Origin of the sequence: Rheinheimera soli, from assembly GCF_031457405.1 — a bacterium.
GTDB classification, from domain to species: domain Bacteria; phylum Pseudomonadota; class Gammaproteobacteria; order Enterobacterales; family Alteromonadaceae; genus Pararheinheimera; species Pararheinheimera soli_A.
This window is the reverse complement of record NZ_JAVDWR010000002.1, coordinates 288,357-346,027: the sequence shown is the minus strand read 5'-3', so window position 1 is coordinate 346,027 and position 57,671 is coordinate 288,357. Positions and strand designations below refer to the sequence as shown.

The following is a 57,671-nucleotide window of genomic DNA, read 5'->3' as shown; positions in this document are numbered from 1 at the left end:
AAGTGCTGGAGCCTGATGCAAATGCATCAGATTGTCGCCCTCTAACCTCTACGACCTCAATGGAGTGCTCTTTAAGTTCGAATTCTATTTTGATAGTTTTGCGCGTAACCACCCGTACACTGGGCGCATTTAATGAAGCAAAGCCGTTTTTGGCAACGTCCACTGAGTAAAGACCAGGCTCGAGCGACTCAACAAGGATGCGCCCTTGCTCGTCAGTTTCTAAAATTTGAGTGGCAGAGGTTTCCCGTTGCTTAATACTGATCTGCACATTTGGGAGTGGCCGGGCAGTATGCTGATCTTTGACTATAAAAGTCAGCGCACCGGGCGCTTCTGCTGCATGGGTAAAAACTGGCAAGCCCATCAGCAGCGCCCACAGAGTCAACCACGATACTTGTCTGAATTGCTTACTCATAATGTCATCCCTCTAAGAGTTAACCACGATACCTGTTGTCTACTCATCTCGCTAACCTCCAAAAATCGACCGTATTTATTTGAAGAAACGCTGGCAGGCTAGCAGAGCCAATGTGACTAAAAAGTCGCCAAATTATGAAAGTTACATTAGAGGCAGGATGTTTGTAGCAGCAAAACTACAGCATTTGGAATGCTCGGGTATATCGGAGTGGTTTTGTGCAGAGTAGGTATAGTGGCATATAAGCGGGAGCTGAATTAAATCCTGCACACATCGCAAAATCTGATCCCAGCATTAGTTGCTATTTGCTACATTTTTTACTTTAAAGCTTTCGCCTTCGGCGAGATACTTTCTTTTGCTTCGCCAAAAGACAAGTATCCAAAGAAAAGGCGACCCCAGGTCGCAGCGAAAGCCCGGCCCAAAATCGTGCGTCCAAGGCGACTCGGCAACTCGTTCGTCGCTACCGCTCCTCGCTCAAACACTCCTCGTCTTAAAACCTTGGCCACCCAATTTTGTCCGGCTCGCGCCCCAATGGGGATTGGTGCCAGTAGTTGGTAAAGCTTTTCTGGTCGGATGCAAAAAGCGGAAGCTGCGCGGTGCCCGTTGTTAACCTTTGCTTGGTAGCACTAAAACTTTACCTTAACATTATCAAACCTAGATTCTTCTATCCGAGAAATCGCTATTTGTTCTGCTGTGAAGCCTAAACTTATTAACACAGGGAACACTGCTTTATTGGATGTTAAGTCTTTAGCGAAGTTAAATCGCTCACGATGCTCAAGAAGAAAATTCAACTTATGAAGCAAAAAACAGGAGAGCTTTATAGTGTTTTTCATTGATGCAACACAATATGAACCGTTTTCAGTGAATTCTTTCAAAAATAATTCTGAATGGTGCTCAATTTGACTAAGGTTGCTTGGAATACGCTTAATTTCGAGTCTTTGCGGCGACGTCAGTAACAAAGCTGATTTCTTATATAAATCAGCAAGCACCTCTGAATTAATCTTCTTTGGCATAGGAATTGGTATTTCTCCCGAACCTGCCAGTTCAGGTTCGGCTCGTAAATTTAACAGGAAGTTAAAGTTAGCAGCTAAATCCTCCGCAAGCTCGAAATGGATATCTTCGAGCTCAATAAATACCTCTTTTATACTTTCCTTTCTGTGTGTTTCTGCTTTCTTTTTTTCAATAGTTGGGATTAAGAGAACTGACGTGAGAACCCCTAAGAAATATAATCCAAACTTGACTGCAAAATCCATACGGTACCTTAATCGTGCTAACGCCCGCCATAAACGCGAGCAGCTTGTTGCAAGTCGAAGCACTGTGGTCGCGTTTTTGATGACGCTTGTCAGAGCCGCATTACAAGTACTTGTTGTATACCGGACATTATCGCCCCGAGTTGGAGCAATCATACGTAGGTTAAAATACTGAACGAAATGACGGGAGCCTACGCATTATTGTCCCACTGACTTAGTTTGTTATTTACCATGCTGATCATTAGCCATTCTTAGTTTTGCAATAAACGACGAAACATCTTTATCAAAAGGTAACGTTACCTCAATATCGGTGTATGTTTTCGGGTCTTTAATAAGATCGAATATATCTTGTATTTCACGAATTATTTCAGTGAGTGTATTTGCATCGAACTTGAGTTCAAAATCATATTCTCCCATCGCAGTTTTTAAGTCAGTGTGCGCTAAAATTTTATTTCTCCAAATCTTGATCCCAGTATTTTCATAAGAATTTTGCAGCCGACTATACGTCTGAGTGAGTTCATCATTTGCAGCGACTTCGACCAACCTAGCCAGAGACAAGTTTTCATTTTGACCTCCTCTTCCAGAAGATGCTGGATCCATTAAGCAAGCCACTTTCAGACATATTTTCTCTATAAAGCTACGTTGAATTCGATAGAATAATAATCCATTGAATTCATTTAATACTGAACAAGCCTCATCAGAACAAAAAAGTTGATTATAGATTGTTAGGTCAGTACAGAGAGAAGTAAAGTAATCTTCGAAACACTTCAGCTCATTTGCACAGAAAAGTTCACGATTGATGGAAATGCTTTTTGGAGGTTGAATTCCTGTTCGCTTGTAAAAATCTTCATGAGTTGAAGTTTTAAATTTTTTAAAGTCGTCAGACATAAATACATCCTTGTTGTTGCTTTAACAGTAGCACATATCGGTTAAGCCAACTAGCGGCCAAAATCGTAACTTTATGATGTCCAGCGAATGGACGCTAGGGTCAGGTATTGCGATTTGCCCCAATACCGCTTTTCGCTCTTTGCAGCCTTAGTATCAAATCAATTCCAACAACTGGCACCAAATCCCCATTGGGGCGCGAGCCGGACAAAATTGGGTGGCCAAGGTTTTAAGGCTGGGAGTGTCTGAGTGAGGAGCGGTAGCGACGAGCGAGTTACCCAGCCGCCTTGGACGCACGATTTTGGGCCGGGATTTCGCTGCGACCTGGGGTCGCCTTTTCTTTGGATACTTTCTTTTGGCGAAGCAAAAGAAAGTATCTCGCCAGCGGCGAAAGCTTTAAAGTAAGAAATGTAGCAAGCAGCAACAGGTACAACTACAGACTTGCACAATCAGCAGTATAAGGTCGTAATGAACGACTCTGACACTACGGGCGGGTACAAGACCCGCCCCTACAATTTGTTTGTGGATGCAGTTGGCAAATGCAAGAACCCAATAGAGACGGGCAGTTATCATCCCGACCCCAACAATTCCCAATCGACGAGAAGCCCACAAACAACAAGGCCAGCTTTCGCTGGCCTTATCTGACTTACTTCTTATTCACCAGATTCGCTCTGGCTTTTAAGATACGGTCCCGTTTGTACTGCTGATTTGGCGTCAGCATACTACGTTTGCCGGCAAAGGGGTTTTCGCCTTCGCGGAATTCAATCCGCACTGGCGTACCCATCATCTGTAACGATTTACGGAAATAGTTCATCAGATAACGTTTGTACGAATCTGGCAGGTCGTCTACCTGAGTACCGTGGATCACGATAAGAGGCGGATTGTAACCACCGGCGTGAGCGTATTTCAGCTTCACCCTACGGCCTTTCACCATAGGTGGCTGGTGATCTTCCACTGCCATTTTCATAATACGGGTTAAAAGCGCAGTGCTGACACGGCGGGTGGCCGAGTCGAACGCTTCTTCTACCGATTCAAATAAGTTACCAACACCTGAGCCGTGTAATGCAGAGATAAAATGCAGGCGGGCAAAGTCGATAAAACCTAAACGTCTGTCGAGTTCACGTTTTACATCTTCTTTGACGCGCTCGTCCAGGCCATCCCATTTGTTGACGGCAAGCACCAGTGAACGGCCCGCATTTAACACAAAACCTAAAATACTTAAGTCCTGATCAGAAATACCTAAACGGGCATCCAGCACTAAAATCACTACGTTGGCATCTTCAATAGCCTGCAACGTTTTAATCACAGAAAACTTTTCGACCATATCGTCAATTTTGCCACGACGACGCACACCAGCCGTATCAATCAGGGTGTATTCGCGCTCACCACGGGTCATAGGGATATAAATCGAATCCCGTGTGGTGCCTGGCATGTCAAATACCACAACACGCTCTTCACCTAAAATACGGTTGGTTAAGGTAGATTTACCGACGTTTGGACGACCGACAATGGCCAGCTTGATATGCTGATCCTTAGCCTGAGTAATGTCCTCTTCGCTTTCTTCTTCCAGCTCTTCAGGTAATTCTTCACCGCTTTCAATAGCAGCAATACGTTGTTGTTGCTGTTCAGACAACATAGGCAATAACGCATGTTGCAGCAAAGACAAGACGCCACGGCCATGCACAGCAGCTATAGGATAGACTTCACCCTGCGCCAGACTGTAAAAGTCTGCAGTGGCGGTATCTGCATCCAAACCATCGGTTTTATTGGCGACTAAAAACACCTTTTTATTGATACGACGTAAGTGTTGCGCTATTGCATCATCAGCCACAGTAGCACCAGCACGAGCGTCTACCATAAACAGCACTATGTCAGCTTCGTCTATCGCTTTGAGTGACTGTTCGGCCATTTCCACTTCAATGCCTTGCTCATTGCCGTCTATACCACCGGTATCGACCACAATAAATTCGTAACCTTCGTATTTGACTGAACCGTATTTACGGTCTCGCGTCAGGCCCGGGAAATCTGCCACTAAGGCGTCGCGGGTGCGGGTCAAACGGTTAAATAATGTTGATTTTCCAACGTTGGCTCTGCCAACCAAAGCCACTACAGGTAACATGGTTTTACCTCAAATAAAATTACTATGTATCCTTGTGGATACCGCAGGCCGACTGGCCTTCTTACTCTGTCACGCCAGGCTTTTCAGCCACGGCAGCTACATAAATGGTTAAACTTTATTAAACAACAAGGCCGGAGGCGATGGTTTATCGGCTCCGACCTTGTCTTATTCCATACTCAGTTGGTTTAAGGTAAGCGTATTAAACTTAGCTCACCGTCCCGGGTTTGGATCACTAATTCATCGGCTGAGCTTACACCCTGCACATAAAAACCTGAACCGTAAGAGTCCTGAGCGACAAAGTCACCGCTGTTTTTATCTAACCAGAACAGATTCCCTTCCACATCGCCAATAGCCAGATAGTCTTTGTACACTGTTGGGCCAGTCAGGAAATGTTTGTGTAAACCTAATTGTGCCCATTGCTCTAAACCGTTGCGACGGTCAATGGCAAAAATTTTGCCTACGCTGTCCACCAGATAAATCGTATTGCCTTCGATGGTCATATCACGGAAGCTGGCGTATTCGCGTTTCCACATTACCCGGCCAGTGCGTAGTTCTAATGCCACTAATTCACCATTAAAGGCGATGGCGTAAATAGTACCGTCTACCACTACAGGTGTTGCATCCACGTCTACCATACGGGATAAATCTGTTGCGCCTTTTGGCACTGCAATGGCTGCGTCCCAGGCTAAGATGCCTTTATCAGCAATGAGTACTGACACTTTGCCTGCACCACTGCCAAAAATCACACCACCGTTGGCCACTACAGGTTCACTGGTACCACGTAAACTTAATAAAGCACTTTCCTGCTCATGCATCCAGCGCTGCTCACCTGTATCAGGGTGCAATGCAAACATATAACCAGCAGAAGTATTTACCAGTACATAACCTTCGCCTGCTGCAGGTCTGGCAATGACTTCGCCTTTCACTTTGACACGCCATACCAGCTCGCCGGTTTCAGGATCTAACGCCAGCACATCGCCGTTTTCAGTACCTACAAATATTTTATCGTAGCCCTGGCTGATACCACCTGAAACCCGTGCTGTTTCAGAGTTCCAGAATTTCAGACCATCCAGCAAACTGCCTGAGCCGTCATTACGCACATCAAAAGTCCAAAGGCGTTTGCCTGACTCACGATCAAAAGCCATCACCAAACCAGCACGACTGGCAGCAAAGACTTTATCTTTGTAAATTAATGGACGCAGGGCTGAATCGTAATGTTCAACACCTTTACCCACAGATGCACTCCAAATTTCTTTGGGATTAATTTTGTTGTTAATTTCCGGATAAACCAGCTCTTCTTTGGAAGAACAAGCGGCCAAAGTCGTCAACAACACCAGCATTAAGCCGATACGGGACCTGAATAACTTCACTCTTACACCTTAAGCAGCAGTTACGTGCGCCAGTTCGTCTAATTTCACTTTCAGAATTGGATTCTGAGCATCTTTATTCGCTGCTGCGGCAGCCAGGTAGGCCGTTTTAGCCTTGGCCAGCTCACCTGAACTGACAAGCACGTCACCAACCAGCTCTTGCTGCTGCGCTTTAAAAGCTTCAGGCACAGCCAAAGCCAGAGTCGCTAAAGCAGCTGGGTAATCTTTTTGTTCATTTTGCACACGGGCTAAACGTAGTTGTGCCAGGGCTTTAATTTCTGGTTGTGTGGCGTTAGTGGCAACCCAGCTTAGTTGCTTCGCTGCAGTCGTATAATCTTCTTTGGCAACAGCTTCTTTGGCGGCGACTAAGGCAGCCAGCAGAGCGTATGAAGAATCACTGTTTTCATCGACAAAAGTCTGAAACTGCGCCAACAACTCAGGGTTTTCCGCTGCTGTTTGTTGTTGCTCCAGTAACTGGGTATAAGCGCTGGAAGCCGCCATAGTGTTTTCCAACTGAGTGTCCTGAATGTAACGCCAGCCGTACAATCCACCTAAACCTAAAACTACACCTGCGATAATAGCGGTACCGTTTTCTTTCCAAAAGCGTTTAATGGCTTCAACTTGTTGTTCTTCGCTGTTGTAAATTTCCATCTTCGATCCCTTTAAACCAGCTGCTTTAAAAAGCAGCTTAATTCAGTCAATTTAATATTTTGTTGTGGCTTTTCTTCTCTGAGCCATTTCAGCGTAATTTCGCCCGCAGCCAGTTCAGTTTCACCTAATAACAAACCAAGGCTGGCGCCGGATTTATCTGCTTTTTTCAGTTGTTTCTTTAAGTTGCCGCCACCGGAGTGCGTCATTAAACGCAAGTCAGGTAAATCATTACGCAGGGCTTCGGCAATAGAAACTGCGGCAAGTTCCGCTGCATCCCCTAAGGCCATCAGATAAATATCAGTTTGCGCCTGGGCTTTTGGCAATAAGTCTAAGGTTTGCAGCAATAATACCAGTCGTTCCATACCTAAGGCAAAACCAACTGCCGGAGTGGCCTTGCCACCCAGTTGTTCAACCAAGCCATCGTAACGGCCACCGGCACAGACAGTACCCTGTGAACCTAAGCTGCTGGTCACCCATTCAAAGACAGTTTTGTTGTAATAATCCAGGCCACGCACTAAACGTGGGTTGATCACAAACTCAATACCAGCGGCTTTTAAACGTTGTTGCAGGCCATCAAAATCAGCTTTGGATTCATCATCTAAATAATCCAAAAGTTGTGGCGCTTTGCCCAGCATGTCCTGCATCACCGGATTTTTACTATCCAGCACCCGCAGCGGGTTGCTGTGCATACGGCGTAAGCTGTCTTCGTCCAGTAACTCTTTGTGCTGTTCTAAATAGGCCACTAAAGCAGCGCGGTAATCAGCGCGAGCCTGATTCGAACCTAAAGAGTTCAGCTCCAGAGTCACATGAGACAACAAACCTAAGCTTTTCCATAAACGGGCGCTGAGTAAAATCACTTCGGCGTCAATGTCCGGGCCTGCCATACCAAAAGCTTCTAAACCAAACTGATGGAATTGACGGTAACGGCCTTTTTGTGGCCGCTCATGACGAAACATCGGGCCCATATACCACAGCCGTTGTTCCTGGTTGTACAGCAAACCATTCTGATTGGCTGCACGAACACAAACCGCTGTACCCTCAGGGCGCAACGTCAGACTGTCGCCGTTACGATCGGCAAAGGTGTACATTTCTTTTTCGACAATGTCGGTCACTTCGCCGATAGAACGCTTAAAGAGTTCAGTCATTTCAACTATAGGAAAACGAATTTCCTCATAGCCATAGTTGCTTACTGTTTTACGTAAAATCTGTTCCACATACTGCCATGCCGGCGTATCAGCGGGTAAGCAGTCGTTCATGCCACGAATGGCCTGGATATCTTTAGACACGGGTTTTATCTCTTTATCCTAAGCGGATGATGCAGCAGTGCTGCTCAATCCAGCTGTTTAATTTCAATCAGTCGTTTTTGCTCTGCCAGATACAAACGGATCTGAGCTTCCAGCTGCTCTGCAACAGTGTTGTTATCAATGCGTAATTTCTGGCGCTGGCCTTTGAGGTAAAAACCACTCATACGGTTGGCCCCTGCTACGCCTAAATCAGAGATCAGCGCCTCGCCAGGGCCATTGACGACACAACCAATCACAGAAACAGTGACAGGGTCGATAATATCTTCCAGTCGTTGTTCCAGTTCATTCATGGTTTTGATCACATCAAATTCCTGACGGGAACAACTTGGGCAGGCAATAAAGTTAACGCCGCGGGAACGAATGCGCAGTGATTTTAAAATATCAAAACCCACTTTCACTTCTTCCACCGGATCGGCCGCTAACGAAATACGTAAGGTATCACCTATGCCTTCAGACAACAGCATGCCAAGACCAATAGCCGATTTCACTGAACCAGCACGGGCGCCGCCCGCTTCAGTAATACCTAAATGCAACGGCTGCTTAATTTGTTTCGCCAGCAGGCGGTACGCACCTACAGCTAAAAACACATCTGAGGCTTTGACACTGACTTTAAACTGGTCGAAGTTCAAACGGTCCAGAATTTCAACATGGCGCATGGCCGATTCCACCAGAGCTTCAGGCGTAGGCTCGCCATATTTCTCTTGCAAATCAGCTTCCAGCGAACCGCCATTAACCCCAATACGGATAGGAATATTTTTATCGCGGGCCGCTTCAACCACAGAACGAATACGGTCTTCACGACCTATATTGCCAGGGTTAATGCGCAAACAATCCACACCGTACTCAGCCACTTTCAGTGCGATACGGTAGTCAAAATGAATATCGGCCACCAAAGGAATAGGAGATTGCTGTTTGATCAGCTTAAAGGCTTCCGCCGCTTCCATGGTAGGCACAGACACCCGCACCAAATCAGCGCCAGCTTTCGCTATAGCGTGAATTTGTGCCACTGTGGCTGCGACATCTGTGGTTTTGGTATTGGTCATTGACTGCACTGCAATAGGAGCATCACCACCTATCAGTACATTACCCACTTTAATCTGAGTGGACTGGCGTCTCTTAATTGGGTTTTCTGCGTAACTCATCAGTTTTGTCCGAGGGTTAACCGGGCGACCCGACCTGTTGGATAACCTGACAGATCAATGGCTTCGCCATTAAAGCTAAGAGTGGCTGCGGCGGCGTTGCCTAATAAAACTCTGACCGGTGCTACACCACGTAAATTTAACTCTTCTCCCGCTTGTCTGCTGCCAAAAGCCAGACGTTTGCCTGTAGCGTCCACCACATCAACCCAACATTCTGCGGTTAATGACAGACTGATGCTGGCATTGGCCGCTGCATCTGTTGTTGCTGTGGCTGGAGACTCTGTGATAGTTGTAACCGGAACATCCACTGCTGGAACATTGGCAGTTGTGACTTCAGGCACTGGCGACAGAGTTAAAGTGTCAGATTGTGTTGCAGCAGTTGGTGGTACTTGCGGCTCAGTCTGAACAGGAGTTGGTGCAGCTATTTGCTCTTGTACAGGCAATACCGGAGCATCTGCAGCCACAGTGGCTTGTGGCTGAGTACTGAGTGCCGAAGTCTCTGTTGGTGTTGGCGAATGCTCCAGTTGAGTGACTGGTATTGAATTCTGTGGTTGCAGGCTTTGCTCGTACACTTCGCTTTGTGTCGGCTGCGTTTCTTCGCTGGCCAGCATAGTTTCATCTGTTTGCGCCATAGGCAAAGCTGTGCCTGAAGCCGAACTGCCAAAACGGCTCTGCCAGAATCCCAGCACTAACAACACCACAAAAACTGCGATCACAAAATAAGTGACCCAGATAAAGCGGTTTTCTGTGGCTTCCTTAGCGGTACGTTTGGAAAAGCTGCGGGTCAGGCTTGGCACCTGATGTAAACCTTTAGAGTTACTGCTGTAAGCGTCCAGCACTTGCTGAGCCGGTATTTTCAGTAGTTTGGCATAAGAGCGTAAATAACCACGGACAAAAGTTGAAGACAACTTAGCATCCACCTGATCCAGTTCAAGATCGTCAATCAGGCTTTTGCCTAAATTCAGTTGCTGTGCCACTTGCGCTGTCGTCAGATTTTGTTGCTCTCTGGCCTGACGTAAGGTTTGTCCTGCGCTTAAAGTTTGTCCTGCGCTACTGGGCTGCGTTAATTCAGTCGTCATAATTCTAATTGTGCCGGATCTTTTAAGTAGATAAATTGCCCAGCCCGTATCGGGCTTTGCTCAGTTAAGTTGTTCCATTGCAGCAGGCTGGTTAGTTTCACCCTGTAACGCATCGAAATCCGGAATAAGGTGTCGCCATACTGGACTTGATAACGTTCTGGTACTTCAATTTGTGGTTCGATCTGCCGGGGTGCTTGTTGTCCAATCCACAGGACCTGGCCCTTGACTATAGGCTGATTATCACGCAAAGAGTTCCAGCTGATTATATCGCTAATAGTAACACTGTAACGCTCTGCTATGCCATACAAGGTTTCATCTTGTTGTACTTCGTGTTGCTGAACTTCTGTGGCAGAGGCAGCTGCTGTCACTTCAGGCTGATGATCTGACTCAGAGGAGGCTACGGCTGCTTCTGTCGCCAGTTCTGTGACCGCTAAGTTTTCGGATACAACCCTGGATTCAGGCAAAGGCTCTGCGACAACTGCCGGGCTTAACCTGGCTTCTTCTGTGTACTCTGCCACTGCTGCCGGAGGCTTTTTGCGGGTGATTTTGATTTTGGGCTGAACCACACCAGCTTTGAGCTGCTCTTTCGGTTGTTGCAACAATTGCTGCTTATAGTCTTGCCTGAGCAGACTGAATTCAGACTCCCGAAGTTTACCCTGACTAAATAACAGAGTTTCCTGACTTTGCGGATAAGTGGTCAGCAATAGCTGCTCGGCCATTTGCATCCGGCTATAGTCTTGCTGCTCCTGCGCTATCAGATAACCCAACAACACCGAGCGTGGAGAAATTTGCGACGCACTTTGCATTCTGTCCAAAAGTACCTGGGCTGCGGGTAAATCAGCCATCGCATAATTAACCGAAGCTAAGTTAAACAAAGCGCTGGGGCGACTGGCATTGTGTTTGATGGATAAATCTAAGTAGGTCTTTGCCTGAATAAAGTCTTTTTGCTCTAAACGGCACAAGGCGATGTTTTCGTAGCTGTCGGCGGCACGGATATAGCCAGGGCGGCTTATCGCCTGTAACAATAACTGTTCGGCTTGATCATACTTACCGCGCTGGCATAAAAAGGCACCGTAGTTGTTATAGGAGTCGGCGTTATTAGGTTCGAGCTGAATGGCTTTCTGGTAAGAATTTTCTGCCGCATCAAATTCTGCGACCTGCTGATAATAATAAGCCAGGGCGTTATGCACCTCGGCCAGCTCTGGCGCTAAGCTTTTGGCTTTTTCCAGATTAAACTTGGCCTGAGCATTGTCTCCCCTTTGCAGGTAATTAATGCCTAAAGCAATTCGGGTGCGGGCGGCTTCTTTTTGATCCGTCTTAGGACGAATTTGACGGTCACTGCCCACTACCGTGGTTTCAGTGACACAAGCCGCTAACTGTAAACTGAAAACAACACAAGCCAGGAGCCTGAGTTTTTGCATAGGAATACCAGTTGAATGGAGTGTTACACCATTTTTACTGAAATCTCCTGAGCTTTCATCTGTTTTTTTTCTAAACGTTTAGTTCTGTCTATTACATCACCCACCAACTGACCACAAGCAGCGTCAATATCATCACCACGGGTCTTACGCACCATCACTGTATAACCGTGTTCCTGCAGCACTTTATTAAAGCGATCGATGCGGGAATTGCTGGAGCGTTTATAAGGCGAACCAGGGTATGGGTTAAATGGGATCAGGTTGACTTTAGACGGCGTACCTTTGAGGGCATGCGCTAATTCATGGGCTTGTTCCATGCTGTCGTTGACACCATCCAGCATCACGTATTCGACTGTGACTTTATCGTTGGCCCGTGAATCTGTGACATAACGCTTCGCCGCAGCCAGGAATTCTTCCATAGGGTATTTTTTATTCACCGGCACTAATTCATCACGCAGCGTATTGTTGGGTGCGTGTAAAGAAATGGCCAAGGCCACATCGATACGCTCTTTCAGCATATCTAAGGCTGGTACTACACCTGAAGTACTTAAAGTGACACGGCGTTTGGATAAACCAAAACCAAAGTCTTCCAGCATCAGCTCCATAGCTGGCACTACGTTGTTCAGATTCAGCAAAGGCTCGCCCATGCCCATCATCACCACGTTAGTGACTGGTTTTTCGCCTGTATCGCCGTAGCTGCCAATGATTTGAGCCACACGCCATACCTGACCAATGATTTCAGACACTTTTAAATTGCGGTTAAAACCCTGCTGGGCAGTGGAACAAAAAGTACATTCTAAAGCACAGCCAACTTGCGAAGACACACATAAAGTGCGGCGGTCTTTTTCCGGGATCCAGACAGTTTCCACTTCCTGACCACCAGCCAAACCCATGACAAACTTGATAGTGCCATCGGCGCTGTCCTGACGAGTTACCACAACTGGTGCTGCAATCACGGCTTTTTCTTTTAACTTGTCGCGCAACTTCTTGTTGATGTTGGTCATTTTTTCAAAGTCGTCGATGCAGAAATGGTAAATCCATTTCATCACCTGATCGGCTCTGAAGCCAGCTTCACCAATAGAGACAAAAAACTCCTTCATCTGGGTACGGGTCAGATCAAGCAGATTGACTTTGTTTTCTGTTTGGCTCATTTGGGCTTTTCCTCACAACATAGATAGATAAAAAATAGGACAGTTTAAATAGATAGAAAGGGAGCTAAGCTCCCTTTCACTATAAATCGTCCCTGTGGATCAGTTTAATTAGTTAAACTTTTCCTAAACACTCTTAGCGAGTGCGTGCACACAATTCAGCTTCAGTGAAGAAGAACGCGATTTCACGGGCAGCAGAAGCAGCAGCGTCTGAACCGTGAACAGCGTTTTCGTCAATGCTTGCAGCGTAATCAGCACGTAAAGTACCGGCAGCAGCGTCTTTTGGATTAGTAGCACCCATGATTTCACGGTTTTTACGAACAGCGTCTTCGCCTTCTAAAACCTGAACCATGACCGGGCCAGAAGTCATGAAAGATACTAAAGCGTTGAAAAATGGACGCTCTTTGTGCTCGCCGTAGAAGCCTTCAGCTTGTTCCTGGCTTAAGTGCAGCATTTTAGCAGCAACGATACGTAAACCTGCAGACTCAAAACGGTGGTAGATAGCACCGATATGGTTCTTAGCTACTGCATCTGGTTTTACGATTGAAAAAGTACGTTCTAAAGCCATGACAGACTCCTGTAATCAAAAGGGTGAATAAATTTAAGGCCGCGAATTATACGCTAAGCAAAATAAAAAGCCTATTTTTTCTAAATAGAGCGGATAAAGCTTTTATTTTGTGATCAAAACCAGTGCTGCAACTAGTAAAAAAGCAGCTCGAAGCTGCTTTTTTATATAACCAGAGCAGAATTAATGCCCTTCGCTGACCATATTGACTGTGTATTTAGGGATTTCGACTGTTAAATCTTCATCCGCTATACGGGCCTGACAACCTAAACGTGAGTCTGGCTCTAAGCCCCAGGCCTTATCCAGCATATCGTCTTCCAGCTCATCGCTTGGATTCAGTGAACGAAAGCCTTCACGCACTATGACGTGGCAGGTGGTGCAGGCACAGGATTTCTCGCAGGCATGTTCAATAGAAATACCACAACGTAAAGCGACATCCAGCACGGTTTCACCTGTTTGGGCTTCGACTGCTACGCCTTCTGGGCACAATTGTGCATGGGGTAAAAAGATGATTTGTGGCATATCAGACCTCGTCAACCTTATGACCTTGCAACGCCTTACGGATGGATATATCCATACGGCGCGCTGCAAACTCATCCGTTATATGATTGGTATGTTCAATGGCGGCTTTAATAGCGGCCGTGTTGTCGCCTTGTTTGACTGTCGCAAGTTCAGCAAGGGCTTGTTCTACACTTAATTTTTCTTCTGCAGTTAACAATGCAGCATCGGCATTTAAGGCCGCACTGACAGCTTCCAGTACCCGCTCAGCTTCCACTTGTTGCTCTTTTAACAAGCGCAGCTGCATATCCTGCTTGGCATACAACATAGAGCTTTGGATCATGGTCGCAACCTGATCGTCACTTAAGCCGTACGAAGGTTTCACCTGAATACTGGCGCTGACCCCTGTCGATTTTTCCTGTGCTGTGACACTTAATAAACCATCGGCATCGACCTGAAAAGTGACACGAATATGAGCGCCACCGGCGGCCATAGCCGGAATATTGGTCAGATTAAAACGCGCTAAAGAACGACAAGCATCCACCAGTTCACGTTCGCCTTGCAGCACATGAATAGCCATAGCGGTCTGGCCATCTTTAAAAGTGGTAAATTCCTGAGCACGGGCCACTGGGATCACGGTATTACGTGGAATAATTTTTTCCACTAATCCGCCCATAGTCTCTAAACCCAAAGACAGAGGTATCACATCCAATAACAAGGTATCGTGATCAGATTTATTGCCCACCAACACATTGGCCTGAATAGCAGCACCAATGGCGACAACTTTATCCGGGTCAATCGACGTTAAAGGCTCTGCAGCAAAAAACTCCGCCACAGCACTTCGTACCAATGGCACTCGGGTAGAACCACCGACCATCACCACTTGTTGAATTTCTTCGGTTTCTAAACCAGCATCACGCAGCACTTGTTTACAGGCGCGAATGGTCTTGCGCACTAAAGGCTGAATTAAGGCATCAAAGTTGGCACGGCTGATCTGGCCTTTAAATTCGCCGGAGGCGAGTGGCAGGACAAAATCCAGCTGCTCTGTTGTACTTAAGTTTTCTTTGATTTGACGGGCGCTCACCAGATACTGGCGCAGCTCTGAATGCGAAAGTGTACTTTGGCCAGTTTGCTGTTGTAACCAGTTCACTACAGTGTGATCAAAATCATCCCCACCTAAAGCCGAGTCGCCGCCTGTGGCCAACACCTCAAACACACCACGCTTTAAGCGCAGGATAGAGATATCAAAAGTACCACCGCCTAAATCGTAAACAGCAACCACACCTTCCTGACCTGAATCCAGACCATAAGCTAAAGCGGCAGCTGTAGGCTCGTTCAGTAAACGTAATACATTTAAACCTGCCAGCTTAGCGGCGTCTTTGGTCGCCTGACGTTGTGAGTCATCAAAATAAGCAGGCACAGTAATGACCACACCTGTCAGCTCTCCGCCTAAGGTCTGGCTTGCGGTATCAGCTAAAGTCGCCAGAATTTCGGCTGAGACTTCCACCGGGTTTTTAATACCCTGAATAGTATTGATAGCCACTAAACCTGATTGGTCTACCAGCTCATACGGAATATGTTCTGCATCGGCGTTGATTTCAGCAAAACCACGGCCCATCAGTCGTTTCACTGACACTATGGTATTGTGTGGGTCGAGCACAGCATCAGCTGCTGCAGCATGACCTACTATGACGTTGTCCGCTGTGTAACGCACCACAGAAGGCAGCATGTCTTCGCCTGCTTTATTAAACAGCGTTTTGGCTTCGCCACTGCGAACAGTAGCAACGAGCGAATTGGTGGTACCGAGATCAATACCTGCGGCTAACTTGTGTTGATGTGGAGCCGCGCTTTGACCGGGCTCTGCAATTTGTAATAACGCCATGCTGCTCTTTAATCTTGTGTTTGTTCAATCAGCTCCAGCTCGTGCTGTAGCTTAAAGAAAAATTTGAGTTTGCGGATTATATCAGCCGCCTGATGATCGTGCTCAGGGTTGTTGGCATCCAGTGCCGATTGCAACTGTCGTAATAAGGCTTTTTTCTGCTGCTGAATTTGCTGGTCGGCTTCGTCAATCAACGCATCAGGATCAGCAGCGTCGCTGATTTCGGCCAGCAATTCGCGTAATTCCATTTGCTGCATTAAAAACGCAGGCTCCATAAAGCTGCGTTGCTCGTTACTGATTTTTAAACCCCGTAACGCCAGTAAATGTTCAGCACGTAATAACGGCTGTTTTAAGCTGTGGTAAGCATCGTTGATATTGGCAGCCTGTTGTACTGCCATCAGCTTATCGCGCTCGGAACCTGCGGCATGTTTATCCGGGTGAAATTGACGTTGCAATTCCAGATAACGGGTGCCTAATTCTGTCAAATCCAGCTCGAACTGAGCTGGCAGATGAAAAAGCTGAAAGTAATTCATCTGCGCCCTTTGTTAAACGGTGAAGCTTTCGCCACAACCACATTCGCCATTGACGTTGGGGTTGTTAAACTGGAACCCTTCGTTTAAACCTTCTTTGACAAAATCCAGCTGAGTGCCATCGATATAGACCAGGCTTTTGCCATCAACTATGAGTTTCAGATCGTTGTATTCAAACACCTGATCGTCATCGTTTAAATCGTCAACAAACTCCAGCACATAAGCTAAACCTGAACAGCCTGTGGTTTTTACACCCACACGCAAGCCAAGGCCTTTGCCTCTGTTGGCCAGGAAACTTCTGACGCGATCCGCTGCCGCTGGTGTCATTGAAATTGCCATAACTTAGTTCCCGTGACGTTGTTTGTAATCAGCAATGGCTGCTTTGATTGCATCTTCCGCCAGAATAGAGCAGTGGATTTTTACCGGAGGTAAAGCCAGTTCCTGCGCTATATCGGTGTTCTTGATTAAAGCCGCTTCGTCTATGCTTTTGCCTTTAACCCATTCAGTCACTAATGAGCTGGATGCAATAGCACTGCCACAGCCATAGGTCTTGAACTTGGCATCTTCGATAATGCCTTCAGCGTTAATTTTTAACTGTAACTTCATCACGTCACCACAAGCCGGTGCGCCAACCATACCTGTAGCTATGCTTGGGTCGTCTTTAGCGAATGAACCGACGTTACGCGGGTTTTCGTAATGGTCTATGACTTTAGTACTGTATGCCATGATTCGTATCCTCTAATCCCCTGGGGGATAATGTTCTTAACTTAGTGTGCAACCCAGGCTACGCTGCCTAAATCCACGCCGTCTTTGTACATTTCCCACAGAGGTGACATGTCGCGTAATTTATCAATGGCGTCATGCACTATCTTAATGGTGTGATCAATTTGCTCTTCCGTGGTGTAACGGCCGATGCTGAAACGAATAGAACTGTGTGCCAGCTCGTCGGTTAAACCTAAAGCACGTAATACGTATGAAGGCTCCAGACTGGCTGAAGTACAAGCTGAGCCTGAAGATACGGCTATATCTTTTAACGCCATAATCAGGGACTCACCTTCCACATAGTTAAAGCTGACGTTGGTAATACCTGGCACACGTTGCACAGCGTCACCATTTAAAAACACCTGTTCTATGTCTTTAATACCATCCAGCAGACGGTCACGTAACACTGCTACACGTTCACGCTCAGCATGCATTTCTTCTTTGGCAATACGGAAAGCTTCACCCATAGCCACTATCTGGTGCGTGGCTAAAGTGCCTGAACGCATACCACGTTCATGACCACCACCGTGCGTCTGAGCTTCTAAACGAATACGTGGCTTACGGCGTACATACAAAGCACCAATGCCTTTTGGACCATAAGTTTTATGGCCTGAGAACGACATCAGGTCTACTTTTAAGGTCTCTAAATCGATGTCCACTTTGCCTGTGGCCTGAGCCGCATCAACATGGAAAATAATACCTTTGCTGCGGCACATCTCGCCAATAGCAGCGATGTCCTGAATGACACCAATTTCGTTATTCACAAACATGATGCTGATGACTGTAGTATCAGGACGGATAGCAGCTTCTAACTTATTCAGATCCACTAAACCGCTGGCTTCTACATCCAGATAAGTCACTTCAAAACCTTCACGTTCCAAAGAGCGCATGGTATCCAGCACAGCTTTGTGTTCAGTTTTGGCGGTGATCAGGTGTTTACCTTTTTTATGGTAAAACTGAGCTGCGCCTTTAATAGCTAAGTTGTTTGATTCGGTTGCGCCTGAAGTGAATACAATTTCACGTGGGTCGGCGTTCACCAGTTCGGCAATTTGCGCACGGGCAATTTCTACCGCTTCTTCTGACTGCCAGCCGAACTTGTGCGAACGAGACGCTGGATTACCAAAACAGCCATCCATAGTCAAAAATTGCATCAGTTTTTCGGCCACCCGCGGATCAACCGGGGTTGTGGCTGCATAGTCTAAATAAATAGGTAGCTTCATTTTCTGCTCCGGCTTTTGCCTACAACTGGCAACTGACTTCAATTTCAGTTGCTGGATTTTTTAACACACGGCCATCTTGCCGTTTCGCCACTTTTTTCACTTCATTCTGGCGAACCAGTTCACCTAAGGTGATACCGGTGAGGAAGTCTTCGATACGATCGCTTAAGTCTGTCCACAAGGTGTGGGTTAAACATTTAGCGCCGCTTTGACAATCAGATTTACCCTGACAACGTGTGGCATCTACGGACTCATCGACCGCACTGATCACAGCAGACACTGATATTTGCATCGGGTCCAGGCCCAACTGGTAACCACCACCAGGACCACGCACACTGCTGACCAGACCTTGTTTGCGTAAACGGGCAAACAATTGTTCAAGGTAAGACAGGGAAATTCCCTGCCGTTCAGAGATATCCGCCAATGAAACCGGACCGGACTCAGCATGTAATGCAACATCCAGCATAGCGGTCACAGCGTAACGGCCTTTTGAAGTTAAACGCATAACGGACTCCCTGAAACGAATGGCGCAAATTGTACATTCTTGACTGTTTTAGTCAAGTATTAATCCTACCGTTTTAGTCAGGTATTATCCGTTTAGGTTCAACTCTTTTTCCGATGAATTGATCGGCTTTGCTTATCACAATTGTTAAATAGTCGGGTCAAAAGCGTCTACTGCTTTTTTACGTTGTTCAGCAGCGTCACGTTCGGCCTGGATAAAGGTTTCATCTTCAATCACAATTTCCGGCACTATATCGCAGACATTGCCCCCCAGCTTATTCACGCTCTGGCACAGTTCAGTCACTTTGTTATCCAGAAAGTGCATATGATCCAGCATCAGGCCCATGGCATTGGCCACCGGATCCGGGTTATCGCTGGAGACCGCATAAGCATCAAAACCAAACTTTTTCGCCATTTGTTGACGCTGCTCTGTCAGTTCCATATCCTGCTTAGCGACAATACGACCGGGAATACCCACTACTGTTGCGCCAGCTGGTACATCTTTAACCACTACAGCATTGGATCCAATACGGGCAGACTCACCCACATACAAAGGCCCTAATACTTTAGCGCCAGCCCCTATCACCACACCATTGCCTAAAGTTGGGTGACGTTTACCCGGACTCCAACTGGTACCGCCTAAAGTCACGCCATGGTACAGCGTCACATCATCACCAATCTCGGCTGTTTCGCCTATCACCACACCCATACCATGGTCGATAAAAAAACGGCGACCAATTTTGGCGCCAGGGTGAATTTCTACCCCAGTCAGCCAACGTGCTATGGTGCTTAAAAAGCGGGCCAGCCACTTCCAATTGGCTTTCCATAAACGATGGTTCATGCGATGCCACCAGATGGCATGTAAACCAGGATAGTTAGTCAGTACTTCAAAAGCACTGCGCGCCGCTGGGTCCCGCTCGAACACACTTTTAATGTCTTCTTTGATACCTGCAAACATCGTACAAATCCTATTGCTTGGTGGTGCGTTGAATCGAGGCCAGAATGCCACGCAAAATATTCAGTTCCTGATCATCAGGTCTGGAACGGGCAAATAAACGACGCAAACGCGCCATCACAATGCCCGGATGCTGCTTAATAATAAAACCAGTGTCACTTAGAGTTTGCTCCAGATGGACATAAAACTTCTCCATCTGGTCAATTTCCGGATAGACAGTTAAATCCGCTTCGGGGGTTTTATCCTGCTGCGCTAAAAAGGCCACCCGAACTTCATAGGTGATAATTTGGACAGCCATAGCTAAATTCAAGGAGCTGTATTCAGGATTAGCCGGGATACAAACATGGTAATTACACATTTGCAGCTCTTCATTGGTCAGGCCATTGTTTTCACGGCCAAATACCAGAGCTACAGGTTTTTGTGTGGCCTCAAGAACCGCTTTTTCACCGCATTCACGCGGCTCCAGCATAGGCCAGGATAAAGTGCGGGAACGGGCACTGCTGCCAACCACTAAACCACAATCAGCAATAGCCTGCTCTAAAGTGTCTACTACTTGCGCATTGGCCAGAATATCACTGGCGCCTGCCGATAACGCATAAGCCTGACCATCTGGTAATTCTTTTGGCGACACCAGCACCAGCTTGCTCAGGCCCATAGTTTTCATGGCGCGGGCAACTGAACCTATGTTTCCGGTATGAGAGGTACCCACTAACACAATACGGATATGCTCTAACATGCCCACTCCAGCTAATGCTTTGGCGATAAGGCTGCCGCTGTTCTGAAGTCATCTTCAACAGGGCCACCAAGCGTAAAAATTCAAGGGGCGGCATTTTATCACAGCGCAAAAATTTTGTTGATTGAAATTTGGCAGTCCAGCCATCTGAAATTTTTAGTGCAGATTTATATCCCATAAACACGGCCGCTGGTGATTTCTGACTGCAAAAGATGTTGTGCTTTGTTACACTAGCGTCGGTTTTTAACTCAGAAGGATCGTGTTATGAAGGCGTTATCGCAGTTCGTTTTAGCATCCAGTTTAGTGCTTAGTCAGTTTTCTTTCGCAAACACCGACACCACGGCTTTACAGCAAGCGGTGCAAAGCCCTACCCGCTCTGAAGCAAATAAAGCTCGTGATCAATACAGAAACCCTGTTGAAACCTTACACTTTTTTGGGGTCACTCCACAAAGTACTGTGGTAGAAATATCTCCTGGTGGTGGCTGGTACACTGAAATTCTGGCGCCCTTATTAGCCAAAGAAGGCAAATACTACGCTGCCCATTTCCCGGCCAACAGCACGTCTGAATACGCAACACGCAATCTGAAAGCTTTTAAAGAAAAGCTCGCCTCTAATGAGGTGTATAAAAACGTGGTTGTGACCGAATTCTCTCCATTACCGGACCAGCAAGTGGCACCAGCCAACAGCGCTGATGTGGTACTGACCTTTCGTAACCTGCACAACTGGTATATGCAAAAAGGTGAACAAGGCACGCTCGACGCCTTTAAGTCTTTTTATGCGGCATTAAAACCAGGTGGTGTATTAGGTGTAGTGGAACACCGTTTACCTGAAGATAAAAAATCGGCTGACTGGTTAAAGTCGGGCTATTTCCCACAAAGTTTAGCGGTTGAGTTGGCGCAAAAAGCAGGTTTTGTTTTAGAACAGAGCAGCGATATCAACGCTAATCCAAAAGATACAGCCGATCATCCGGGTGGTGTCTGGACTTTGCCTCCTACGCTTTCACAAAAAGAGCAGGACAAAGACAAGTACCTGGCCATTGGTGAAAGTGACCGCATGACCCTGAAATTCCGCAAACCAGCAGCCCAATAGGCTGCTGTTTGTTTTAGTAAAACTGATTTTTAGTTTTTGATATTTTTTAGTTTTTGATTAGGGCGAGACTGACGATGAAAGTATTAGTAATAGGTGGTGGTGGTCGTGAACATGCTCTGGCATGGAAAGCTGCACAATCGGCTCATGTAACACAAGTCTTTGTAGCTCCGGGCAACGCAGGTACTGCGCTCGAAGCGAACCTGACTAACGTGGCTATAGCAGCAGACGATGTGCCTGCTCTGACCGCTTTTGCCAAAAGCGAAGGCATAGCTTTGACTATAGTGGGCCCTGAAGCACCACTAGCCAAAGGTGTGGTCGATACCTTCCGTCAGCAGGGTCTGGCTATTTTTGGCCCTACTCAAGCCTCTGCTCAGTTAGAAAGCTCAAAAGCTTTTGCCAAAGACTTTTTAGCCCGCCATAAAATCCCAACTGCGTCTTACGCTAACTTTACTGACATTGAACCAGCCAAAGCTTATGTCAAAGCAAATGGCACTCCTATAGTGATCAAGGCTGATGGTTTAGCAGCAGGCAAAGGCGTCATTATCGCTCAGACTGAAGCTGAAGCTTTTGCTGCTATTGACGATATGCTTGCAGGCAATAAATTTGGTTCTGCCGGCAGCCGCGTGGTGATTGAAGAGTTTTTAACAGGTGAAGAAGCCTCCTTTATTGTGATGGTGGATGGCACTCACGCTTTAGCTTTTGCTTCATCTCAGGATCATAAAGCCCGTGATGATGGCGACAAAGGCCCAAATACCGGTGGTATGGGGGCTTATTCTCCGGCACCAGTAGTCACACCAGCGGTGCATGACTGGGTGATGCAAAATGTCATTTACCCAACAGTGAATGGTATGGCGTCAGAAGGTCACATCTACACAGGTTTCCTCTATGCCGGTTTGATGGTCTCGTCTGATGGCACCTGTAAAGTGCTGGAATTTAACTGCCGTTTTGGTGATCCTGAAACTCAGCCTATTATGATGCGTTTACAGTCCGATTTAGTGGAGCTGTGTCAGGCTGCTGTGGAAGGTAAATTAGCCCAACAAGAGATTAAATTCGACAGCCGTGCCGCTGTAGGTGTAGTGCTGGCTGCTGGCGGTTATCCGGATGATTACCGTAAAGGTGATGTAATTTCTGGTTTACCCACCGACGACAGCCGTGAAGCCAAAGTATTCCATGCTGGCACAGTCTTAAAAGACGGTCAGGTACTGACGGCCGGTGGCCGTGTACTGTGCGCCACAGCTTTAGGAGTGAATGTTACTGCTGCACAAAAAGCAGCCTACGAGCTAACCGACAAGGTGCAGTGGGACGGCGTCTTTAGCCGTAGAGATATAGGCTACCGTGCAATCAAACGTGAAAACAGCTGATTAGATTGATATCAGACAAAGGCGCCTGTTGGCGCCTTTTTGTTATTCACAGCAATTTCATACGAAATTCAACGATTTGCCCTTGTAGATTTTTCTGGGTGCCTTAGGCTGTACAGATCTGTTTTAAAGGACTTTTTTGATGAATTTATCCATTTTTACTTTACTGGTGCTGGCCGCAGGATCCTTCGGCGTATCTGCAACTTGTCAGACCGAAACCCCTATTGCTGCTATTCAGGGCGAAGGCCAACAAAGCCCGCTGTTGCATAAAACAGTATCCACTTCAGGTGTAGTCACAGCAGTCTTGTATCCGGGCAGTAAAGCAGCCGGAGTTTTGATCCAAAGCCTGCTCCCTGATACCAACCCAAAAACCAGTGAAGCCTTATTTATCGCTGATAAAAAGCTGGTACAACAAGCCAAAGCAGGTCAACAGCTTGAAATCACAGGTAAAGTGGTTGAGCTGAACGGCATGACAGCTTTGGTGGATGTAAAAACCTCAGTTTGTGGTCAACAAGAAGCGCCAAAACCTGTGGTGGCAACTTTGCCGGTAAAGTCCAGACAAGACTGGGAAGCTTTGGAAGGCCAGTATTTGTCGTTCCCCCAACCTTTGATCGTCAACGACACTTATCCGCTAGCACGTTATGGTGAAATTTTACTGGCCGATAAAAGACTCTGGATTGCCACCGAGCTACACAGACCAGGTAAAGCAGCAAAAGAGTTGGAGCAACAGCAGCATTTAAGTCAGCTCTGGCTGGATGACGGTATTTTTGAGCAGAACCCGGATCCTGTGATCTTCCCTGACGGCAATTTATCTGCCACTAATACGGTTCGAATAGGTGATACAGTACAAAACCTGCAGGGTTATCTGATTGAAACCCAACAAGGTTATCGTTTGGTGGCGGCGCAACTTCCTGACTTTGTTGCAACCAATGCCCGGCCAGCTGCACCTAAAACCAAAGCCGCTGATCATATTCGGGTCGCGAGTTTTAACGTGCTGAACTTTTTTACCGGCGAAACTGCTGCCAGCCCTTTCCCTACCCGCCGTGGTGCTACAAATGCAATTGAGCTGCAGCGCCAACAAGCCAAAATGATAGCGGCTTTGTCCGGTATGGATGCTGATGTTATAGGTTTGCTGGAAGTGGAGAATAATGGTTTTGATGAGCGCAGTGCTTTGGCTACTTTGGTCCGTGAGCTGAATAAAGCCTTAGGAGAGCAGCGTTATGCTTTTGTTCAGCCGCAAAAGGCGTTAGGTGATGACGCTATTAAAGTGGCTCTTATCTACAACCAACTTAAAGTCACAGAAGCTGGCAAAGCAGTGATGACTGCCGAAGGCCCCTTTGCTTATGGCTCAAGAGCTCCTTTGACTCAGACATTTAAGGCCAAATCCACAGAAGGTCTTTTTACTGTCAGTGTGAATCACTTTAAATCCAAAGGCAGTTGCCCGAAAGATAAAGCCGCTGTAGACAAAGGCAACAGAGATAACAAAGATGGTCAGAGCTGCTGGAATCAATCCCGTGTTGAAGCTGCCAAAACCTTGTCTGCCTGGTTGCAGACCCAGCCAACCGGCGTCAACACCCCCCATCAGCTGGTGATAGGAGATTTAAATGCCTACCGTCAGGAAGACCCGATTTATGCACTGGAACAAGCAGGTTGGGTGCATCTGGCTCCTAAAGATGAAGCTGGGCATTATTCCTATGTCTTCAGAGGCCGCACAGGTTCATTGGACCATGCGCTTGCCAGCAATACCATGGCAAAACAACTGACCTTGTTCCAGCACTGGGCTATTAACGCCGACGAGCCGGCGATACTTGATTACAACACTGAGTTTAAATCGCAAGCACAGCAAAAAACCTTATACGCCCCGGACCCTTTCCGTTCATCGGACCACGACCCGGTTTTGATTGACTTTAAATTTTAAACCTCTGGGTCAGAGCTGATAGCTCTGACCCTGTCATTCATGCCTTACAAACAAAAGCCAATAGGTTGCGATCCTTGTTGAGTGCAAAACGGCTGACTTCAGTGCCACATTCTTTGGATAAATCCAGCCACAAGTTCCATTCTTGTTTGCCCTGCACCTGCCACTGATAAATTTTAGTGCCGGCAGACACCAATAAACTATCTTCAGACCACCAGACTAAATCCTGGCCTCCAGCTGGAAGCGCCAATTCAGTTTGAATCTTCGTCCTGGTTTTTACATCGTAAGAACTTAAATACAACCGATCGTGTTTAGCCTGAGTGTAATACCCTTTCTGAGTACCGGGCTGCCAGCTTAAAGCGCGGCCTACCCCTGTCGCCAGAATGGTTAGCTTTCCGTCTTGATTCAGATAACGCACAGTGTGGTTGTCTTCTTGATCACCCAAAATAAACAGCAGCAAATCCTGATGTGGCCCCCAGGCATGATAACCCACACCTTTAGGCTCTGCTTTCAGCAGGCTGGTGTTACCTTGCCAGTCCACGGCCCACAAACGTTGGGTTTGGTCCGCTTCCACTACCACTAGTGACAAACCTGAACCATCAGGCAATAAAGTCGGCGAATACTCGCTTAGGCTTGTTTTAGTCAGCAACTGTTGTTTTTTATCCGCAATGAAATAAAGCCCGATATCGGTTTGCACTGCAGCATCTTTGCCCTGCTCCAGCGTAAAAAATAAGCTTTTTCCATCCATACTAAAAGCTGGCTGATTGATATAAGTTGGAATTTCGTTAATTTTTGTTGTGTTAGAAATAGACAAATTTTTTGATAAATCAGTCAGATATAGATTGTATTGCGGCAAAGCTGCTGCCAGAGGAAAAACCATAGCAGCCAAAGCAAGAGAAAGTAATCGCACGGGTGGACCCTTTTTTGTTGATCAGCAGCAGCTTTATTACTGTGCTTGCAGTGACCTTACTTTATCCTTTATGGTAGGCGGCTGACAATCAACGGAACCAGGCTTTTTATGTCTCACAAAAACCCCATTATTGCGGTCACAGGCTCCTCAGGTGCTGGCACAACCACCACTATGAGTGCCTTTTCCCATATATTCCGCAGCCTTGGTATTGATGCCGGTTTTGTTGCAGGGGATTGTTTTCACAAATACAGCAGACCAGAAATGGATTTGGAAATACGTAAAGCCAAAGAACAAGGCAAACATATCAGCTATTTTGGTGCTGAAGCCAACGACTTCGCCGCGCTTGAGTCTCTGTTCTCCAGCTATGCCGAAACAGGCACTGGCAAAGTACGGCAGTATTTACATACCTTTGATGAAGCTGTGCCTTACAACCAACTGCCTGGCACTTTTACGCCCTGGCAGGATTTAAGACCCAATACCGATCTGTTGTTTTATGAAGGTCTGCATGGCGGTGTGGTGACAGAACAAAACAATGTGGCCCAACATGTGGATCTATTGATTGGCATGGTGCCTATAGTCAACTTAGAGTGGATCCAGAAAATTATCCGCGACACTTCAGAACGGGGTCATAGCCGTGAAGCCGTGATGTCGAGCATAGTACGCAGTATGGATGACTATGTGAATCAGATCACTCCGCAGTTCTCCCGCACCCATATTAACTTTCAGCGAGTGCCAACAGTCGATACGTCGAACCCTTTCAGCGCCAAAGATATTCCGTCATTAGATGAAAGTTTTGTCGTGATCCGTTTTCGCGGCATTAAACATGTCGACTTCCCTTACTACCTGCAAATGATCAACGGCGCTTTTATGTCACGGGTGAATACACTGGTGGTGCCGGGAGGAAAAATGAATTTAGCCATGGAGCTGATATTAACGCCATTGGTAGAGCAGCTGATTATTAAAAGGCGTCAGGCCAGGGGTCAAATTAACTGGTTGGAGTAGAGGTTCAGAGTCTAAAACTCTGAACCTCTACTCTAAATGAGAGAGGCTTATTCCATTTCCGGTAAATTACGACCGTAAAAAATTTCCCGCATTTCGCGTTTCACTTTTTTGTTGATAACTTTGCGCTCAACGTCATCCAGTTCACCTACGCCAGTACCAAAGAGGTAGTTGTTTAAATCATACTCTTTGAGCATCATTTTGGTATGGAACAGGTTTTCCTGATACACATTCACATCCACCATCTGGAAGGCATTTTTGGTCTGCTTGTCCATAAAGTTCTGAATAGAATGAATAGGATGGTCTATGTAGTGTTTCACGCCATTCACATCACGGGTAAAACCGCGGACACGATAATCTATGGTCACTATGTCCGACTCAAAGCTGTGGATCAGGAAGTTCAGCGCTTTCAGTGGTGAAATTAAACCACAAGTTGAGACTTCAATATCAGCACGGAAAGTACAGATCCCATCCTGTGGATGTACTTCAGGATAGGTGTGCACACAAATATGGCTTTTATCTAAGTGAGCCACCACAGAGTCTGGCAATGGACCCGGGTTTTCTGAATTGTCCGGAGACCCTTCAATAGGTTCTTCACTGACCAGAATAGTCACACTTGCCCCTTGAGGGTCGTAATCCTGCCGGGCAATATTTAAAATGTTTGCGCCTATAATATCCACCACTTCGCTGAGGATATCGGTCAGACGGTCTGCATTGTATTGCTCGTCGATATAGGAGATATACTCCTGACGATGTTGCTCAGTTTGGGCATAACAAATATCGTAAATGCTGAAACTCAGGCTTTTAGTCAGGTTATTAAAACCATGCAGTCTTAGTTTTTCAAAAGGTTTAACCACGTCTTCTTTACCTCCATAGTCAGAGCTGTAGCCCAGTACAGAACAACAGCGCTGATACAATCTTTATTCAGCCTCAGGCCGTACTTCGGATTGTTTCACACTAAAAGAATGAGTCACTTCAACGCTTTGTGACAACATAATAGACACTGAGCAGTACTTCTCAGCCGACAAATTCACCGCCTTTTCCACATGCTTTTCGCTGACGTCAAAGCCTGTTACCACAAAATGCAGATGAATTTTACTGAAAACACGAGGAATAGTTTCTACACGTTCGCCAGTTAAAATCACTTCACAATCCGTGACTTGCTGTCTGGCTTTTTGCAAAATACTAACAACGTCCACCGAAGAACAGGCACCCGCTGCCATCAATACCATTTCCATAGGGCTTGGGGCAGCATTGCCTTCTTTGTGAGCATCAAACACCACATTATGACCACTGTCAGAGCGGCCAATAAAGGTTTGGTCACCGGCCCATTTTACACTGGCTTGCATAGGAGATCCTGTTGTCCGTAGTAAAGAATGGCTATTTTACGGAAAACAGTCAGATGAGGCTAGTTAAGATTAATCCATCAAAGCTGCAATAGCTGTATCAAACAGGTTTTTAATCAATAAAGATATTTCCTGAATAAGTTCAGTTTGCTGTTCAGTCGCAGGCTCTTCCAGTACTGAAGCTAATACTTCCTGAAAGTCATATAAAATGCCATCCACTTCCCGCACTATCATGCTGCGATGATTCATCTCCAATTCGGTATGCTGAGTACAGAGCTGAATAATTTGTTCAGCAATGGATTCTTCCAGCACTTCTCCCAGAGTTTTAGCGCCGGCGACCACCGGTCCTCGTTGTTCAAACAGCGACAAATGTTCAGTCAGAAACTGGATCAGATGCTCGTAGCCGGGTTTATCAGTTACCATACAAAAGGGACACCTATAGTGCACAACACTGGATACAGGACTTTATCTGCGCTTGACAGAAAAGCCCAGATAATTTGCCGATAAGTGAATGTCATTTAAGCAAATTTTGTTTGATAAAACAAATCGGGGCATAGCCCCGATTAAAATAAAACCTAAAAAACTGACTTTGTCAGGATCAGAAGCTTAAACCAGGTGACAACTGTTCTGGTAACTGCAACTGTTCAAGCTCTACTGAAGCAACCGGATAAGCACAATAATCTGCCGCATAATAAGCACTGGCTCTGTGGTTGCCGCTGCCGCCTATGCCACCAAAAGGGGCTGCCGAACTGGCACCTGTAATAGGCCGGTTCCAGTTCACTATGCCTGCGCGGATTTTGCGGAAAAACAACTGATACAAGTCTTCATCATCCGACAATAAACCAGCAGACAAACCAAAGCTGGTGTTATTGGCCGCTTTAATCGCATCGCTGAAATCAGCAAAACGGAACACTTTTAACAAGGGGCCAAAATGTTCTTCATCCGGCATAGTGCTGATAGCACTGCAGTCCAGAATACCAGGACTTAACATAGCCGGGCTTTGTGGCTGCTGCTGCATAGCCAACAACACCTTTGCGCCTCGCTCTATTAAATCCTGCTGCGCCTTGAGCATACCCAAAGCTGCTTTTTCAGAAATTAAAGTGCCCATAAAAGGCTGTTCAACATCATCGTACAAGCCAACTTTCAAAGCCTTAGTGACTTCAAGCAAACGTGCCAGTATTGCATCACCTTCAGCACCTAGCGGCAAATACAAACGACGGGCACAGGTACAACGCTGACCTGCAGAGATAAAAGCCGACTGAATAATGTCATGCACTGCCGCATCTATGTCTTTTACCTTCTGGACGATAAGCGGGTTGTTGCCACCCATTTCCAGGGCCAGAATTTTATGCGGCTGACCGGCAAACTGTTGATGCAAATAATGACCTGTACCAGAGCTGCCGGTAAAAAACAAACCATCAATACCAGGGTGGCTGGCAATAGCTTTACCTGTATCAATTTCACCTTGCAGTAAATTCAGCACTCCAGCAGGTAAGCCGGCTTTTTGCCACAACTGCACTGTCAGTTCTGCCACTTTTGGCGTCAGCTCGCTGGGTTTAAATACCACTGTATTGCCCGCCAATAAAGCTGGCACTATATGACCATTAGGTAAGTGGCCAGGAAAGTTGTAAGGACCAAACACAGCCACTACCCCGTGAGGTTTGTGGCGGATCCAGGCTTTACCCTGTGGCATAGGGTTTTCTTTCACCCCTGTTCTTTCCTGATAAGCACGGGCAGAGATATCGATTTTGCCAATCATAGCCGCTACTTCAGTGCGGGTTTCCCACAAAGGTTTGCCTGTTTCTTCTGCAATACACAAAGCGAATTGCTCTTTGTGTTCTGTCAGTTGTGCGGCAAAAGCACGGGCTATCTCTAAACGCGCATCAAAACTTAACTCGCTCCAGTGTTCAAAAGCTGCTCTGGCGGCCTCTATAGCACTGTTGACCTGAGTGGCGTCCGCACTTTGGCCTTGCCAGATCAGCTGCTGTTTGGCCGGGTTTAACGAAGAAAATAAACTGCCAGTACCTTGTTGCCACTGACCATTAATAAATTGCACTGCTAATTCTGTCATGATGTCTGTTCCACTTGCTACCTTGGATGTTGGTTTAAATCCGGGCTAAACGCACCCAGTCGCCATTGGTGACCTGCAATAGATCGGCACAGTCCTGAGGCAGAATCACCACCTCGCTGTTTTCATCAAGATGCAGTTGCAACCAGGTCGCTCTGAAGTCTTCCAACTTAGTGTTAGACACCATATAAGGCTGGCCACTTGCCACAGTACCAATCTGCACCTGCAGCTTACGGCTGCCGCGCACAGTGCGGATATGCTCCACTTTGGCTTCGACCGTTGGGCCTGCATCAAAAATATCAACATAACCCGTATTGGAAAAACCTTCTGATTGCAACAAAGCCAAAGCCGGACGGGTTTTTTCATGCACTTTGCCAATGACAGCCTGAGCTTCTTTACTTAATAAACTGACGTAAATCGGGTACTTCGGCATCAATTCAGCAATAAACACCTTCTGGCCTATGCCGGTCAGGTAGTCCGCTGTCGGGAAATCCACAGAAAAGAAGCTGTCCTGCAACCATTTCCAGAACGGCGAATGACCATCTTCATCCGACACACCACGCATTTCGGCAATGACCCTGTCGGCAAAACGCGAGCGAAATTCAGCAATAAATAAAAAGCGGAACTTGGATAACAAGCGACCATTATTTTGTTTGCGGCAGGATTCACGTAAAAACAACGTACAAAGCTCGGAGACCCCAGTGTAGTCGTTACACAAAGTCAGAATATCCACAGGGTTATAAACCCCTAAGGCTCTTGAGGTATGCACTACTTTACCCAAATGGTAATGGTAGAACGCATCTTCCAGCCCGACTGCGGCTTCAATAGCACTGGTACCCACCACTGCTGCTGTTTCTGTATCTTCCAGTACAAAGAGATAACCTTCATCGCCAGGCTTATCGACCTTTTTGGCAAAGGAGGCTTCAGATCTGCTGATCTTACGCTGTAACAACTCATCATTGACGGGCAACGAAGTAAAGCCATGACCTGATTCGACAGCAATATCGTACAGTTCAGGATAATCTTCGGCTCGGATTGGGCGAATGACCATCATAGTCGCTTACTCCAGTTATTTTGCTTCAGAGCGCCTTTTAAAAGGCGCTTCATTTTTTGCTTTATTGTTATGTAGTCAGACAGTGTTCGAGGCTAAATTCAGCCTTGTTTCACTTGGGCTACTGCTTTTTCAAAACGTTTCATCCCTTCGATAATATCTGCTTCAGGGATCACTAAAGAAGGAGCAAAACGCACCACATCCGGGCCAGCCACTAAAGCAAATAAGCCCTGATCAGCGGCAGCGAGGAAAAAGTCACGTGAGCGGCCTTTAAACTCGTCGTTTAACACAGCTCCTAACAACATGCCCTGACCACGTACAGTGCTGAACACATTGTGTTTTTCGTTGATAGCAGCCAACTCACGACGGAACAACTGTTCGCGCTCCAGTACACCATTCAGTACTGCTGGTTGGTTGATGGTATCCAAAGCCGCTTCAGCTACAGCACAAGCCAATGGGTTGCCACCATAGGTGCTGCCATGAGTGCCTACTTTTAAATGGCTGGCGATAGCTGTAGTGGTCAGCATAGCGCCAACCGGGAAACCACCGCCTAAAGACTTGGCTGTGGTTAAAATGTCAGGCACTACATTGCTGTGCATATAGGCATAAAGTTTACCTGTACGGCCAACACCGGATTGCACTTCGTCATAAATCATCAGCGCATTAAATTGATTACATAGATCACGCACGCCTTGCAGGAATGCAAAGTCACCCGGAATAATACCGCCTTCGCCCTGCACAGGCTCTAAAATGACCGCACAGGTATTGTCTGACATCAGCGCTTTTAAACTTTCGAGGTTATTGTATTCAGCATGGTCAATAGCGCCTGGCTTAGGACCAAAACCATCTGAATACGCAGCCTGACCACCTACTGTGACAGTAAAAAAAGTACGGCCATGGAAGCTTTTACCAAAGGAGATGATTTGTTGTTTTTGCGCACCAAAGTTATCTAAAGCCCAACGACGTGCCAGCTTTAAAGCAGCTTCATTGGCTTCAGCGCCTGAGTTAGCAAAATAAACTTTTTCGGCAAAGGTACTATCAACTAACTTTTGCGCCAGACGAATAGCTGGCTCGTTGGTCATCACATTACTTAAATGCCATAACTTGTCGGCTTGTTCTTTTAAAGCAGACACCAATGCCGGATGGCAATGGCCTAGGGCGTTTACGGCTATACCACCTGCAAAGTCAACGTATTCACGGCCCGCCTGATCCCAGACCCTGGAGCCCTGACCACGGACCGGAATAATAGGTGCCGGTGCATAGTTTGGAACCATCACTTCATCAAATAAAGCACGGGTGACCTGAATATGTTCTGCCATTTTTTACCTCTGCTGCAATAAAAGTCTGCTGTTTACTCTGGTCAAATTTTCAGTAAAAAAACAGCAAACGGAAAAAGATGCTTCACCGCATTATTACAGATAAAAAATGAAAAGTCTTGCTGTCAGAACGGCCAAAAGCCTTGAAAAATAAGGCTTCCAGATAGTTTTGCATAGGATGTGAATAACTAGCTATTTGCTTTCTTCAGGAAACAGAGCAGAAAAACACAGAGGAACGAATGGCCCTGTTGATCTGCTCTGCCTTTTGACTCTACAGAAGTGCTGTTGAAAAAAACTGCATGTTTATTGACTAATTTTTTTGAAATTATTCAAAAGACAGCTTTTTCAGGTCAAGTTGGGACAACATTTTACGCATTTCGTTATGAACGCCTGCGTCGTTTAACGCTTTATTGGCTTCTTCTACATCCAGTCGCTGCTCATTCACCAGAAACTTCACCTGCACATAAGTATTGGCTTGTTTGACAACACGGGTTAAATCACTGCAACTGCTTAACGGCGTATCATCCGCAATTTGATCCAAAATGGCGGCCAATGGCATACGTTTTAACTGCCAGCGAGCTATTAAATCTGCACTGATAATAGCGGCAAACTCTTCAATACTGCTGGATAAAAAGCCTGCGTCAGCATCTAAAGCTTCTAAAGCATCGGTCAGTTCATTATCGCGGGCATCACGGGCTCGTAATAACTCAGTACGTTTCACCTGAGCATAACTGCGTAAGTAGTTGCGGATCACCACCATATGGCCCATGGTCTGGAACATAGCGGCACAAAAAGCAACAAAACCATTTAAGCCTTGTGCGTTGGCAATCTCACGGGCAGCAATAGCTGTGGCCAAAGAGTATTCCCATATTTTGACTTTAAATTGAGCAAAAGGGTCTGTGGAATGTGGGATACAGTGCCGGAACGCATACACAGGAACCAGAGCTTGCAAAGCTTCGATGCCAAGGAATCTTAATGCGGTTTTAATATCCTTTACCAAATTGCCTGAGCTGGTTTTATTACGATAACGCGGCTGGTTGACTAAGCGAAGCACATCTTCCTTCATCCATTCCACATTACTGATCAGTGGATCCAACTGGTTTAAGGTGACGGCCTTGGCACTTAAAGCATCAATTAATGCCGGGAAGTTGGGGCCTAAATCAAATAATGAACTGCTGATCACTTCGATGCTGCTCAGGCGTTGCATCAATTCCTGTGCAACTTCGTCGTGCAGATGCGCCTGGGTAAAGTCGAGGAAAATCTTTTTGGCGTTTTCACCAGACTGGCGGGCTTCGAGTGCTTTACGTTCGACCTCCAGCATAGGCCGCTGTTCATTAGTGCTTTGCTGGTTTTTTAAATAACGTAAACGCTTCTGATTAGGATCAACACCAATCAGATTATCAATAAACAGCTGCTCCAGAGAGGAGAAAGAAGACAAAGACATAACTACCCTTTACTTTGTGTGTTTACACACCTTATTTATCCATTATTGTTCAGGCCTTTGCACAATGTCAGAAAGTTCTGCAATAACTGATGACCTTGCTCAGTTAATATCGCCTCGGGATGAAATTGCACCCCATGCACAGGCAACTTTTTATGCGACAGAGCCATAATTTCCGGTTGCTCTGTTTCAGTCCAGGCTTCGATACTAAAGTCATCCGGCACTGAATGACGATCAACAACCAAAGAGTGGTAGCGCGTTACATTCAAAGGGTTATTCAGCCCCTGAAATAAGCCCTGCTCTTTATGTTTAATCAGCGAGTTTTTACCATGCATCACAGTTTTAGCCCGCACCACTTTAGCACCAAAAGCCTGAGCTATCGCCTGATGGCCTAAACATACCCCTAAAATAGGAATTTGTCCTGCAAAATGCTGAATAGCAGCCAGTGAAATTCCAGCCTGATCAGGACTACAAGGACCAGGGGAAATCACCAGACAGGAAGGCCGGATCGCAGCTATTTGAGTCAGACTGATTTCATCGTTACGCCTTACCAGTACCTGCTCCCCTAATTCAGCAAAATACTGAACTAAATTGTAGGTAAAAGAATCGTAATTATCTATCAATACAATCATAACAATCCGGCTTTTACAGCATTATTATCAATCAACCTTCAATCAAACCCTAAGTAATTTAGGTGGGTAAAACAAAACCAACAGCCTCATACACTTTTTCAAGTGTTACTGCGGCGCGGGCTCTGGCTTGTGCTGCGCCTTGTCTTAATACCTGATCCATCAGTGTCTGATCCTGGCGTATTTCATGGAATTTCGCTTGTACAGGCTCTAATAAGGCAATGACAGCATCAGCCACATCACCTTTTAAGTGACCATACATTTTGCCTTCGTATTCAGCCACCAGACTGTCAATCGACTGACCAGTCACACCACTTAATATGCTCAGCAGGTTAGCCACACCGGCTTTGTTTTCCAGATCATAAGCCACACGAGGTGGATCTTCAGAATCCGTCATAGCCTTTTTGAATTTTTTGCTGATCATCTTCGGATCTTCCAGCAGACCGACAAAATTCCACGGATTTTCATCCGACTTGGACATTTTTTTTGTCGGTTCCTGCAAACTCATCACTCGTGCAGCCACACCAGGAATATAAGCTTCAGGCACTGTAAAAACCTCGCCGTGCAAGGCATTAAAGCGGCTGGCAATATCACGGGCTAATTCAAGATGCTGTTTCTGATCATGGCCTACCGGCACCTGATTCGCGTTATACACCAGAATATCGGCCGCCATCAGCACAGGATAAGTAAATAAACCAGCATTGACGTTATTGTTGTGACGCTCAGATTTATCTTTAAACTGCGTCATGCGACTTAATTCACCAAACTGGGTGTAGCAATTTAAAATCCAGTTCAACTGGCTGTGCTCTGGTACATGAGATTGCATAAAGACACTGGAACGGTTTGGGTCTATGCCACAGGCCAGATACAAGGCCAGGCTATCCAGAGAAGCGTTACGCAGCGCTGCCGGCTCCTGACGTACAGTAATGGCATGCAAATCCACAATACAGTACAAACAATCGTAGTCATCCTGCATTCTGTCCCATTGACGCAAAGCCCCCAGATAATTTCCAATAGTGAGCTGGCCTGAAGGCTGAGCACCACTTAAGACTATAGGTTTAGCTGGTGGGGTATTGGATTTTGACTCTGACATCTATCTTTCCTGTTCTAAACAACAAATGGCATCTGGTAACAAGGAGAAAGACTCCAACACCAGATCCGGCTGACTTTGTGCAATGGATTGGCCGTGATTATACCCATAGCTCAGCGCAATGACAGGCATACCAGCAGCCCGGGCCGCAAATATATCGTTTTCAGAATCCCCAACCAACAAAATGTCTGTGACTGGAAGTTGTTGCTGAGCCGCCAAAGCCAACAACATCTGTGGATCAGGTTTGGCTTTATCTACATCATCAGCACACCAAATCGCTTTGAACAAGTGTTGAATGCCTAAATGCCGCAACAAAGGTTCGGTAAACTGCCGTGGTTTATTGGTGACGACAGCCAAAGGATACAGCAGACTTAACTGCGCCAATACTTCGGGCACCTGGTCAAATAAACGGGTCTGTGAGCCATTGCTTTGCTGGTAAAAGCCTATAAACAGCTGCTGTGCCCGGTTAAACTCAGTGCTATCAAAGTGCTCCGGGTCAAGCTGACCTGTTAATGCTCTTTTAATCAGCATCGCCATGCCATTGCCCAGCCAATGCTGCACCTGAACCAGACTAACCTGCTCTTTGCCAAGTGTTGCCATCATCTGATTTAACGCGGGTAAAATATCCGGAGCGCTGTCTGCCAAAGTGCCATCTAAATCAAAAGCCAACAATTGAAAAGGACGCACTAATTCACTCCGGCCAGCTCAGCGCGCATCTGATCGATCACCTTCTGATAATCACTCTGACTGAAAATTGCAGAACCAGCCACAAAGGTATCAGCACCTGCTTCTGCAATTTCGCGGATATTTTCCACCTTAACGCCACCATCAACTTCAAGCCGGATTGGCAAACCGCTTTGGTCAATGATCTGGCGGGCTTGTTGCAGTTTCTTTAAGGTAGCAGGAATAAAAGACTGACCACCAAAACCCGGGTTGACCGACATCAGCAGAACCAAATCGACTTTATCCAGCACATAATCCAGATAACTTAACGGAGTTGCCGGATTAAACACCAGGCCGGCTTTACAACCCTGCTGGCGGATCAATTGCAAAGTACGATCAACATGTTTAGATGCTTCAGGATGAAAACTGATGATAGAAGCCCCGGCCTCTGCAAAAGCAGGCACCAGGCTATCCACATTTTCAACCATCAGATGCACATCCACAGGAGCTGTGATGCCATAGTTGCGTAATGCGCTGCAAATCATAGGGCCAAAGGTTAAATTCGGCACATAGTGATTGTCCATCACATCAAAATGCACAACATCAGCCCCGGCGTGCAGAACCCGGGTCACATCCTCACCCAAACGGGCAAAATCTGCAGATAGAATTGATGGAGCAATCCAGTTCTGTTGGCGCATCTTCTCTCCAAAAAGCTGTTGTCACAAAGCGAGGCCCAGACTTTACTGAATCGCTGAGAAAAAATCATCTTTGTTGACAAGGCCTTCTGCACAAAAAGCAGGCAACAACGCACCGTTTTTGCACATTATTTAGCAAAGATCCCCGTATCAAACTACTATCTATATGATTTATATATGAATAACGCAATGGCATAAATAATGGACTGTATTCACGGGAACTAATAGATAAGGGCAAATAAAATGACAAAAAAAGTAACACTGGGATCAAAAGCAACAAGTAAAACAATTCGCCGTAGCCTCGCGGCTTTGCTGATCGCGGGCAGCAGTTTTGGTGTGAACGCCGCCACCCTTTCAGGTAACGTGGCCTTTACCTCAGATTATTTATTCCGCGGTATTTCGCAAACGGATGAAGGCCCTGCAGTTCAGGGTGGCTTTACTTTAAGCGGAGAATCTGGCTTTTATGTGTCGGCCTGGGGTTCAAATATCAAGTTTGGTGAAGGTAGCATGGAGCTGGACATTCTGGGCGGTTGGGCTGGCGCTTTAAATGAAAGCTGGAATGTGGATGTAGGTGTCATGCAATACCGTTATCCAAAAGGCGATAACGACGTCGATGAGTTTAACTTTTTTGAAGGTTATGCCAAGTTTTTTTATGACAGCTGGACTTTAGGTGTCGCCTATTCGCCAGACTACTTTGGCACAGATGTAAACGACTATTATTATTTATCTGCTGACTACAACTATCAAATGGCTGAAAACTTTACTATAGACCTGCATTTTGGCTACAACGTCTTTGAAGACTCTGAAGAGTTTGCAACCTTTTTAGCTGCGGGTCCTGTCAGCAAAGATGCTTATATCGACTGGAGTATAGGCTTCAGTACAGAAGTCTGGGGCGCTGGTGTATCGCTGAAATATGCAGACACTGATATCGAAGGTTCCGCCGCCTGTGATTTATGTGATGGTCGTGCCGTATTGACCTTAAGTAAATCTTTCTAATCTGTCCTTGCAGGGCAAGTCAACAATTTTGCCCTGCTTTCCCTTCGATTTCCGCAAAAAACACGACCCAAAGTGACTTTTGTCACTGGCTGGCGAAGTTATAAACTTGTAACTTGTTCTCAACTTGAGTATCATCCAGCACATAATTCAATCAGTTGAGGTTCGTATGAAACAGCAAACAAACCGCAAAATAATGCCCGTTTTGGCCATTAGCTTGTGTCTTGGTGTTGTGACCTACCAACATAAAAATTCAACCTCTGAATTATGTCAGGCCTCAGTTCAGGCTGATCCCGCTAAACCATTGGCTATTACGTCATTGTGTCAACCTTCTCAGCAAAGCTGGTTCAGTTGGTTACAAGGCAACAGCCGCTCCACTCAATTTCACTTTGTTGACTTACTTGAGTTACTGAACCGCTTTAACCACAGAGGGTAAAATGGCAAAAGCTCCAGGCTTTAAGCAGGTACTCAAAGCCGTATTCGGTGCTATTGTTGGGGTTCAATCTGAGCAACAACGTCAACAAGACTTTCAGACGACAAGCATCTGGCCTTATTTAGTGGCAGGAATTTTTGCTGTGGTTATTTTTATTGGCTTATTGCTGCTGTTGGTCAGTTGGGTCGTCGAAGGCTGAGCACTGCTTGCATATAAAGCAAAAAGCTCCGCGACTTTGCCTCGTGTTGCACCTTTTTGACTGATGGACCGCCCGACCTGAATAGAAGTCAAGGTTGCTTTTTCATACAGCTTGCGGGTTAAAGTGGTGTCGTGATTACTGATCACTACACTGATACCACGACTTTGGCAGTTTTCCGCCAGATTGGCCAGTTGTGCCTGATCATCTAAATCAAAACTGTTTTTGGCATAAGAGGTAAAACTGGCAGTGCGGCTCAGTGGTACATAAGGAGGATCACAATACACGACAGCAGGTGCATGGATCTGTTGCAACAGTGCGTTGTAATCCATGCAGACAAACTTAGCTTTTAGCGCTTTTTCAGCAAAAAACCATAATTCAGCTTCAGGGAAATATGGCTTTTTATAGCTGCCAAAAGGCACGTTAAATTTACCACTGCTGTTGTAACGGCATAAACCGTTGTAGCCATGGCGATTCAAATACAAAAATAACAAGGAACGCTGATAACTGTCCGTACTTTGATTAAACTCTTCCCGAAATGACAGATAGCTGCTTTTTTCATTACTGCTTTGGACAAATAGCCCTCTGGCATCGGCAATAAATTCAGCAGGCTGAGTTTGTAACAACTGATACAGGTTGATCAGATCCGCATTGATATCATTCAGCAGGTACTCCGGATAATCCGTGTTCAAAAATACTGAACCAGCTCCGACAAAAGGTTCGACCAACAAAGGCGCCTTTGGCAGTTGCAGAGAAATGGCGTCTACTAAATTATATTTTCCGCCAGCCCATTTCAGAAAAGCTCTGGACTTTTTCAGCATAAGTAAAGCACCTGTGCGCTCTGCGGTTGTATCACTTTAGTTCGCATTGGCTGAGCGGATCTCACGCTGAATATCACTTAAAGGCTTCACAAATGGGGTTTGTTGTCTTAACTCTTCAGGTAAAGACTTCACTTGCTGTCTGGCAGCACCACCATTCACATAAGAAGCAGAAACCACCACAAACTGAGTTTTACCCTGCTGCTGACGTTGGTACAGCTGCAGGTTTAAGGTCGAATACTGCTGTAAAAACTTCTTCGCCGCAGCTTCCTGCGAAAATACACCCAGTTGAATAGCGACAGTGTCTGGCAGCATCCCCAACAATACAGCAGCATCGTATTGAGTTGAGGTTTGAACTGCAGGGGAAATTTGTCCGGCATCAGCCGCCATTTCCGCAACTAAATCATTTTGCCCGGCTGCAGTTTCAGTTGGAGTCTGAACGGCGGCCTGAACAACAGGGCGTTCTGCTGCGGTTTCAGGTTCAATGAACACAGCTTCTTCACCTGGCGCAGGTAAAGCGGGGATCACGGGCTGCTCACGCATAGGCACAGATTCAATCGTCATAGAGACTATTTGTTGTTGAGGCAAACCGTTGTCATCTTTAGCCACTTCCCGACGCTCTATCATGCTGGCAGCATCAGTGTTTCTTTCCATCGCCATTTGTGGCAAGCCCTGATCAGCAACCACTGCTTGCGCTGTGTTTGCTGCTGCAGAATTATTTACCGCAGCAGTGGACTGCGCTGGTATTTCCGCTTTGATTTCGACTGTAGGCTCAAAATGACGATCCGCTTGCAAGCGCGCTGCAGCACTGGTATCCGCCGCTGGATAATAAGGCACCATATCAGCAGCTATAGGCTCCCTGAACTGTTGTTCAGTCCATAACCAGAACATCACCACAGCAGCAATCAAACCAAAACCCAGGCTCATCACTAAAAATGGTGAAAAAAACTGGCCTGAAGCCTGCTTTGCAGGTTTTTTTTCTTCCACAGCGCGGCTGCGATAATCATTGCGTTGTTCGTTTTCTATTGAAAAGGATGGCTGCGCTTCTGCGGTATCTGTAGCACGAAGTCCAAGCGGGTCATCCCTGTCATTTAAATCAAAACTATGATCTCTGGCTCCGGCCACAAAAACAGGAGCAGCTTTCTCTTCCCTGGCCGTAAAAGCGAGCGATGAAGCAACAACTTCAGCTTTGGGTTTCGAAAAAACAGCGGCTTTACGGGGGGAACTGGCGTTCAGACCATGTAACAATAAATGCAAATCGCCGGCACAATCTTCAATGCGTTCGCGTTGCTCACGGCCCTGTAAATGATAGGGAGCTAACAATTCAGCGGCTTCTTCTTCAGTGAATGCCGGAATATTCATCGCCAGACGAATATCATTTTTAGCCTTGAGGCTACTGATAAACACGCTGACTGGCAGTTGCTGCACAAGCTGCCAACTGGCTTCGTTTAACTGATCTGCATCGTCCACCAGCAACAGGTATTGTTGTGATTTATCCAATTGAGCCACAAAGTCCGTCAAAGTGCGGGGCATAGCTGCAGAGCCAAGCCATTGTTGCTGCAGTACTTTTAACACATCAACGGGGGTCAGACCAGCATCAGCCTGTAACAAAGCCAGATTAAACTGCTCAGAGCAAATTTCAGCCAGAGTCAGGATCAAGGTAGATTTTCCACTACCGCTTGACCCCACCAGTTGTAAACGGTCAGGCTGATTAAATTCCAGTTGCAACAGCAAACGTTGCAGTAACTGACGTTGGGAGCCTAAAAGGCCTGATTGTTGCGTTAAACGCTGTTGCAGAGCTTGTTTACTCATATGCTGAAGAGAGCCATTAGTTCTTGTTCGGTCACATCATCGACTATTGCGCTTTGCCCTAATGCGGTGGGCACGATAAAGCGCATTTTGCCTGCCTGTACTTTTTTATCGGTTTTCATATAAGGCATAAAATCTGCAATTTTCATCTGCTCTGGAGGTGCCACAGGCAAATCAAAGGCAGATAACAATTGAATTATACGTTGTAATTCTTCAGTGCTGACATCACCACGGCTGACAGCCAGTTGTGTTGCCATCACCATACCTACAGCCACAGCTTCGCCATGTAACCACTGTCCATAACCTAAAAAGGCTTCAATGGCGTGACCAAAGGTATGACCTAAGTTTAATAAAGCCCGCTCACCTTGTTCTGTTTCGTCACGGCTGACAATGTCCGCTTTCATCTGACAACAATGGCGGATCATTTCACCTACTACAGCAGGCTGAAGTTCACGGATAGCCAGTTGGTTTTGTTCCAGCCAGTGAAAAAAGGTCAGGTCGCTGATCAGTGCATACTTAATGACTTCAGCCATACCTGCGGCAAATTCAGCAGCAGGCAGCGAACTTAAGACAGAGGTATTGATCAGCACCAGATCAGGTTGCTTAAAAGCGCCAATCATATTTTTACCTAAGGGATGATTGACTGCGGTTTTACCGCCCACTGAAGAGTCCACTTGCGACAATAAGGTGGTAGGTACCTGAATAAAACGTACCCCCCGCTGATAACAGGCCGCGACAAAACCTGTCAGATCGCCAATCACTCCGCCCCCCAAAGCCACCAGTAACACATCACGGTTGATTTTGTGTTCAAGCAAAAAGGACATCACCTGCTCAAAAGAGCTCAGGGTTTTATAGGCTTCGCCATCAGGTAAAATAAAGGAGTGCACAACAGAGTTGGGAAATAATGCAGTGACAGCAGGCAAATAAAGCCCTGCAACCACTGGATTAGAAATAATCACCACCTGACGGGCTTGAGGTAAAAAATCCGTCAAAGGCTGAGCAAATAACTGGGGACTGATCAGGATAGGGTAGCTGCGCTCTCCAAGTTGTACTGCAACTTTTTGCATACACAGCTCTCCTTAATATCCCTGAAAAGTTATCTCAAACTAGAAACCAAGTTGTTCAACGATTTGATTCGCCACTGAACGGGCACTTTGTTCGTCTGTACGTACGGTAAAGTCAGCAATCTCTTCATACAGAGGATTACGCTCAGCCGCCAGACGTTCCAGCACCTCTTTAGGTGCCTCTTCGGTTTGTAACAACGGACGTCTTTTGTCACGTTGAGTACGGGCCACTTGTTTCTCTATAGGGGTTTCTAAATAAACCACTATGCCACGCGCGGATAAACGGTTGCGGGTTTCTTTGCTCAGCACTGAGCCACCACCAGTCGCCAGCACTATGCCTTGTAACTCTGTTAAGTCCGAGATCACGTTTTCTTCGCGAACACGGAATCCCTCTTCGCCTTCCAGATCAAATACCCAGGCTATATCTGCACCAGTGCGGCGTTCAATTTCCTGATCTGAGTCGTAGAATTCGAGATGAAGCATGTCTGCTAAATGACGGCCAATTGTACTTTTGCCTGCACCCATTGGGCCTACCAGGAAGATATTGCGTTTTTCTGCCATAGTTCGTAATGCTGCTGCGCTAACTTAGAAGGTTAATTTCAGGACCCGAAAGCTCCCACGAAAATTTGAAGCGGTGAATTATGTCAGCAATCAGCTTGGCTTGGCAAGCGAATTTTCTGCCGGAGCCAGCGTCAGCTCCGGCCTTGCTTTATGTCATGCTACAGGCTTTCGGTTAGTATTTTTGGGGTGACAAAGATCAGTAATTCAGTTTTCTCATTAAAGTCATTCCGACGTTTAAATAAATTACCCAAATAGGGTATATCGCCAAACACCGGAACTTTGGAGGTCGTATTGGTCATCTGCTGCTGATAGATGCCACCTAAAACCACTGTAGCGCCATTATCCACCAGCACCTGGGTCTGGATGCGCTGCGTGTCTATCGCCTGCGCTGGGCCATTACCAGTCGACACAGTTTCACCCCGGGTATCCTGGGTGATCTCCAAATCCAGAATAATTTTATTGTCCGGCGTAATTTGTGGCGTGACTTCAAGGCTTAATACCGCTTTTTTAAAGGTCACTGTAGTAGCGCCGCTGCTGGATGCTTCCAGATAAGGAATTTCAGTGCCCTGCTCTATGCGGGCTTTTTTCTGATTAGCGGTAGTAATACGCGGGCTGGCAATGATTTCGCCCTTGTTTTCCTGCTCCAGCGCTGATAACTCCAGATCCAGTAAAGTACCATCGGCAAATTTAGTGACATGAAAAGCTATGCTGCCAGCCGGATTCGCTACAGGTAAATTCACATTCCACCTGTCATTGAGCGCAGGCACAGTACCACCTGCCAAATTATTGGCACCAGGCGCATTACCTGACCAGGCTCTGTCATTTTGCTGATCACTAAAACCCCAGCGTAAGCCTATTTCATCCCGCACATTATCTTTGACTGTCACCATACGGGATTCAATCAGCACTTGTTTCACCGGCACATCCAGTCGTCTGAGCAAGCGACGCACACTTTCAATAGTGGTTGCTGTATCTTTCACCAGTAAGGTATTGGTTCTGTCATCCACAGCCACATTGCCGCGGGCAGATAACAAAGTGGCTTCTTTGTTATTTAACAGAGCAGCAATATCCGCGGCTTTGGCATAGTTAATAGGCAGGAATTCAGAAATTAGAGGTTCAAGCTGCTCCACCTGTTGCTGAGCTTGCAGCTCTTTGGCTTCACGGGCAGCCAATTCATCTGAGGGCGCTATCATCAGAATATTGCCATCCATACGTTTATCCAGCCCCCGCACTTTCAGCACTATATCCAGCGCCTGATCCCAGGGAGTGCCGTCCAGTCTTAAGGTGATATTGCCTGTGACTGAGTCGCTGGTCACCAGATTAAAGCCGTTGTAATCTGCAATAATCTGCAACACGGTACGCACCGGAATATCCTGAAAATTCAAAGAAATAGCCCGCCCAACGTACTGAGCTGCCGCTGCGGACTGCTGCTGATCAGCAGCGCGTTTTTGCACCACCAGATGAAACACCTGATCGATTTGCTGGTAGCTGTAGGTGAACGAATCGAGCGTTGCAATCACCAGCCTGGCTTTGCTGCCTTCACGGAAAGTTTCTATGCCTTTGACCACAGTGGCAAAGTCCAGCACATCCAGTTGATACAATAATTCATCACTGATTTGGGTATCATGAAAGTCAAGTTGGATCTGGCCATTTTGTTCAACCACATCCACAGCAGCTGAATTTTGCTGCAGGAACACCAGAACCTTAGCCTCGCCTTGCTCTCCACGGCGAAAATCTATCGAATCAATTTCATTAATAAAGTCTGTACTTTGTTGTGCTGAGGTATAAAAAGCCAGCGCAGCACAAAACAGCACTATCACTTTATTAACGCAGAAGAGCCTGGAGCTTGTTTTAATTTTTATCATCATTCAGCACGCTCAGTTAGTTTCGGTTGCATCAGCGGACGCATTCAACAATTGCAATTTGCTATTTCTCTGCACAGTGCAACCACTGCCATCAGGAATAAACTCGGTAATTTCAATATAGTCTGGCTTTACAGCAATAACCTTGCCATGAAATAACCCTAGTCGGTCATTGATACTGATCCTGTGCAAACTTTGATCCGAAGCCTCAATCAAAGCCCACAACTGATCAGCATGGCCCAAAGTGCCGCGCATTTTTAGATTGTCTACCGCGAATTGCTCCAATGGGTGTTTTTCACGCTGATTATCCAGCTGGATACAACCAGGCTGATGTACAGGCAATTGGTTGTAAGCTTCTGGTGACGGCAAACTAAAAGGACTGCGTAAGTCGGAGCTGGTGTAGGGCAAGTGTTCAAAAGCTTTGACCGGTGGCAAAGGCGGAATTTTGGCGCTGGTGCTTGCTTTCACGTCCGCCATAAACTGCTCAATATCGGTAGTGTCATCAAAACATCCGGCTAAGCACAAGACAGAAAGCAACAGAAACAAAGAAGCCGGTTTCATTTTTTCAACTCCTTGTATCTGTAAGTTTTGGCTATAACGCTAAAACTCTGTTTACCGTCTTCCCTGCTTTGGATCACAAAATCATGCAGACTGACTATACGGGGTAATTTGGCAATTTCACTGACAAAATTTCCGATCTGATGGTAATCCCCTATCACTTCTATCTGAATTGGCAATTCGGTATAAAACTCTTTCTCAATTTCCGGCATCCAGTTAATACGGACAAAAGTTAAACCCACAGAAGTGCCGGCAAAAGTAATATCATCCAGCATGCCAGGGGTTTCATGGGTCGCTGGTAATTGTTTTAATAAGGTGGAAAAGGTTTTTTCCATTTCCAGCATTTGTTCCTGATACAGCTCAAGATTGATCGCCTTGCCATACTTACTCTGGTAATCGAGCCTCAGTTCCAGCTCTTTCTGCTGGGCTGCCTCAAGGTTGGTCACCTGAGTTTCAATCAGAAAAAAGTAGCTCAACAGCATTACGCTAAAAGCAACAACCGAAGCCAAGGCAATTTTTCCGGCTTTGGGCCAGGCGCCCATATCGTTAAAATCAATTTCTGATAAGTCGATGTCGGACAAGTTAATGTTCAGGCTCATTTGCTTGCTCCGGTTTTAGCAGCTGCGGCAGCGGCATCAGGCGGTAATGGCGGAGGTTCAGCCCCAACCAGACCTAAATGCATTTTAAAATCACTCAATAGGCCACTGTCCTCTTTACTGGCCTGAATAAACTCCAGCACAGGTTGATTCAGTAAAGGGGATTGTTCAATCACCCGTAGTAAGCTGGATAATCTGTTATTCGACTCACTTTTTCCAACAACAAGTAACCTGTTGAATTTTTTATCTAAAGACACCAGATACACCCCTGCAGGTACGGTTTTAGCCACTTCATCCATAATTTGGGTGCCCAGATTTCTGCTGCGTTGTAACTGCTCGATCAGCGACATACGTTGCTGCAAACCCGCTTTTTGTTTTTCCAGCTCGCTGATTTGCGCAATACGTTGATCCAACGCCTGAATTTCTGTTTCCAGCAATGCATTGCGGCTGAGTTGCCCTTCCACACGAGCCTGATACAGCCAGTAGACAAAAAACATCAACACAAAAGCCAACACCGCCACCTGAGCCAACAGGGTCAGATAATTCAGCTGCTGTTGTTTACGCGCGGCTTCACGCCATGGCAGCAGGTTTATTGATGCCATGAGTTAAAACTCCGTAACGCTAAGCCTGTAGCGATCATCAGGCAAGGGGATTTTTCAGTCAGTTCCTGACGATTAAGGTCCGCCGCTAATTCCATATGACGAAATGGATTGGCTATCACAGTCTGAATAGCCAGCTCGTCACTGATCAATTTGTCTATGCCGTCCAGCAAACCGGTACCGCCACTGACCAGTAAATAATCCACCTGCTCTTTGCCGCTTGTGGTCAGGTACATCTGAATAGCACGGCGAATTTGTTGCAACAACATGGTCTGAAAAGGAGCCAGTACTTCAAAACTATAGCTGGGGGGCAAGTCAGCCAGAATTTTTGCCTGCTCTGCTTCTTCATAGGTTTTATTGTAGTAATTCATAATGCTGCGGCTGTAGTGCTCGCCACCAAAGGCAATATCTCTGGTATAAAGATTTTTATCGCCCTCCACTATGCTCAGCAACGTCATAGTGGCACCTATATCCAGCACAGCCACCACTTTTTCTGCTGCATCTTCAGGCAACTGATCAAGACAAAGTTCAGCGGCCCGGCTCAAAGCAGAGCTTTCAACATCTATCACTTTGGCGGTAAATCCGGCAGACTCTAAGGCGGTTACCCGAGCCTGAACACTTTCAGTGCGGGCCGCACTCAAAAGCACATTGACCTTGCTTGGGTCTGTTTCATTGGCTTCCAGCCGTTCGAAGTCTAAACTGACTTCATTCAGCGGGTATGGAATTAAACTATCGGCTTCCAATTCAATCTGACGTGCTAATTCAGCGTCTGTTAAACTGGCATCCATAAAAATTACTTTACTGATCACCAATGAACCTGACACAGCAGATGCGGCATACTTAATTGATTTATCTATCTTTTTCCTGATATTTAATAAAGCATGGGCTACAGCTTCAATATCCTGAATTTCACGATCCACCATAGTGCCTTTCAGCATAGGTTCTATTGCAAAGGCTTCTACTTTATAATGCTGGTTATGTTGGCTTAATAACACAGCTTTCACAGCATGTGAGCCAATATCGACCCCTAGCATTAAAGTTTTTTTTGTTTGAAACAGCTGCTTTAGCATAGTGTCCTGTACACAGGTCAATGATTTATATTGAACTTCTGTCAAGAGCTTAGTCGTTTCATGCAAGATTGCGTAGGGTCAGCAAACAGCTTTTTGAAAAAAAACAGACTAGCAGTCCCGCTAGATCCGAAAATATACATTGAGGTTAATCAGTGTCGTGGTTTAAAAAACTAATCATTCTGGTGATTGCAGGTGCTTTTTCCGTTGTAGCTACAGTTGCGGCGAGTTATTGGTATGTCAAAGATGACCTGCCAAGTGTGGCTACATTAAAAGATGTAAAGCTGCAAACACCGATGCGTGTCTTTAGTCAGGACGGTGAACTTATTTCACAATTTGGTGAAAAACGCCGTATTCCGTTAAAACTGGAAGAAATGCCTGATTTGCTGCTCAAAGCCGTGCTGGCCACAGAAGACAACCGCTTCTATGAACATCCTGGCATTGATGTGATTGGTATGTTCCGTGCTTTTACTGTGGTCGCTATGAGCGGTGAAGCCAGACAAGGTGCCAGTACTATTACTCAGCAATTAGCTCGTGTATTTTTCCTGACCCGCGAGAAAAAGCTGATCCGTAAAATTAAAGAAATCTTTTTAGCTTTACGTATTGAACAGGAACTCACCAAAGACGAAATTCTTGAACTCTATTTAAACAAAATTGAGTTGGGTCATCGCTCTTTTGGTGTGGGTGCTGCAGCGCAAGTGTATTTTGGTAAAAATATTCAGGATTTAACTTTATCTGAAATGGCTATTATTGCCGGTTTACCCCAAGGCCCTTCAGTATTAAATCCGGTTCGTTCGCCAAGCCGCGCACGGGCCCGGCGTAATATAGTACTGGGCCGTATGCTGAATGAAGGTTATATCACTCAGGCTCAGTATGACGAAGCGCTGCAGGAACCTATTTTATCCAAACTTCATGGTGCTCAGATTACCGCATCAGCGCCTTATGTAGCAGAAATGGTCCGCCAGGAAGTGGTCGACAAATTTGGCGAAGAAGAAGCCTATTCCAAAGGTTTTCAGGTATTTACCACTGTAGATTCTAAATTACAGGGCAAAGCTGTAGCAGCAGTGCAAAAAAATGTCGTCGGCTACGACGAGCGCCATGGCTACCGTGGGCCTGTCGCAACTTTATGGCAAAGCAAAGCTCAACCCCAGAACGATGGTTCAGTTAAATTTGTTGAAACAGACCGCCTGTCAGATGAAGCCATTCTTGCCTATCTGGATACACAACATGGTCTGGAAGATTTAGTTCCGGCCGTGATTACCGGAGTTTCAGGTCAGCAAGCCGAAGCTATTTTATCCGGGGGTCGTAAAATCACTCTGCCATGGCAAGGATTAAACTGGGCCAGAGCTTTTATCAGCCATGACAGACAAAGCCATCCACCTAAAGCTGCAGCTGATGTATTAGCTCCTGGTATGCATGTGTTGGTACGCCCTGATGCAGGCGAATGGCGTTTAGGCCAAATTCCAGGCGTCAGTGGCGCTATAGTGGCTATCAGTCCTAAAGATGGCGCAGTACAAGCCTTAGTTGGTGGTTATAGCTTTGCAATGACACAGTTTAACCGTGCCACTCAGGCCAACCGTCAGGTCGGCTCCAACATTAAACCTTTTATCTACTCTGCCGCTTTAGAAGAGAATCTGACACTGGCAACCTTGATGAATGATGCACCTATTCATCAATGGGATGAAGGTTCAAATCAGGCATGGCGGCCAAAAAACTCTCCTGAAGTGTATGACGGCGCTATCCGGATCCGTGAAGCTTTAGCCAAATCAAAAAACGTGGTCGCAGTACGTTTATTGCGAGCAGTGGGTATAGAAAACACCCGCCAACATCTGACTAAATTTGGCTTCAGAGAAAAAGATCTGCCGCACAGTGAAACCCTGGCTTTGGGTTCTGCGTCTTTAACTCCGCTGGAATTGGCGACTGGTTATGCGGTATTTGCTAACGGTGGTTTTTTAGTCAAGCCTTATGTCATCACTAAAATTCTGGATGATCAAAACAACCTGATTTACGAGCATATTCCTGTGCCGGTTTGCGCTGAATGTGAACAACAGGCTTTGGCAGCCAAAGCTGCAGAAGAAGCCGCTGCGGCTGCGGCTTTAGTTGCCAGATCTGCAGATCCTGAAGCTTTGTTAGAAGCAACTTTCGCAGAACAAGTTACAGCAACTGAAGCCACTGCAGCAGAGCAACCAGAGGTCAAAGTTCCGGCTTACGCCCCCAGAGTCTTATCCGCACAAAATGCCTTTTTAATTGCTGACGCGCTGAAAAGCTCTATTTGGGGTGGCGGTGACTGGAAAGCAGGCACTGGCTGGCTGGGAACTGCTCACAGATTACGAGAGCTAAAACGACAGGATTTAGCAGGTAAAACAGGCACCACCAATGATGTAAAAGACGCATGGTTCTCTGGTTTTTCCCCTGAACTTGTAGTGACATCATGGGTAGGTTTTGATGACGCTGAAAGTCGCTTAGGTAAAACCGCCTGGAATAATAATTTAGGCAAAGATCAGATTGCTGGTGGTGAATCCGGCGCTAAAACCGCCTTACCTGCCTGGCAGGAATTTGTTGGCTTTGCCCTCAAAGCTCGACCACAAGTATATATACAGCCACCAGTGGGCATCACCTCAGTACGTATTGACCTGAAAACAGGTTTGTTAACTCAGGCGACAGATAACAGCAGTGGCTTCGAGTTTTTTAAGCAAGGTACTGAACCCAAGACTTATGTGAACTCCTCAGTGCAACAATTGCCAACCCAAAATAATCAGCAACAGCAGGACGAAATAGAATTGTTCTGAGCTAGTCTGATTTGATTTGTTGTCGTCCAGGGCCGCGTTGTAGCGGCCTTTTTTTTACCTTTTGCAAAAGCTGCGACCACACAGAAACTGGCCGCTGAGATGTATCTGGCAAGTTTATTGGTGGTCAATGAACAAAACTATATGGAAGGAGCTTATTTGCAGGAGTTGGCACGCCAGCTCAAACTGCCGGTTGAACTCAAAGCTGAATTAGACTTTCAGGCGAAGCAGGCTCTTTCTCAATAAAATCTGACCGTTAATCAGGCTATTCATCGGGCAACGCTGGCTTTGAAATTTGTTGCTGACAAAGCAGAATAGCCTGATTCACAGAGTGCAGATGATGTTTGGCAAATTCTTTACTCAGATAAAAACCACCAGATGTGGTATTAAAAATGTGCTGACGGTAAACCGGACTGCGATCAGACAGCAGCGCCTTTAACGACAGGTCTGGGATCAAAGCAGCATCCACCCTTCTGGCGTCCAGAGTTGCTAGTTGCTTATCAAATTCTTCAACATAAACCACATTGGTATAACCTGCTTTTTCCAGATAGCTGGCCTGCAAAGAACCACGCTTTACCGAAACAGCAATACTCTTGTCTGTCAGATCCACTTCAGAATCTGGCAAGGTCAACCATATATTATTCACTGTGACAAATTCGATGGAGCGCACCGACTTTTTATCACGTTCAGCATCAAACAAAGCTGGGTAGACTAAATCCAACTCCCCCGTTTTGACCAGATGAAACAGACGGTTATTGGGGTAACTTTTCCAGTCAAACTGCATACGGCTTTGCTGCTCGATACAACGTAATAAAAATGCATCATAGCCGACTGGCACTGTGGCACCGGGTAAAGACAGACTGAAATTAGTCGGGTTTCCGGCTTTGACTAAAGGCGTGGCTTGCACTGTTGCCACAAAACACAAAAAGATCCACCTTGTCATCAGCGTCTGACCCACCCAATTTTTTTAAAGTATAGCCAAACTTCCGAAGGCGTTGCCGGAAAAAAAACCGGACTACTGTCCGGCTTTTCACTAAGGTTTTGAATAACAAGGCTTTGAATTATAAGGCCTCAAACCAGAATTTAGTCGCGTCTAACGCTTCTTTGACTCTGTCAGGACTGGTGCCTGCTAAAGAAGCACGTTTGGCCAGACCTGCTTCAATAGTCAACGCAGCATAGACATCATTGCTTATTAACGCGGACACCTGCTGCATTTCAGCTAAAGCCAAAGCTTCCAGCGGTTTTTGCTGCTTTGAAGCCACCAGCACCAACTCACCGGATAGTTCATGAGCATCACGGAAGGCGATACCTTTACCCACCAGATAATCGGCCAAATCAGTGGCGTTACTGTAGCCCAGCTCGGCAGCTAAGCGGCAACGTTCTACATTAACCGATAAATGTGGCAATACGGTGGCCAGCACCAGCAAGCATTGTTGCCAGCTTGCGATTAAGTCAAAAAAGCCTTGTTTGTCTTCCTGCATATCTTTGTTGTACGCCAGCGGCAAACCTTTGAGCACATGCAAAATAGCCACTAAATGACCCAACACCCGGCCAGTTTTGCCACGTAATAACTCAAACACATCGGGGTTTTTCTTTTGTGGCATCAACGACGAGCCACTGCTGATGGCATCGCCCAGCTTAAAGAAAGCGGCTTCGCCTGAGCAGAAGAAAATCACATCTTCAGATAAACGCGATAAATGCGTCATACACAAAGAGGCTGTGGCAGACAGCTCAACCACATAATCCCGATCAGACACTGCATCTAAGCTATTAAGCGCAGCTGATTTAAAGCCTAAACGCTGGGCTAAAGCTGTGCGGTCGATTTGAATACCAGTGCCCGCTAAAGCGCCACAACCTAAAGGACAGACGTCCATCCGCTCTAAAGCATCGTCAATACGGCTTAAATCCCGTTTAAACATTTCGATGTAAGCCAAAGCCCAGTGACTGACCAGCACAGGCTGAGCCCGTTGCAGGTGAGTAAAACCCGGCATCACAGCACCAAAATGCGCATCAGCAAAAGTAATCAATGCACCTATGGCGGTGATTAAAGTGCTGCGAATCTGACTGGCATTCAGTTTGGTCCACAAACGTAAGTCGGTTGCCACTAAGTCGTTACGGCTGCGGCCAGTGTGCAGCTTTTTCGCCACAGCACCAATTTTTTGCTGTAACTGAGCTTCCACCCAGCTATGAATATCTTCTTCCTGCGTTTGCAACGGCAGCTTAGGATTAGATTCCAAAGCTAAAGCTAAATCAGTCAAAGCATGATCCAGCTGCTCAGCTTCAGCGGCCGTAATAATACTGGCTTCAAGCAAGCCTATGGTCCAGGCACGGGAGGCCTGAATATCCTGTTGCGCCAACAGATAATCAAAACTTAATGAGTCATTAAATTCACTGAACTCGGCCAGACTGGCTTCGGTAAACCGACCACCCCACATCGCCATGATAAATACCTCTTATCCAAATAGAATGGGCGGCCTGGTAGCCGCCCGAATAATTACGCCAGGAGCTTAACCTTTGCTATGCAAAGCACGAATACGGCTGGCTAAGCTGTACAGGCGGATAAAACCTGCAGCATCTTTTTGGTTGTACACTTCATCGCCTTCAAAAGTCGCAAAAGCTTCAGAGTACAGGCTGTTGGGTGAACGGCGTTGCGTTACCGTCACGTTGCCTTTGTACAGTTTGACTACTATGTCACCTGTCAGTTGATCAGCAAGTGAAGTAGCAGCGGCTAACAAGGCATCTTTTAACGGCGTGAACCAACGGCCATCGTACACCAACTGAGCAAACTCCAAGCCGACTTCTTCACGGTATTTCAGTGAAGTACGGTCATACACCAACGACTCCAAAGCACGTAAGGCCGCCACTAAAATAGTGCCGCCAGGCGTTTCGTAACAGCCACGGGATTTCATGCCCACTAAACGGTTTTCAACGATGTCGATACGGCCAATACCATGCTCTGAACCAATAGCGTTCAACACTTCAATGGCTTTAATTGGAGCTACGGCTTCACCGTTTAATTGGGTCAGTTCGCCTTTTTCAAAACTCAGCTGTACATGTTCAGCTTTATCCGGCGCCTGCTCTGGAGATTTAGTCCACATCCAGATCTGGTCTGATGGTTCATTCCATGGATTTTCAATCTCACCACCTTCGTGCGAGATATGCCATAAGTTGGCATCACGGCTATAAATTTTGGTGGCAGAAGCTGTGGTAGGCACATTTTTCTCAGCCAGGTAATTGAGCAGAGACTGACGTGAGTTAAATTGCCATTCACGCCATGGCGCTATCACTTTTAACTGCGGTGCTAAGGCAGCAAAAGCACCTTCAAAACGCACCTGATCATTACCTTTACCAGTACAACCGTGGCATAAAGCATCAGCACCTAATTTCAGTGCCAGTTCAACCTGAGCACGTGCAATCACAGGGCGCGCCATTGAAGTACCCAGCAAATACTGGCCTTCATACACTGCACCTGTTTTTAACGTTGGATAAATCACTTCTTTGATCAGTTCTTCACGCAGGTCCACCACGTAACAAGAGCTGGCACCTGACTTAATGGCTTTTTCTTCCACACCAGCCAGTTCTTCATCACCCTGCCCAACGTTGGCGACAAAAGCTATGACTTCACAATCGTAGTTATCTTTTAACCAAGGCACAATGGCTGATGTGTCTAAACCACCTGAATACGCTAACACTACTTTCTTAATACTCATGTCCAACCTCAACTAAATAAACTGACTAATACTGCATTCTGAGCGTGCATACGGTTTTCTGCCTGTTGCAACACCAGCGAATTATCACTGTCCAGCACTTCGCTGGTCACTTCCTGGCCACGGTGAGCAGGCAGGCAATGCATAAAATGTTTGACTGCTAAACGCTGCATCACTGCAGTGTTGATTTGATAAGGTGCAAACAGGTTCTCGACTTGTTTAGGATCGGCCTTAGCCCCCATAGACAACCAGGTATCGGTGTAAATAGCATCTGCACCTGCAGCAGCTGACACATGCTGACTCAAGGTCAGTTTAGCGCCGCTTTTCTCTGCCATCACCTGAGCTTTTAACAATACATGAGCATCAGGACCAAAGCCTTGTGGTGTGACCACCGTCAGCGTCATACCCAGAATGGCAGCACCTAACATCAGCGAGTGGCAGACATTGTTACCGTCGCCGACAAAAGCCAGGTGCACTTTGCTTAAATCGCCATAATGCTCTTTTAACGTCAACAAATCTGCCAGCGCCTGACAAGGATGGTACAAATCACTCAGTGCGTTAATCACTGGTTTTTTGCTGCTTTGCGCAAGCTGCACTAATGTTTTCTGAGAATAGACCCGCGCCACTATGGCATCACACCAACAGGCCAGGTTACTGCCAAAATCTTCTACGGATTCGCGTACGCCCATAGCTCCGTTTTGCTGATCCAGATACACACTGTGACCACCTAATTTATTGATACCCACATCAAAGCTGACGCGGGTTCGCAAAGAAGGTTTTTCAAACAACAAGGCAATGCTTTTGCCTTTAAGTGCAGAGCCGTACTGCTCTGGCTTTTGTTTGATCTGAAGCGCAAGCTCCAGTAAGTCGGATAATTGCTTCTGATCTAATTCAGCTAAACATAAAAGCTGGCTTAATTTGCTCATAAAAACACACTGCATGTCCGCCAGGCGGCATCCTTATCGTTGCAACAGCTTCAGTTATTGAAATGCTGTTTTGTTTCTGGATCAATACACGATGCAAGTCCCTACTGCTTGTTGTTGCATCAGCTTTAATAAATCGTCGGGATGCTGCCATCCTGCCACTGTAATATTACGTTTCAGCACTTGTGCTGTTTCCAGCGCAGCATCCAGTTTTACTTTCATGCCACCTTTAATCACGCCATCAAGCACCAGTTGCTGCGCTTGGGCTGCAGTTAAAGTTGGAATAAGCTGCATACTGGCATCCAAAATACCTGGCACATCGGTCAATAAGACCAGCTGGCCTTGCACCAGCTGGCAAATAGCAGCGGCTGCAATATCGGCATTCACATTGAGTAACTGACCATCGGCACTTAAGCCAATAGAGCTGAATACAGGAGTAAAACCCTGAGCTAATAAGGTGCTCAGCAGTAAAGGATTATTAGGTTTGGCAATGCCAACAGCGCCTAATTTATGATTAATATCAAAAGCTAAACTGCCACCTGCTGCCAGGCTTAGCCCCACAGGGTTTAAACCCTGCAAGGTAGCCCGCGCCACCATATCCGCATTCACTGCGCCATCTAAAGCACCGGTGATCACAGGCATTTGTTCTGCTGGAGATACCCGTTGGCCATCAATTTTTTCAGTCGTAAAACCAAATTTAGCCAACCACTGATCCACCTGATCACCACCGCCATGCACCAGTATTATCGGATACTGAGTTTTTAACTGGGCACAGACTTTTAATAAGGCATCTAAAGCGGCCTGATCCTGTAATAAACGGCCACCCATTTTAAGAACTAAAGGCGTCTGGTTCATTCTGCTGCTCCTGCAAATAAACCTGCAGTTTCAGCAGCGCCAAATTTGATATTGGCCGCCTGCATCGCCTGAGCCGCAGCACCTTTGAGTAAGTTATCAATGCAGGAGACTATCACCAGTTGCTCACCATCCTGTTGCCAGTAGATATCACAAAATGGTGTGCCCGCTACATCAGCTACATTGGGTGAATGCTTCACTAAACGCACTAATGGCTTAGCTGCATAAGCCTGCTGGAAAGCTGAAGCCACTTGTTCGGCAGTGACTCCTGATTTTAACGTCACCACGCTGGTGGCAAGAATGCCCCGCTTAAAGTTGCCCAAATGCGGCGTGAATACCACTTTACGGCCTAAGTTCTGCTCAATTTCAGGTCTGTGTCTGTGTTTAAAGAAACCATAAGCATTCAGACCTACTTCACAAAATGACGTGCTTAATGCAGCTTTACGACCTGCACCTGATACACCGCTGGTGGCGTTAATCACAGGAATACAGCCATCGGCCACTAAACCCGCTTTTAATAAAGGCAATAACGCCAGCGAACAAGCTGTTGGGTAACAACCTGGTACAGACACCAGCTGTGGCAACGGCTTATCCAGCCACTCCATCAGTGAATACACAGCTTGATCCAAGAGTTCAGGATGCTGATGCTCATAGCCATAATATTTAGGATACAAAGCCGGGTCTTTTAAACGGAAAGCGCCGGATAAATCAAAGACGGCTATGCCTTTCGCCAGTAACAAAGGTGTGACAGCTTCACTGACTTCGTGCGGTAAAGCTAAAAAAGCCACATCCAGTTTACTTGCCAGCTCTTCGACTAAATCATCCGTCCATGGTTGCACCACCACATCCACAACACCTTGATAACGTGGATATAAATTAGAAAAAGGCTCAGCAGTTCGGCCTGCGGAAGCAAAAGCGTAGCTCAGCTCAAAATACGGGTTCCGTGCCAACATAACGGCCAGCTCGGCGCCGCTATAACCGGCAGCACCTAATACAGCGCTGCGCAGTTTGGAGCCAGGGGAAGTGGATTGAGTGGACATAGGTCGCTGAGTCTCCGAAAACAAAAAATAATAAATTAAGGCCACGCCAAAAAAGTGTGGTCAGTGTAGTGGCTTCGTCATGCAGTTTCAAGAATTATTATGCTGAATTAGTGAATTTTTATTTTATTTAATTCATAAATTCAAACAAGCACCAGATCCACTGCAGAAAGACCACAGCTTAGACCAAAATGCCCCAGCGCAGAAGTCGGAATAAGAGATGCGGTTAAATTACTGCGCGTGATCATAAACCCACAGCTTCGCCTTGAGGATCGATGTTCTTGCCCGGCAGGCTATTCAGAGCTTCAGGCAAAGTTGAATAAAAACTCAAAATACCAGCTAATGGTTGCACCTTAGCTTTGGCCAGAGTTTTTAGCGGTTGGAAGCTTAAGTCTGTCACCAATAAATGAATCCCCTGTTTCTCTGCCAGACTGACCAGTTTAGTAAAAGCGGAGAGCCCACCTGCGTCCATTAAAGTAACAGCATCCATCACTAAAATAGCACCTTGCTGCTGTTTGAGTTTTAGCGATAATTCACCAAATACCCGGTCGGCTGCTGCAAAAAACAAAGGGCCACTGATCCGAAATGCTTTCCAGCCTTCAGGCAAAGGTTCTGTCAGGTATTTTCTGTTATGGCTGATATCCGCGACACGGGTCATATCAGCCACTTGTTTGACAAAGAAAAAAGCGGCGATGACCATGCCACAGCTGATGGCAATAACCATATCAAAGAGTACAGTACAACCAAAACAAATCAGAAAAATGATGATGTCGTTACGGGGTGCTGTTTTTAACAGATGCACAGCTTTAGGCGCTTCACTCATATTCCAGG

57 protein-coding genes and 1 pseudogene (2 of these 58 cut by a window edge) are annotated in these 57,671 nt (G+C 46.3%); 9 read left to right on the top strand and 49 right to left on the bottom strand.

All coding sequences use genetic code 11. The features are described 5' to 3' along the window. The 21 genes from J2W69_RS06225 to trmJ form a co-directional block, all read right to left on the bottom strand. Positions 1–412: the start of a carboxypeptidase regulatory-like domain-containing protein gene (locus J2W69_RS06225; protein WP_310275665.1), read on the bottom strand. The gene continues 1,973 nt to the left of window position 1, outside the view; the window shows 412 of its 2,385 coding nt (coding positions 1–412); it begins with the start codon at positions 410–412; the stop codon falls past the left edge of the window. A 623-nt stretch (positions 413–1,035) separates the two neighbouring features. After that, positions 1,036–1,662, bottom strand: coding sequence for a hypothetical protein (locus tag J2W69_RS06220; protein WP_310275664.1), 627 nt, complete (start codon positions 1,660–1,662; stop codon positions 1,036–1,038). A 219-nt stretch (positions 1,663–1,881) separates the two neighbouring features. Further along, positions 1,882–2,547 carry an AbiU2 domain-containing protein gene (locus J2W69_RS06215; RefSeq protein WP_310275662.1) on the bottom strand — a complete coding sequence of 222 codons (666 nt, stop codon included), beginning with the start codon at positions 2,545–2,547 and terminating at the stop codon, positions 1,882–1,884. Between the two features lie 643 nt (positions 2,548–3,190). Further along, on the bottom strand, positions 3,191–4,663 hold the full coding sequence (der, locus tag J2W69_RS06210; protein ID WP_310275660.1) for a ribosome biogenesis GTPase Der: 1,473 nt from the start codon (positions 4,661–4,663) through the stop codon (positions 3,191–3,193). A 185-nt stretch (positions 4,664–4,848) separates the two neighbouring features. Next, on the bottom strand, positions 4,849–6,033 hold the full coding sequence (bamB, locus tag J2W69_RS06205) for an outer membrane protein assembly factor BamB (RefSeq protein WP_310275659.1): 1,185 nt from the start codon (positions 6,031–6,033) through the stop codon (positions 4,849–4,851). A 9-nt stretch (positions 6,034–6,042) separates the two neighbouring features. Further along, positions 6,043–6,681, bottom strand: a complete 639-nt coding sequence (locus J2W69_RS06200) for a YfgM family protein (protein WP_310275657.1) — start codon at positions 6,679–6,681, stop codon at positions 6,043–6,045. An 11-nt stretch (positions 6,682–6,692) separates the two neighbouring features. Then, positions 6,693–7,967: a histidine--tRNA ligase gene (gene hisS, locus J2W69_RS06195; RefSeq protein WP_310275654.1), complete on the bottom strand. Its 1,275-nt coding sequence runs from the start codon at positions 7,965–7,967 to the stop codon at positions 6,693–6,695. Positions 7,968–8,011: 44 nt separating this feature from the next. Next, entirely contained in the window at positions 8,012–9,127 is a 1,116-nt protein-coding gene (gene ispG, locus J2W69_RS06190) for a flavodoxin-dependent (E)-4-hydroxy-3-methylbut-2-enyl-diphosphate synthase (protein ID WP_008900502.1), read from the bottom strand. Continuing rightward, positions 9,127–10,203 (bottom strand): RodZ domain-containing protein, encoded by a 1,077-nt coding sequence (locus J2W69_RS06185; RefSeq protein WP_310275652.1) that lies wholly within the window; start codon positions 10,201–10,203, stop codon positions 9,127–9,129. Before J2W69_RS06185 ends, ispG begins: the two co-directional genes overlap by 1 nt. Further along, positions 10,200–11,624 (bottom strand): type IV pilus biogenesis/stability protein PilW, encoded by a 1,425-nt coding sequence (pilW, locus tag J2W69_RS06180; protein WP_310275650.1) that lies wholly within the window; start codon positions 11,622–11,624, stop codon positions 10,200–10,202. Before pilW ends, J2W69_RS06185 begins: the two co-directional genes overlap by 4 nt. Positions 11,625–11,647: 23 nt before the next feature. After that, positions 11,648–12,772: a dual-specificity RNA methyltransferase RlmN gene (gene rlmN / locus J2W69_RS06175; protein ID WP_310275648.1), complete on the bottom strand. Its 1,125-nt coding sequence runs from the start codon at positions 12,770–12,772 to the stop codon at positions 11,648–11,650. 133 nt (positions 12,773–12,905) lie between these two features. After that, on the bottom strand, positions 12,906–13,337 hold the full coding sequence (gene ndk, locus J2W69_RS06170; protein WP_008900498.1) for a nucleoside-diphosphate kinase: 432 nt from the start codon (positions 13,335–13,337) through the stop codon (positions 12,906–12,908). Positions 13,338–13,517: 180 nt separating this feature from the next. Next, positions 13,518–13,856, bottom strand: a complete 339-nt coding sequence (gene fdx / locus J2W69_RS06165) for an ISC system 2Fe-2S type ferredoxin (protein WP_008900497.1) — start codon at positions 13,854–13,856, stop codon at positions 13,518–13,520. A 1-nt stretch (position 13,857) separates the two neighbouring features. Next, on the bottom strand, positions 13,858–15,714 hold the full coding sequence (hscA, locus tag J2W69_RS06160) for a Fe-S protein assembly chaperone HscA (RefSeq protein WP_310275645.1): 1,857 nt from the start codon (positions 15,712–15,714) through the stop codon (positions 13,858–13,860). Between the two features lie 8 nt (positions 15,715–15,722). Then, positions 15,723–16,244: a co-chaperone HscB gene (hscB, locus tag J2W69_RS06155; RefSeq protein WP_233081646.1), complete on the bottom strand. Its 522-nt coding sequence runs from the start codon at positions 16,242–16,244 to the stop codon at positions 15,723–15,725. Positions 16,245–16,256: 12 nt separating this feature from the next. Further along, entirely contained in the window at positions 16,257–16,580 is a 324-nt protein-coding gene (gene iscA, locus J2W69_RS06150; RefSeq protein ID WP_233081649.1) for an iron-sulfur cluster assembly protein IscA, read from the bottom strand. A gap of 3 nt (positions 16,581–16,583) precedes the next feature. After that, positions 16,584–16,967 carry a Fe-S cluster assembly scaffold IscU gene (iscU, locus tag J2W69_RS06145; RefSeq protein WP_008900493.1) on the bottom strand — a complete coding sequence of 128 codons (384 nt, stop codon included), beginning with the start codon at positions 16,965–16,967 and terminating at the stop codon, positions 16,584–16,586. 41 nt (positions 16,968–17,008) lie between these two features. Continuing rightward, positions 17,009–18,223: an IscS subfamily cysteine desulfurase gene (locus J2W69_RS06140; RefSeq protein ID WP_310275642.1), complete on the bottom strand. Its 1,215-nt coding sequence runs from the start codon at positions 18,221–18,223 to the stop codon at positions 17,009–17,011. A gap of 19 nt (positions 18,224–18,242) precedes the next feature. Then, positions 18,243–18,725 carry a Fe-S cluster assembly transcriptional regulator IscR gene (iscR, locus tag J2W69_RS06135; RefSeq protein WP_233008344.1) on the bottom strand — a complete coding sequence of 161 codons (483 nt, stop codon included), beginning with the start codon at positions 18,723–18,725 and terminating at the stop codon, positions 18,243–18,245. 144 nt (positions 18,726–18,869) lie between these two features. Next, positions 18,870–19,679 carry a serine O-acetyltransferase gene (gene cysE / locus J2W69_RS06130; RefSeq protein ID WP_310275640.1) on the bottom strand — a complete coding sequence of 270 codons (810 nt, stop codon included), beginning with the start codon at positions 19,677–19,679 and terminating at the stop codon, positions 18,870–18,872. 10 nt (positions 19,680–19,689) lie between these two features. After that, positions 19,690–20,412, bottom strand: coding sequence for a tRNA (cytosine(32)/uridine(32)-2'-O)-methyltransferase TrmJ (trmJ, locus tag J2W69_RS06125; protein WP_310275638.1), 723 nt, complete (start codon positions 20,410–20,412; stop codon positions 19,690–19,692). 261 nt (positions 20,413–20,673) lie between these two features. Here trmJ and J2W69_RS06120 point away from each other — a divergent pair, with 261 nt between their 5' ends. From J2W69_RS06120 to J2W69_RS06110, 3 genes are all read left to right on the top strand, one after another. Then, positions 20,674–21,498: a class I SAM-dependent methyltransferase gene (locus J2W69_RS06120; protein ID WP_310275636.1), complete on the top strand. Its 825-nt coding sequence runs from the start codon at positions 20,674–20,676 to the stop codon at positions 21,496–21,498. 74 nt (positions 21,499–21,572) lie between these two features. Next, positions 21,573–22,859, top strand: a complete 1,287-nt coding sequence (gene purD, locus J2W69_RS06115; protein WP_310275634.1) for a phosphoribosylamine--glycine ligase — start codon at positions 21,573–21,575, stop codon at positions 22,857–22,859. Positions 22,860–22,998: 139 nt separating this feature from the next. Then, positions 22,999–24,774 carry an ExeM/NucH family extracellular endonuclease gene (locus J2W69_RS06110; RefSeq protein ID WP_310275632.1) on the top strand — a complete coding sequence of 592 codons (1,776 nt, stop codon included), beginning with the start codon at positions 22,999–23,001 and terminating at the stop codon, positions 24,772–24,774. 37 nt (positions 24,775–24,811) lie between these two features. On the opposite strand, the gene J2W69_RS06105 is transcribed toward J2W69_RS06110, so the two are convergent. After that, positions 24,812–25,681: a TolB family protein gene (locus J2W69_RS06105; RefSeq protein ID WP_310275629.1), complete on the bottom strand. Its 870-nt coding sequence runs from the start codon at positions 25,679–25,681 to the stop codon at positions 24,812–24,814. 108 nt (positions 25,682–25,789) lie between these two features. On the opposite strand from J2W69_RS06105, the gene J2W69_RS06100 reads away from it, so the two are divergent. Continuing rightward, positions 25,790–26,683, top strand: a complete 894-nt coding sequence (locus J2W69_RS06100) for a phosphoribulokinase (protein WP_127684794.1) — start codon at positions 25,790–25,792, stop codon at positions 26,681–26,683. A gap of 47 nt (positions 26,684–26,730) precedes the next feature. Here the strand turns inward: J2W69_RS06100 and speD are convergent, their stop codons facing one another. The 11 genes from speD to rpe all read right to left on the bottom strand — a co-directional run bounded on the left by speD (position 26,731) and on the right by rpe (position 36,982). Continuing rightward, entirely contained in the window at positions 26,731–27,537 is an 807-nt protein-coding gene (gene speD, locus J2W69_RS06095) for an adenosylmethionine decarboxylase (protein WP_310275626.1), read from the bottom strand. Positions 27,538–27,600: 63 nt separating this feature from the next. Next, positions 27,601–28,029, bottom strand: a complete 429-nt coding sequence (locus tag J2W69_RS06090) for an OsmC family protein (RefSeq protein ID WP_310275624.1) — start codon at positions 28,027–28,029, stop codon at positions 27,601–27,603. 69 nt (positions 28,030–28,098) lie between these two features. After that, on the bottom strand, positions 28,099–28,449 hold the full coding sequence (locus tag J2W69_RS06085; protein ID WP_310275622.1) for a DUF3802 family protein: 351 nt from the start codon (positions 28,447–28,449) through the stop codon (positions 28,099–28,101). A 175-nt stretch (positions 28,450–28,624) separates the two neighbouring features. Further along, the gene (astD, locus tag J2W69_RS06080; protein WP_310275619.1) at positions 28,625–30,097 is read right to left on the bottom strand and encodes a succinylglutamate-semialdehyde dehydrogenase; all 1,473 of its coding nucleotides are present in this window, start codon (positions 30,095–30,097) and stop codon (positions 28,625–28,627) included. A 34-nt stretch (positions 30,098–30,131) separates the two neighbouring features. Continuing rightward, entirely contained in the window at positions 30,132–31,148 is a 1,017-nt protein-coding gene (gene astA, locus J2W69_RS06075) for an arginine N-succinyltransferase (RefSeq protein ID WP_310275617.1), read from the bottom strand. Positions 31,149–31,246: 98 nt separating this feature from the next. Further along, the gene (locus J2W69_RS06070; protein WP_310275615.1) at positions 31,247–32,464 is read right to left on the bottom strand and encodes an aspartate aminotransferase family protein; all 1,218 of its coding nucleotides are present in this window, start codon (positions 32,462–32,464) and stop codon (positions 31,247–31,249) included. A gap of 322 nt (positions 32,465–32,786) precedes the next feature. Next, positions 32,787–33,905 carry an HDOD domain-containing protein gene (locus J2W69_RS06065; protein ID WP_310275613.1) on the bottom strand — a complete coding sequence of 373 codons (1,119 nt, stop codon included), beginning with the start codon at positions 33,903–33,905 and terminating at the stop codon, positions 32,787–32,789. Positions 33,906–33,940: 35 nt separating this feature from the next. Next, positions 33,941–34,534, bottom strand: coding sequence for an anthranilate synthase component II (locus tag J2W69_RS06060; RefSeq protein ID WP_310275611.1), 594 nt, complete (start codon positions 34,532–34,534; stop codon positions 33,941–33,943). Positions 34,535–34,592: 58 nt separating this feature from the next. Further along, positions 34,593–35,624, bottom strand: coding sequence for a tryptophan--tRNA ligase (gene trpS, locus J2W69_RS06055; protein ID WP_310275610.1), 1,032 nt, complete (start codon positions 35,622–35,624; stop codon positions 34,593–34,595). Beyond that, on the bottom strand, positions 35,625–36,308 hold the full coding sequence (locus tag J2W69_RS06050) for a phosphoglycolate phosphatase (RefSeq protein WP_310275607.1): 684 nt from the start codon (positions 36,306–36,308) through the stop codon (positions 35,625–35,627). Continuing rightward, positions 36,308–36,982, bottom strand: coding sequence for a ribulose-phosphate 3-epimerase (rpe, locus tag J2W69_RS06045; protein WP_310275605.1), 675 nt, complete (start codon positions 36,980–36,982; stop codon positions 36,308–36,310). The genes J2W69_RS06050 and rpe overlap by 1 nt, the downstream gene beginning before the upstream one ends. Positions 36,983–37,222: 240 nt before the next feature. Here rpe and J2W69_RS06040 point away from each other — a divergent pair, with 240 nt between their 5' ends. From J2W69_RS06040 to J2W69_RS20630, 3 genes are all read left to right on the top strand, one after another. Further along, positions 37,223–37,975 carry a TorF family putative porin gene (locus J2W69_RS06040; RefSeq protein WP_310275603.1) on the top strand — a complete coding sequence of 251 codons (753 nt, stop codon included), beginning with the start codon at positions 37,223–37,225 and terminating at the stop codon, positions 37,973–37,975. A gap of 166 nt (positions 37,976–38,141) precedes the next feature. Next, positions 38,142–38,408 (top strand): hypothetical protein, encoded by a 267-nt coding sequence (locus J2W69_RS06035; RefSeq protein WP_310275601.1) that lies wholly within the window; start codon positions 38,142–38,144, stop codon positions 38,406–38,408. A gap of 1 nt (position 38,409) precedes the next feature. Continuing rightward, positions 38,410–38,604, top strand: coding sequence for a DUF2970 domain-containing protein (locus J2W69_RS20630; protein ID WP_083826343.1), 195 nt, complete (start codon positions 38,410–38,412; stop codon positions 38,602–38,604). On the opposite strand, the gene J2W69_RS06030 is transcribed toward J2W69_RS20630, so the two are convergent. The 9 genes from J2W69_RS06030 to J2W69_RS05990 form a co-directional block, all read right to left on the bottom strand. After that, positions 38,523–39,422, bottom strand: a complete 900-nt coding sequence (locus J2W69_RS06030) for a Dam family site-specific DNA-(adenine-N6)-methyltransferase (protein ID WP_473091921.1) — start codon at positions 39,420–39,422, stop codon at positions 38,523–38,525. The genes J2W69_RS20630 and J2W69_RS06030 overlap by 82 nt on opposite strands. A 36-nt stretch (positions 39,423–39,458) precedes the next feature. Beyond that, the gene (locus J2W69_RS06025) at positions 39,459–41,231 is read right to left on the bottom strand and encodes an SPOR domain-containing protein (protein WP_310275599.1); all 1,773 of its coding nucleotides are present in this window, start codon (positions 41,229–41,231) and stop codon (positions 39,459–39,461) included. Then, a complete protein-coding gene (gene aroB, locus J2W69_RS06020) occupies positions 41,228–42,295 on the bottom strand; it encodes a 3-dehydroquinate synthase (RefSeq protein WP_310275598.1) in 1,068 nt (355 codons plus the stop codon). The genes J2W69_RS06025 and aroB overlap by 4 nt, the downstream gene beginning before the upstream one ends. A gap of 39 nt (positions 42,296–42,334) precedes the next feature. Then, on the bottom strand, positions 42,335–42,853 hold the full coding sequence (gene aroK / locus J2W69_RS06015; protein WP_008900467.1) for a shikimate kinase AroK: 519 nt from the start codon (positions 42,851–42,853) through the stop codon (positions 42,335–42,337). A gap of 158 nt (positions 42,854–43,011) precedes the next feature. Further along, positions 43,012–44,721, bottom strand: a complete 1,710-nt coding sequence (locus tag J2W69_RS06010) for a type IV pilus secretin PilQ (protein ID WP_310275594.1) — start codon at positions 44,719–44,721, stop codon at positions 43,012–43,014. 9 nt (positions 44,722–44,730) lie between these two features. Then, entirely contained in the window at positions 44,731–45,276 is a 546-nt protein-coding gene (locus J2W69_RS06005) for a pilus assembly protein PilP (RefSeq protein ID WP_310275592.1), read from the bottom strand. After that, the gene (locus J2W69_RS06000; RefSeq protein WP_310275590.1) at positions 45,273–45,872 is read right to left on the bottom strand and encodes a type IV pilus inner membrane component PilO; all 600 of its coding nucleotides are present in this window, start codon (positions 45,870–45,872) and stop codon (positions 45,273–45,275) included. Before J2W69_RS06000 ends, J2W69_RS06005 begins: the two co-directional genes overlap by 4 nt. Beyond that, positions 45,869–46,471 (bottom strand): PilN domain-containing protein, encoded by a 603-nt coding sequence (locus J2W69_RS05995; RefSeq protein WP_310275588.1) that lies wholly within the window; start codon positions 46,469–46,471, stop codon positions 45,869–45,871. The genes J2W69_RS06000 and J2W69_RS05995 overlap by 4 nt, the downstream gene beginning before the upstream one ends. Beyond that, entirely contained in the window at positions 46,459–47,538 is a 1,080-nt protein-coding gene (locus J2W69_RS05990; protein ID WP_310275586.1) for a pilus assembly protein PilM, read from the bottom strand. Before J2W69_RS05990 ends, J2W69_RS05995 begins: the two co-directional genes overlap by 13 nt. 152 nt (positions 47,539–47,690) lie before the next feature. On the opposite strand from J2W69_RS05990, the gene J2W69_RS05985 reads away from it, so the two are divergent. Both J2W69_RS05985 and J2W69_RS05980 read left to right on the top strand, forming a co-directional pair. After that, entirely contained in the window at positions 47,691–50,324 is a 2,634-nt protein-coding gene (locus tag J2W69_RS05985) for a penicillin-binding protein 1A (RefSeq protein ID WP_310275584.1), read from the top strand. Positions 50,325–50,396: 72 nt separating this feature from the next. Next, positions 50,397–50,567: pseudogene (locus tag J2W69_RS05980) on the top strand (DUF533 domain-containing protein); the annotation flags it as partial. 19 nt (positions 50,568–50,586) lie between these two features. Here J2W69_RS05980 and J2W69_RS05975 read toward each other — a convergent pair. The 7 genes from J2W69_RS05975 to dauA all read right to left on the bottom strand — a co-directional run. Then, on the bottom strand, positions 50,587–51,264 hold the full coding sequence (locus tag J2W69_RS05975) for a substrate-binding periplasmic protein (RefSeq protein ID WP_310275582.1): 678 nt from the start codon (positions 51,262–51,264) through the stop codon (positions 50,587–50,589). A gap of 118 nt (positions 51,265–51,382) precedes the next feature. Next, a complete protein-coding gene (argH, locus tag J2W69_RS05970) occupies positions 51,383–52,762 on the bottom strand; it encodes an argininosuccinate lyase (RefSeq protein WP_310275581.1) in 1,380 nt (459 codons plus the stop codon). 66 nt (positions 52,763–52,828) lie between these two features. Continuing rightward, the gene (locus J2W69_RS05965; protein WP_310275767.1) at positions 52,829–54,037 is read right to left on the bottom strand and encodes an argininosuccinate synthase; all 1,209 of its coding nucleotides are present in this window, start codon (positions 54,035–54,037) and stop codon (positions 52,829–52,831) included. A gap of 2 nt (positions 54,038–54,039) precedes the next feature. Further along, positions 54,040–54,954, bottom strand: coding sequence for an ornithine carbamoyltransferase (locus tag J2W69_RS05960; protein ID WP_310275579.1), 915 nt, complete (start codon positions 54,952–54,954; stop codon positions 54,040–54,042). Between the two features lie 81 nt (positions 54,955–55,035). After that, positions 55,036–55,806 carry an acetylglutamate kinase gene (argB, locus tag J2W69_RS05955; RefSeq protein WP_310275577.1) on the bottom strand — a complete coding sequence of 257 codons (771 nt, stop codon included), beginning with the start codon at positions 55,804–55,806 and terminating at the stop codon, positions 55,036–55,038. Continuing rightward, positions 55,803–56,843, bottom strand: coding sequence for an N-acetyl-gamma-glutamyl-phosphate reductase (gene argC, locus J2W69_RS05950; protein WP_310275575.1), 1,041 nt, complete (start codon positions 56,841–56,843; stop codon positions 55,803–55,805). Before argC ends, argB begins: the two co-directional genes overlap by 4 nt. A gap of 241 nt (positions 56,844–57,084) precedes the next feature. Next, positions 57,085–57,671, bottom strand: the final stretch of a protein-coding gene (gene dauA / locus J2W69_RS05945; RefSeq protein ID WP_310275574.1) for a C4-dicarboxylic acid transporter DauA. It continues 1,168 nt past the right edge of the window; the window shows 587 of its 1,755 coding nt (coding positions 1,169–1,755); its start codon lies beyond the right edge, outside the window; its stop codon occupies positions 57,085–57,087.

Coding starts and splice junctions, on each gene's coding strand:
- trmJ (WP_310275638.1), bottom strand. CDS start 20,412: ATGTTAGAGCATATCCGTATTGTGTTAGTGGGTACCTCTCATACCGGA.
- J2W69_RS05975 (WP_310275582.1), bottom strand. CDS start 51,264: ATGACAAGGTGGATCTTTTTGTGTTTTGTGGCAACAGTGCAAGCCACG.
- J2W69_RS05990 (WP_310275586.1), bottom strand. CDS start 47,538: ATGCTAAAGCAGCTGTTTCAAACAAAAAAAACTTTAATGCTAGGGGTC.
- J2W69_RS06140 (WP_310275642.1), bottom strand. CDS start 18,223: ATGAAGCTACCTATTTATTTAGACTATGCAGCCACAACCCCGGTTGAT.
- J2W69_RS06065 (WP_310275613.1), bottom strand. CDS start 33,905: ATGTCTTTGTCTTCTTTCTCCTCTCTGGAGCAGCTGTTTATTGATAAT.
- J2W69_RS06010 (WP_310275594.1), bottom strand. CDS start 44,721: ATGATGATAAAAATTAAAACAAGCTCCAGGCTCTTCTGCGTTAATAAA.
- hscA (WP_310275645.1), bottom strand. CDS start 15,714: ATGGCGTTATTACAAATTGCAGAGCCCGGTCAAAGCGCGGCTCCACAT.
- J2W69_RS06060 (WP_310275611.1), bottom strand. CDS start 34,534: ATGATTGTATTGATAGATAATTACGATTCTTTTACCTACAATTTAGTT.
- iscU (WP_008900493.1), bottom strand. CDS start 16,967: ATGGCATACAGTACTAAAGTCATAGACCATTACGAAAACCCGCGTAAC.
- argC (WP_310275575.1), bottom strand. CDS start 56,843: ATGTCCACTCAATCCACTTCCCCTGGCTCCAAACTGCGCAGCGCTGTA.
- ndk (WP_008900498.1), bottom strand. CDS start 13,337: ATGGCTTTAGAACGTACTTTTTCAATCGTAAAACCAGATGCAGTAGCT.
- J2W69_RS06085 (WP_310275622.1), bottom strand. CDS start 28,449: ATGGTAACTGATAAACCCGGCTACGAGCATCTGATCCAGTTTCTGACT.
- J2W69_RS06030 (WP_473091921.1), bottom strand. CDS start 39,422: ATGCTGAAAAAGTCCAGAGCTTTTCTGAAATGGGCTGGCGGAAAATAT.
- iscA (WP_233081649.1), bottom strand. CDS start 16,580: ATGGCAATTTCAATGACACCAGCGGCAGCGGATCGCGTCAGAAGTTTC.
- aroK (WP_008900467.1), bottom strand. CDS start 42,853: ATGGCAGAAAAACGCAATATCTTCCTGGTAGGCCCAATGGGTGCAGGC.
- J2W69_RS06200 (WP_310275657.1), bottom strand. CDS start 6,681: ATGGAAATTTACAACAGCGAAGAACAACAAGTTGAAGCCATTAAACGC.
- J2W69_RS20630 (WP_083826343.1), top strand. CDS start 38,410: ATGGCAAAAGCTCCAGGCTTTAAGCAGGTACTCAAAGCCGTATTCGGT.
- der (WP_310275660.1), bottom strand. CDS start 4,663: ATGTTACCTGTAGTGGCTTTGGTTGGCAGAGCCAACGTTGGAAAATCA.
- J2W69_RS06215 (WP_310275662.1), bottom strand. CDS start 2,547: ATGTCTGACGACTTTAAAAAATTTAAAACTTCAACTCATGAAGATTTT.
- astA (WP_310275617.1), bottom strand. CDS start 31,148: ATGATGGTCATTCGCCCAATCCGAGCCGAAGATTATCCTGAACTGTAC.
- iscR (WP_233008344.1), bottom strand. CDS start 18,725: ATGCGTTTAACTTCAAAAGGCCGTTACGCTGTGACCGCTATGCTGGAT.
- fdx (WP_008900497.1), bottom strand. CDS start 13,856: ATGCCACAAATCATCTTTTTACCCCATGCACAATTGTGCCCAGAAGGC.
- trpS (WP_310275610.1), bottom strand. CDS start 35,624: ATGTCAGAGTCAAAATCCAATACCCCACCAGCTAAACCTATAGTCTTA.
- J2W69_RS06005 (WP_310275592.1), bottom strand. CDS start 45,276: ATGAAACCGGCTTCTTTGTTTCTGTTGCTTTCTGTCTTGTGCTTAGCC.
- J2W69_RS06070 (WP_310275615.1), bottom strand. CDS start 32,464: ATGGCAGAACATATTCAGGTCACCCGTGCTTTATTTGATGAAGTGATG.
- J2W69_RS06100 (WP_127684794.1), top strand. CDS start 25,790: ATGTCTCACAAAAACCCCATTATTGCGGTCACAGGCTCCTCAGGTGCT.
- J2W69_RS06025 (WP_310275599.1), bottom strand. CDS start 41,231: ATGAGTAAACAAGCTCTGCAACAGCGTTTAACGCAACAATCAGGCCTT.
- J2W69_RS06220 (WP_310275664.1), bottom strand. CDS start 1,662: ATGGATTTTGCAGTCAAGTTTGGATTATATTTCTTAGGGGTTCTCACG.
- rpe (WP_310275605.1), bottom strand. CDS start 36,982: ATGCGCCAACAGAACTGGATTGCTCCATCAATTCTATCTGCAGATTTT.
- ispG (WP_008900502.1), bottom strand. CDS start 9,127: ATGAGTTACGCAGAAAACCCAATTAAGAGACGCCAGTCCACTCAGATT.
- hscB (WP_233081646.1), bottom strand. CDS start 16,244: ATGAATTACTTTCAGCTTTTTCATCTGCCAGCTCAGTTCGAGCTGGAT.
- J2W69_RS06090 (WP_310275624.1), bottom strand. CDS start 28,029: ATGCAAGCCAGTGTAAAATGGGCCGGTGACCAAACCTTTATTGGCCGC.
- J2W69_RS06040 (WP_310275603.1), top strand. CDS start 37,223: ATGACAAAAAAAGTAACACTGGGATCAAAAGCAACAAGTAAAACAATT.
- pilW (WP_310275650.1), bottom strand. CDS start 11,624: ATGCAAAAACTCAGGCTCCTGGCTTGTGTTGTTTTCAGTTTACAGTTA.
- J2W69_RS05995 (WP_310275588.1), bottom strand. CDS start 46,471: ATGGCATCAATAAACCTGCTGCCATGGCGTGAAGCCGCGCGTAAACAA.
- J2W69_RS06035 (WP_310275601.1), top strand. CDS start 38,142: ATGAAACAGCAAACAAACCGCAAAATAATGCCCGTTTTGGCCATTAGC.
- argH (WP_310275581.1), bottom strand. CDS start 52,762: ATGGCGATGTGGGGTGGTCGGTTTACCGAAGCCAGTCTGGCCGAGTTC.
- J2W69_RS06185 (WP_310275652.1), bottom strand. CDS start 10,203: ATGACGACTGAATTAACGCAGCCCAGTAGCGCAGGACAAACTTTAAGC.
- astD (WP_310275619.1), bottom strand. CDS start 30,097: ATGACAGAATTAGCAGTGCAATTTATTAATGGTCAGTGGCAACAAGGT.
- J2W69_RS05960 (WP_310275579.1), bottom strand. CDS start 54,954: ATGAGCAAATTAAGCCAGCTTTTATGTTTAGCTGAATTAGATCAGAAG.
- J2W69_RS06000 (WP_310275590.1), bottom strand. CDS start 45,872: ATGAGCCTGAACATTAACTTGTCCGACATCGACTTATCAGAAATTGAT.
- rlmN (WP_310275648.1), bottom strand. CDS start 12,772: ATGAGCCAAACAGAAAACAAAGTCAATCTGCTTGATCTGACCCGTACC.
- J2W69_RS06120 (WP_310275636.1), top strand. CDS start 20,674: ATGAAGGCGTTATCGCAGTTCGTTTTAGCATCCAGTTTAGTGCTTAGT.
- J2W69_RS06110 (WP_310275632.1), top strand. CDS start 22,999: ATGAATTTATCCATTTTTACTTTACTGGTGCTGGCCGCAGGATCCTTC.
- purD (WP_310275634.1), top strand. CDS start 21,573: ATGAAAGTATTAGTAATAGGTGGTGGTGGTCGTGAACATGCTCTGGCA.
- aroB (WP_310275598.1), bottom strand. CDS start 42,295: ATGCAAAAAGTTGCAGTACAACTTGGAGAGCGCAGCTACCCTATCCTG.
- argB (WP_310275577.1), bottom strand. CDS start 55,806: ATGAACCAGACGCCTTTAGTTCTTAAAATGGGTGGCCGTTTATTACAG.
- cysE (WP_310275640.1), bottom strand. CDS start 19,679: ATGTTTGCAGGTATCAAAGAAGACATTAAAAGTGTGTTCGAGCGGGAC.